This window comes from Chloroflexota bacterium (genome assembly GCA_020850535.1).
Taxonomy (GTDB): domain Bacteria; phylum Chloroflexota; class UBA6077; order UBA6077; family JACCZL01; genus JADZEM01.
This window is the reverse complement of the sequence record JADZEM010000043.1, coordinates 1-57,671: the sequence shown is the minus strand read 5'-3', so window position 1 is coordinate 57,671 and position 57,671 is coordinate 1. Positions and strand designations below refer to the sequence as shown.

Below are 57,671 nucleotides of genomic sequence, written 5' to 3'. Positions count from 1 at the left end.
GGCGGTAGCGCGCGCCGGTCACCATGAACCCGACGACGCCCGGCTTGTCGCCGAAGTACTCGACGGCCCGCAGGCTGGCCTCCGGATCGGTGAACGGGAGGTACACCAGCGTCTTGATACGGTCGTCGTGCGGCATGATCTCTTCGGTGAGCCACCGCGTGTACGCCCACGAGAGCTGTGTCTCGATGTACGGATCGGGCTGCATGCCGAGGTGGAGCATCGGCGTCGGGAACTGGATCTGGTAGTTGATCCCGATGCTCTCCATCTGGCGACGGATCATCGTCACGTCGCGCGGGACATCGGGCTCGCCCTTCTCCAGCCGGCGCTTGGGGTAGCGCACGATGCGGCCGGCCACCGCCTGGTTCTGGTTGTACTCGATGGTCAGCGACTGCGACTTGCCGTACTTGTCGCGGCCGCCAGCCCGGTGCCGAACGATCTCGTCCTCGATGTACTTCGCGATGTCGGCCATCGCGTCGTTCTCGTAGTGGTGGGCGTCGGCGTCCACGATCAGGAACCTGGAGTAGTTGCGCTCTTTCGCCTGCTGCTGGGCATGATCGAGGTGCGCCCGCGTGTCGAAGCCGTCGCGGTCACCCTGGACGATGGTACGGACCAGGTCGGACTGGGCCGAGTCGGAGGTAAGGGTCATGCGGAGCACTCCTGAAAACTCGTTACGCCTTGCCCCAGCCGCGCCACAGGCTCAGCTCGAACACATCGAGATTGACCGCTTCGAGCATCGCCATCGCGGTGACGGTCACGTCGGTGGCGGTGGCGCTGTCGCCGACGAACGGCGAGTACTCGGCGCCTGCCTGCCGCTGCGCCACGTACAGCTTGACGGCGAGCGTCATGAGCCGCTGAACGGCCTGCCGATCGACGTCCTCCACCGAGCCGGCCGCGAGGCGACGGTCTACTTCGGCGTAGACAGCATCAATGGCGGCGGCCAGGGCGTCGGGACCGGACGGCTTCGCGGGCGTTGCGACGCTGGACCCGGAGTCACGCGACGACATAGATGTTTCCTTCCCGCTCAACCGTCTCGAAGCGACGCAGCTTGCGGCTCGGATCGCCCGCGCAGGCGCCCGTCTTGAGGTTGTACTCCCAGCCGTGCCAGGGGCAGACCAGATGCGTTTCCTCGGTGGAGAAGCGCTCGCCGGCTGAGGTCTGGTTCTCACCAAGGATCGCCTCGACGCGCCCGATCAGCACGCCTTCGCCAACGGGACCACCGTTGTGCAGGCAATAGTTCGCGTAGGCGTAGTAGCTGTCGTCGTGCCGCAGCACCACGACCTCGCGCCCGTTGACTGGCACGATCTTGCGTGCGCCGTCGTCGAAATCGGCGACGACACCGGCAAATACCTCAGCCATAGGTGTGGGGAGCTCCTTTGGCAGAAATGGAAGGAGGAGAGCCAGCAGCCCGCGCAAAGGCACGAGCCAGCCTGCCGGCTGGTCGCCTTGCCGGCTGGTCGCCTTGCCGGCTGGTCGCTCCCCCCAGAGCCCTCGGACGGCGCGCCGCCGTTCCGTGTGCGTCGTCTGGCGAGGCTGGCGAGCGCCGACCGCACTCGGCAGCCTCGTGACGGTACTGGTGGCCTGTCAGTCGTGAACGACCGGGTCGGGTCACTCGACGCTTCCCCCGTCATCCCGAGCAAAGCGACCCGTTCGGCACGCTCAGGGCAAGCCTGATGACCTTCCCCCGTCATCCCGAGCGACGTGAGGCTGCTCCCGTCACCGTCATCCCGAGCGGAGTGAGCGTGCGAACGAAGTCGAGGGATCTTCCTCACGCTCCAGAAGGAGAAGATCCCTCCACTCCGCTCGTTCCTCGCGTAGCTTGCCCTGAGCGTGCCGAATGGGGTTGGGATGACGGACGGGAGGTCGTTTCTCGCCGCTGTCGGGTTGACGATGGGCACCGAGCGACCCTGCGATTCACGCCTGCCGAGCCACTAGATGCCCAGTTCGGCGTTCAGCCCCAGCTCCTGGAGCTTGTCCAGCGGAACCGTGGTGTACGCCTTGGAGACGTCCACGTCCAGCAGCTCGGGCTGGACCGAGGAGAGCACGGTCCGGGTCAGCTCCCAGGCGCCAGGGGTCGAGCGCAGGGTGCGCGCGCCGTAGGTCGTGAACGCCGTCACCTGCCTCGACGCGCTGTCGGCGTTGTCGAGCCGCGCCCACGCCATGAAGATCTCGGTGGCCTTCGCCGGGTCGGAGAAGATCAGGTTCTGGCCTTCGAGGAGGGCCGCCGTCATCGCCAGACAGGTGTTCGGGTTCGCCTCGAAGAACTCGCGGCGGGTGTTCATCCCGTTGCGCCCGTACTCCAGGGCGCTGTCCGCCGTGTGAGACAGGATGTTGAGGCCCTGGGCCTTCATCTCGTCGTCCAGCACCGAGTCTACGACCGCGCCGTGCACCGAGCCAGCCCGCAGCGCCGCGATGCGGGCCGACTGGCCGCCGACCGCCGAAAGGATCACGTCATCGCCGGTCAGGCCGGCGTTCTGCAGGCCGATCAGCGCCGCGCCGTGCGACGTGCCGCCGATGGCGCTGATGGCGACCGACTTGCCCTTGAGGTCGGCAGCGCTCTTGATGTCCGGGCCGACGACGATCGAGTCGGTCAGCCGGGTGGCGGTCATGGTCAGCGAGATGAGCGGCAGGTCGGTGGTCAGGGACGAGACGACCGGGCCGACGCCCATCGCGCCGAAGTCGGAGCCGCTCGACACCAGCGCCTGCACGGTCTTGGCATCGCCCTCGGCAAACACCAGATCGACGTTCAAGCCGTACTTGGTGAAGAAGCCGGCCTCCTTTGCCACGGCGTACGCCAGCTGCGTCGGCTCGTAGGTCGAGTGGGCCAGCGTCAGGTTGGCCTTCTCGGGCGCGGGCAGCGTGACCAGGGCCGGGGCCGCGAACGCGGTCTTCGACAGGACCGACGGGGCAACAGCGGCGGCAGCAAGGGCAGAGCCAGCCAGGGACAGGAAACGCGCGCGGGACACTCGCATGGACAACCTCTCCTCCTCAAGGACGAACCGATGGGGGGCCGGGGCAACCATCGCCCCAGGGTGACGGCGGAACGGGCAGTCTGGACCTGTCGGCGCGTGATCGCTGGTCGTGACCTCCTCCGGCAGGCTACCGCGATGGGACCGTAGCGCGATCCGCGGCGAGCGCGGCGACCCGTGTACGCCAGCGCTCGATAGCGGCCCGATTGGTGACGAAGTCGGGAACCTCCCGGCGCAACGCGCGGAGGATGTTCTCGCTGGCCATGCGCGTGCCGGTGGCCTGTGACGCCAGGCTCCCGCCGACACAGTGCGGCGTCAGGATGATCCTGTCGGGGTTGACCCGGCGCAGCGGGTTGTCCATCGCCAGCGGCTCATCCTCGAACACGTCGAGTGCCGCGCCAGCGATCCAGCCCTCGTCGAGCGCCCGCGCCAGGGCTGCCTCGTCCACGACCTCGCCCCGCGAGGTGTTCACGAGGTAGGTGTGCGGCTGCATGGCCCGCAGCCGCTCCTCGTTGATGATGCCGCGCGTCTCCGGGGTCAGCGTGACATGGCAGGTGATGAAGTCGGCCTCGCCCACCAGCTCGTCCAGCCGCACCAGCTCCACGCCGACCGCGAACGCCATCGCCGGCTCGACGTACGGATCGGCGGCGATCAGCCGGACCCCGAAACCGCTCAGCCGCTTCGCCACGTTCATGCCAACGCGCCCCAGCCCGATGATGCCGACCGTCTTGCCCAGCAACAGCGATCCGAGGCTGCCCGGGGCTTTCCACTTGCCCTCGCGGACGCGGCGCTGGTTCTCGTTGACCCGCTTGGCGAGCGAGATCATCAGGCCGACGGTCGCCTCGGCGACGCCCAGGAAGTTCTCAGGGGCCGGGCTGTTGACGACCAGGATGCCCAGCTCGGTGGCCGCCGCGCGGTCGATCTTCTCGACGCCGATGGTGGCCTTGGCGACGAGGTTGAGGCGCGGCAGACTCTGGAGCACGCGCGCGGAGATCGTGTCGCGGCTGGACACCAGGGCGGCGTCGGCGTCGTGGAGCAGGTCGATGAGCTGATCCTCGGTGTAGCACGGGCCGGGCGACCGATCGAAGGTCGTCCCGACGATCACCTCGCAGCCGCCGGCTTCCAGGACCGACGACCAGCCCGGGCGATCCCATGGGCCGGTGGCAACAACACGCCAACGGGGGGATGAGCCGTGTTTCGCGGGGTCGCTCACGCTTTCACTCCAGCACGCCTCGCACAAAAGACAGGGAGGAGGGCCAGGGCTGCCTCGGTCATACGGCCTCTCCCACCGACCACGCTACCCCGCCACGAGGCAGCGTGCATAATGAATACAATATCCGGTCTGGAATTTCCAGCCGCTCAGCATTCCGTCATCCTGACCAGACGGTCGGGACGGCGTGTGGTTGCACATTTTGACCAGATCGGCCCGCTGACTCGGCGGAGCGCCCATGAACAACGCCGTGCGGGGTTCCGCTTGCCCCGACGCAGCCCGCCCCTGGCGGCTCCCCGTTCGACTGGGGCCGGGCGCGAGGCCCGGCTACTCGCCGCGTGCCGCCTTGACCTCCTGGATCGCCCGCCAGACCCGCTCCGGGGTGAACGGCGCTTCTCGCAGGCGGATGCCGCACGCCTGATACAGCGCGTTGGAGATCGCCGCGCACATGCTGCTGCTCGGGCCGTCGCCGATGCCCTTTGCGCCGTACGGCCCGACGCCGTCGCGGTTCTCGACCAGGATGCCGTGGAAGTCGTCGGGGATGTCCCCGAAGCGCGGCACGCGGTAGTCGAGCATCGAGCCGTTCATGAGCTGCTCGCCGTCGTAGACCAGCTCCTCGCCCAGCGCCACGCCGAGCCCCATCGTGGCCGACCCGAGATCCTGCCCCTCCGCGAGGGTCGGGTTGATGGCGAGGCCCACGTCGCCCACCGTCACCAGCTTGTGGACGGTGATGCGGCCGGTCTCCGGGAACACTTCGACCTCGACGCCAGCGATGGCCGGCTCCCAGAACGGCGGCAGCTCGGCCAGCTCGTCCTTCTGGCGGATCTCGGCTGCGCCGCTGACCTCCATGTCGGAGATCCCGAAGTACTTGCCGATGATGTCGCTCCAGGACATGTGGCGGCCCTCGGAGACGACGCCGGTCGGCTCCAGGATCAGGTCGGCTTCGTCAGCCTCCCAGATGTCGGCGGCCATCCGCTTGAGCGTGTCCTTGGCGGCCCGGCACGCTCCCAGGACCGTCCGCCCTTCGAGGGTCGTGGTGCGGTCCGCGCCCGTCGAGCGCGCGAACGGCGTCAGGGCCGTGTCCGACATCACCACCCGCACCTTGTCCAGATCGATGCCGAACTCCTCGGCGGCGATCTGCGCCAGGACCGTCCGGCTGCCCTGGCCCATCTCGGCGCTGCCCGTCAGGACCGTCACCGAGGTGTCGCCGTGGACGCGGATCTCGCTGCGGCCAATCGGCTGCGCGCCGGAGTCGATCACGGCGATGGCCATGCCGCGCCCACGGTTCGGCCCGAGCGGCGCGCCCCACCCCAGCGCGTCTGCCAGCTTGCGGACGTCACCCTTCACGTCGGCGGTCAGGCCGCGCCGCTTCGGGAAGAACCGCTCGCCGTGATCCGCGAAGCTCTTGAGCCGGAACTGGACCGGGTCCACCCCGACCGCCTCGGCCAGCTCGTCCACCTGGACCTCGGCCGCCATCGTCACCTGCGAGACGCCGAACCCGCGATACGAGCTGGCCGGACAGGTGTTGGTGTAGACGGCGTAGCTGGTGATGTCGACCGCCTCCCAGCGGTACGGCCCGACGATCCGGACGGCCGCCTTGGAGGAGACCAGCGGGCTGTTCTCGGCGAATGCGCCCGTGTTCATGTAGATCGTGGCGCGCCGGGCCAGCAGCTTGCCCTCGGCGTCGACAGCCGTCTTGATGAAGATGTGGGCATCGTCGGCGCGGGTCGTCAGGATCGACTCGTCGATGGTCAGCTCCAGCTTGACCGGCCGCTTCGCCTTCCACGAGCACAGGGCCGTCAGCGGCTCGATCTTCGTGTACGACTTCGAGCCGTAGCCGCCGCCGATCAGCGGAGTCGAGATGCGGACCTGGTTGAGCGGCAGGCCGAAGATCTCGGCCACGTCGCTGCGGACCATGAACGGGTGCTGCGCGCACGAGTAGACGGTGATCTGGCCGTCTGACGCATCGGCGATGCTGACGTACGGCTCCATGGCGTAGGCGTAGGTCATCGGGTAGCGGAACTCGCCCTCGACGATCTGCGCCGCCTTCGCGAACGCCGCGTCCACGTCGCCCCACTGGACGTGGTTCTCCTGGCAGACGTTGGTGATGCGGTCGCCGGCCTTCAGCTCGACATGCCCCGGCGAGACGCCCTGGCCGTAGCGCGACTCATGCACCAGCGGGGCATCCTCGGCCAGCGCGTCGTCGCAGGTGATGACCGAGGGCAGCTCCTCGTACTCGACCGCGATATCGTCCAGGGCCAGCTGGGCGATCACCGACGACTCGGCGATCACCGCCGCCACCGGCTCCCCGATGAAGCGGACCTTGTCGAGCGCCAGGACCGGGTGATCCTTGATGGCGTGGCCGAACCGGGCGTTGTGGAGCACCGACAGGTCGTCGCCGGTCACCACGCAGATGACGCCCGGCCGCTCCAGGGCCGCGCTCGCGTCGATCGAGACGATCCGCCCGTGCCCGATGGGGCTGCGGAGCACCTTAGCGTAGGCCAGGTTGGTGATCGGCAGGTCGGCGGTGAACCTCGCCGCGCCGGTCACCTTTGGCGGGCCATCGGTGCGCGGGATCGAGTGGTGGACGACGCGGAAGCCGAACGGATCGGGCGCCACGTCGGGCGCTTCCGATTCTGGAATCTCTGGCCGCTCCGAAACGCTTGTCATGCCGTTGCTCGCTCCGTGCCGGCCGCCGTGAGCCGCTCGAACGTCTGCCGCAGGAATACGCCGATCAGGTGCGCCTTGTATGCTGCCGAGCCGTCACCATCGTCCAGCAGGTCAGCAGCGGCGGCGAGGGCTGCGCCAGCCTCGGCCAGCCGGCCGCGGATCTCGGAGATCGGGCCGACGAGCAGCGCTTCGGCCTCCGCGCCGCGCACCGGGATCGGGCTGGCCGAGCCGACGGCCGCGCGGGCGTCGGTCACCGCGGCGGCCGCTGCGTCGATCTCCAGCGCCAGCGCCAGCCCGAGCATCGGGCGCTCGCGGACCTGGAACTTGGTGTACGCGGACACCCAGGCCGTGCCCCTGAGGGGGATGTCAATCGACGTGAGCAGCTCGCCCTCGGCCAGCGCCGTCTCATACGGCCCGACGATGAACTCGTCGATGGGCAGGCTGCGCGCGCCGTCTGGCCCGTCGATCTGCATTGTGGCGTCCAGGCAGAGCAGCAGCGTGGCCGGGTCGGAGTGCGGCTCGCCGAAGCAGAGGTTGCCGCCCAGGGTGCCCGAGGCCCGCACGCGCGGATTCGCGACCTTCCCCTCAAGCTCGGCCAGCGACGGGATGTGCTGACGGATCAGCGGCGAGCGCTCGACGGCCAGGTGGGTCGCCAGCGCCCCGATCCGCAGCGCGCCATCCGAGACCTCGATAGTTCCCAGGCCGGGGATCGTCTTGATGTCGATCAGGCTGCCGTACTGGAGGCCGCCATGCTTCATGACCAGCAGCAGTTCGGTGCCGCCAGCGTAGGCACGGGCATCGTCGCCGCCGTCGAGCAGCAGTTGCGACGCCTCGTCCAGGCTGGCGGGCTGCTGGATGGTGAACGGGGGCAGGAAGGTCGGCATGGTGTGGCTACCTCCCCGTCCCCGTTCCGTCTGCTGGCTGGCCGCCGGTGCCCTGGCTGGCCTCGCGCGCCATGATGTCGCGCGCCCGTCCGATGGCCGCCAGGATCGGAATATACCCGGTGCAGCGGCAGAGGTTGCCCTCCATGTACTCCTTGATCTCGTGGGTGGAGGGGGCGGGGTTGTAGTCGAGCAGGCTCTTCGCCGAGAGCAGCATGCCCGGCGTGCAGAAGCCGCACTGGAAGGCGTTCAGCTCGATGAACGCCTGTTGCAGGGGGTGGTACTGGCCGGGCGCGGGGGCCAGCCCCTCGACGGTCAGCACGTCACGCCCGCGCGTCTCGTAGGCCAGGAAGGTGCAGGCGCTCACCGGCAGGCCGTCCACCAGGACGGTGCAGGCCCCGCAGACCTGGACGTCGCACGAGACTTTGGTGCCGGTCAGCCCGAGACGGTCACGCAGGACTTCGGCCAGCGTCTCGTTGGGGGCGATCTGGAGCGTCTCGTCCCGCCCGTTGATGCGAGTCGAGATCGTCAGCGTCGAGCCGCTCAGGTCGGAGCCGGCGTCGGGGGAGGAGGTCGTCATCAGCGCGATCCTTACGAGGCGGCGCCAGGGCCGGTCAGCTCCGCGTCGATGCGGCGCACGAAGTCGGTGAAGATCTCGTCGGCGCGCCGGCGCATCGGCATCGCGCCGAGGGTCGCCAGCTTGCCGAGCACTTCCAGTTGCATGCTCATGGTGAGGCGGACGCGGTCATCCCCGAGCGGCTCGATGGTCCCTTCGAGGGTGCCTTTGACGCGGGCTTGCCCCCGGCTGTCCGCACCCGTGAGCGCCGCCACGATTCGCTTCGGCTCCTCGACGGTCTGCAGCTCGATCTCGACGGGGACGCTCAGCTTGAACGGACCCAGCTTCTCGGAGACGTTGGCCGCATACTTCTTGTCTGGTTCGAGCGGCCTGAAGTCGGAGACGGCCGGCAGGAGGGTCACGAGGCGGGGAAGATCGCGGTACAGCGCCCAGGCCGAAGCCGGGGCCGCTGCAACGTCAGTGGTGCGAGAGATGTCGAGCAGCATGGCCTGACCTTACGCGCATGGTTGCATGATGCATGCAATCTACACGGTCCGCGCGAGACGGTCAAGGAAGAACGCCTGCCCGGACCGGCCGGGCAGCGAACTTCGCCGCCCCCGGTGCGACATGCGATAGATGGTCAGAAGTCATTCTGAGCCAGGCGGCGTCAGCCGCCGGGTCCAGTGCAGGAGCGTCGGATTCCGCCATGCGTTTGAGGTAGCGGCCGAAGAGGGCCTTGACGCGGTCCCGTGGCGCGCTGTCTGGTTTCCAGTGCCGCTGCCTTCTGCCCAGACACTCGATGTCCCGCCGCTGGCCCCTGGGTGCTCGCGTTCCCGAATCTCGTTTCCAGGTCGCGGATCCCTCCTGACGTTGGGCCGAGCCTACGGGGCGGATTGAGCCGGCAGCGGGGACATGCCGTGCACGCCGGCCGAGCTCGTGCCCAACTTGGCCCCATCGTCGGTCATCGCGAGGAGCGATGCGGTCGAGCGCGCGCCGTGCACCTGGATGCTTGAAAGTCCGAGCTCGATCTCCCGCAGGTCGTCGGGCGACAGCCCGACGCTGAGCGCGCCGAGATCCTCCTCAAGGTGAGGGAGTTGGGTGGTTCCTGGAATCGGCACGATCCACGGCTTCTGAACCAGCAGCTAGGCCAGCGCCACCTGCCCGGGCGTCGCGCCGTTGCGTTCGCCCACCTGCCGCGGCAGGTCCACGATCGGTCGATTCGCACCAAGCGCCTCCGGCGTGAACCGGGGGAACCCCGATCGTAGATCTGAGCCGGGCGTGAACGTTGAGGAGGCGGTGAGGGTGCCCGTCAAGTGCCCCATGCCGAGCGGGCTCCACGGCACGAACCCGATCCCGAACTCTTCGCACGTCGCGAGTACCTCGATCTCCGGATCGCGCGACCAGAGAGAGTACTCATTCTGGACGGCGGTGACCGGCTGGACTGTGTGTGCGCGGCGAATCGTTGCGCCGCCGGCCTCGGACAGGCCGAAATGCCGGACCTTTCCCTCTGCGATCAGGTCCTTCACCGCGCCGGCCACGTCCTCAATTGGCACGCTCGGATTGACGCGGTGCTGATAGTAGAGGTCGATCACGTCGGTCTTCAGGCGCCTGAGCGCGAACTCGGCGGCCCGCTTGATGTGCTCTGGACGACTATTGAGCGAGCCGCGGAACGAACCCGTCTCCGGGTCGATGTTGAACCCAAACTTGGTTGCGATCACGACCTTGTCGCGGAAGGGGGCGACTGCCTCGCCGACGATCTCCTCGTTGACGAGCGGGCCGTACACTTCGGCCGTGTCGAACAACGTCACGCCGCGCTCATAGGCTGCCCGAATCAATCCGACAGCGGTGGACTTCTCCGTGCGCGGGCCGTACGCCCAACTGAAGTTCATGCAGCCCAGGCCCAGCGCCGAGACTTCGAGCGAGCCGAGTCGGCGGGCGCTTCGCGATTGCATCGTGCTGGTGACTCCCTGTGCGGCAGGTTGCCCAAGCGGACCGGCCCAGCCCCGGGCCGCGACGCCGCGCCTGACCTCTGGCGTCGCTACCTCGCCATCATGCTGCAAGGCTTGCGCGCCCAGCCAGCGCCGTGCGAACCGCTCCCGACGCCGACCGTGGCGCCCGAGCAGATGGACGACCTGCTGATGGGCGCGCAGCGAGTGCGACGGAGCGAGCCGTAGACACCGAGTTCGACGATCAGGCCGCCCATCGCCCTTCGCCAGTCGGCCACTTCACGCTGACGCTGAGGTACAGAGCTCGGCAGGTTGGACCACCCTTCGAGCGCATCTCACCGCGCGCCAACGGCGTCAGGATGATGCCAGGCGAGATCGAGCGCCATGCTCAACAGCTTGCAGCAATTCTGGTCTACGGCAGGCGCAGCCCTCGGCCCTGGCGCACCGCCTCCTGGTACAGCCAGTGCGACACGGCGATATCCTGCGTGACCAGCCCCTCGGTCCGCGTCAGGATGCGCTCGGACGGATGCTCGCGGCCCGGTTTCGCCCCGACCACGATCTCGGGCAACTCGCCGTAGAGGCGGTCGCGGTCGAAGTGGCCGCCGGCGGCCATCGCGCGGAAGTCCGAGAGGTGGCGCACCTGCTCCCAGTCGTCCACCACCACCTTCTCGAAGGTGGCGAAGGCGTCCGGCGCAACCTCTCGCTGGCCCAGTCCGCAGACGAAGACGCCCGGCGCGAAGTCGGACGCCTCCATCAACGGCCGCCCCGAGGTCGTGGCGCTCATCACGATGTCGGCGTCCTTGCAGGCGGCCGTCGGCGTGTCCACCGCCACGATCCGCACGCCCGGCACGGCCTCCGCCAGCTCCTCGGCGAACCGCTTGCGGCTGGCCTCGGTGCGCGAGGTGACGCGAGCCTCTTGCAGGGGGAACAGGGCAGCCAGGGCGACCAGCGCCGCCCGCATCAGCTTGCCCGCGCCGACCAGCCCGACCACTGCCGAATCCGGACGGGCAAGGTACTTCGCGCCGACCACGCCCGAGGCCGCGCTGCGAATGCCGTAGCTGGTGTGCTCGTCCACGATGGCCAGCGGAAAGCCAGTGACCGGATCGTGCAGCAGCACATAGCGCATGTTGTCGTCGCGGCTGGTGCCAGAGCCGTCCGGGAAGATTCGGTAGCCGACCACGCGCACGCCGCTGACGCCCAGGTCCGGCAGCGATGCGCCCTTGACGTGGTACTTCGCCTTCGCCGGCTCCGCGAGGTCGAGGCGGAACAGGCGCGGCTCGGGCCAGGTGATGCGACCCTCGTAGGCCCAGCGGAACGTCTGCTCGACCACGTCCAGCACGCTCCGCACGTCGAGAAGCGCCCGCACGTCGGCGTCGGAGATGTAGAGCGCGCCGGCCGGCTGACTGGCGCTCACCGGCGTCGGATCGGTGTCTGGCCCCGTCGTCAGCACGGGATCACCAGCAGGTTCCGGCCGCCCCCGCTCAGCCAGACGTGCCCGGACGGATCGTCCGCGCTCACCACCACATCCTCTTCGACGTGCAGCCGCTCCGTCTTCGTCAGGTCGATGCGCGGCTCGGGCGTCACGACCATGCCCGGTTCCAGCACCGTGTCGTCGGCCATGCTGAGCGAGGGCGGCTCGCTGGCCAGCAGCCCGATGCCGTGCCCGACGCGCTTCGGGCCGACCAGCAGCGGGTAGCCGTACCGGCTCAACTGCTCGTTGCAGGCGCGAGCCACGTCGCTGGCCCGTGCGCCGGGCTTGACGGCGTCGATCAGCGTCTCGCAGATGCCGTAGATCAGCTCGTGTTGTCGCTTCTGCTCGTCGGTCGGCTCGCCGAAGATGGCGCGGCGGGCGATGTCGGCGTTGTACCCGCGATAGATCGCGCCCCAGTCCACCCACAGGGCCTCGCCCTTCTGGTAGACGTGGTCGAGCGGGTAGGCCTGATTGATCTTGCCGGGGTGGGTCAGGTCCGCGCCCAGCTCCAGCATCGCGATGGTCAGCGTCTCGGCCACCTGCCGCCCGGTCACGCCGACCGTCAGCCGTTCGCAGGTGCGCTCCCAGGCCAACTGCGAGATCTCGCAGGCCCGGCGGATGCAGGCCAGCTCGGTGGGGCTCTTGCGGATCTTCAGCTCGCGCAGCAGCGGGGCGGCGTCCACCATCTGCGCGCCGAGATCGTCCCGCACTTGCATAAAGTCTGCAATCGGCAGCCCGAGGCGTTCATTGGTGCCCAGCTCGGCCCCGATCCGCACGTCTGGCCCTGCCAGGCCGGCCTCGCGGAGCATCTCGGTCATCAGCTCCAGCGGGAACGGCACGTCCACGTAGGAGCGGATCGACGACCAGCCGGTCGTGGTGGTGACGGCGTTCAGGTCGCGGCTGTAGCAGACAGCGGCCGGCTCGCCCTTGAGCGGCACGACCAGACCCATCGGGCGCATCTTGTGCTCGAACTGGGCGCTGCGGTGGCCGGTCATGTAGTACCAGTTGTCGCGCTCGGTCAGGAACAGGGCGTCGAGGCCCTGCTGCTCCATCAGGACGCGGGCGCGCTCGTGGCGGCCGAGGACTTCGGCGCGGTCGATGGGCGGGGGCGGCGGACCGAGGGCGGAACGAGGATCGGACATCGTTACTCCTGTACCGGGCGTGCGGCTTCCGGGCGTGCGGCTTCCGGGCGTGCGGCGATGGCGTCGATCTCGATGAGCTTGTCCGCGCCGGAGAGGGCCGCCACCTGGACGGTCGCGCGGGCGGGCGGATCGACGGGGAAGACCTCGCGGAAGACAGCGGTCATTGGCCCTTGCTGCGTGGCGATGTCGGTCAGGTAGACGGTGACGCGCAGCACCTGGTCGAGGCTGCTGCCGGCCTCGGCCAGGATGTCGGCCAGCTTCTCGAAACAGCGCCGCGTCTGCTCGGCGATGCCGTCGGGGATCTCGCCGGTGACCGGGTGGGCGGCGGTCAGGCCCGACGAGAAGACGAGCGCCCCGAAGGCCGTGGCCGGCGAGTAGGCCCGTGGGGCGCTGCGCCGGTTCTCCGGCACGATGACCTCGCGCCGGGGGGCGGTGGTCGGTCTGGTCTCCTGCACCGTGATGCTCCTCTGTCTGAAGTGCGACGCTGAACCGCTGAAAACCAGACGGTGAGTCGGTCGGGGGGTGAGTCTACTCCGGGCTGAGCGTGCGGTCGTCTCGGGCATCTGCTCAGGCTCGGCGTTGCCATGGCCTACTTTGCCGAGCCGGCCAGCAGCTCGCGGCAGGCCAGGATCACGTCGTCGGCCGTGGGGAGGGCATGCTTGCGGACGGCGCCACTCGGGACCGGGACTGGCTTCGTGCCGACGCGCTTGACGGGGGCCAGCAGGTCTTCCATCGCCTGCTCGGCCACCACCGCCGCCACCTCCGCGCCGATGCCGTAGGCCGTCCACGACTCGTGGACCGTTACCAGCCCGCCGGTCTTGCGGACCGACTGGACGATGGCCTCGGTGTCCAGGGGCGCGAGCGAGCGCAGATCGATCACCTCGGCCTCGACGCCCTCCTCGGCCAGGGCGGCGGCGGCCCGCATGACGACGGGCACCATCGAGCCAATGGTGACGATGGTCAGGTCGGTGCCCTCCCGGGCCAGCCGCGCCTTCCCGATGGGCACGGTGTACTCGCCGGCGGGGACATCCTCGCGCGGCCCGTGCGCCAGCGACATCGGCTCGACGTACAGCACCGGGTTGTCGTCGCGGATGGCGGCCAGCATCAGGCCCTTGGCGTCGGCGGGCGTGCCCGGCATCACGACCTTCAGCCCCGGCACGTAGGCGAACCAGACCGAATAATCCTGGGGATGCCCGCCGTACGGACCGTCGCCGACGCGCGTGCGGATCACGACCGGCACGCTGGCTGCGCCGCCGGTCATGTAGTGGAGGTTCGGGGCCTGGTTGATGAGCTGATTCATGGCGGCCGGCAGGAACTCGCCGAAGCTGACCTCGACGATGGGCCGCCTCCCGAACAGGGCCGCGCCAATCGCCGCCCCGACCATCGCCGATTCGGAGATCGGGGCCTCGCGGATGCGGCGGGCGCCGAACTCCTCCCACAGCCCCTTCGAGCCCTGGAGCGAGCCGCCGAACTCGCCCACGTCCTGCCCCACGAAGAAGACGCGCCGGTCGCGCCGCATCTCCTGGGCCATCGCTTCGACAATCGCCTCGGTCTGGGTGAGGCGGCGGGTCGCCTGGACGGTCTGCGGCACGGACACGCTCACACGAACACCTCGCTCAGCCCAAGCTCGCCGGCGCCGGCTTCGGGCAAGGCTCGCGCGCGCGCCACCGCCTCGGCAACCTCGGCCTCGGCCTGTCGCTGGATCTCGTCCAGGATGCCCTGGTCGGCCTGCCCGCGTGCGAGCAGCCGTCCAGCTTGCAGCTCCAGCGGGTCGCGCACGCCGTCCGGCTGGTTGTCGCGCCGGTAGGTTGCCGTGTCGCCGCCCCAGTGCCCGCGCACGCGCCAGGAGCGGGCCTCGATCAGCGTCGGGCCGTCGCCGCGCCGTGCGCGCGCCACCGCCTCACCGACGGCGGCCTGGACCGCCTCGACGTCGTTGCCGTCCACGGCCACGCCCGGGATGCCGTAGCCGGCCGCCCGGGCGACAATCGGGGCTGGCAGGTACAGCTCGGCCGGCTCGGAGATGGCCCAGCCGTTGTGCTGGCAGAGGTAGACGATGGGCAGCTTCCAGCAGGCCGCCAGGTTGACGTTCTCGTGGAAGTCGCCGCGATTGGCCGTGCCGTCGCCGAAGCCGCAGACGCAGACGCCGTCGGACTCCTCGTCCTGGAGCGCGAGGGCCGCGCCGGTCGCCGTGCCGAGCGTCGTGCCGAGGTCGCCAGCGACCCAGGGCACATGCCGCAGGTGGAACGGCCCGTTGAACGGCACCGAGCGACCCTTGTTGTAGCCGGCGCCCTTCCGCATCACCTGCGAGGCCAGCCGCCACATCTCCGCGCCGCGCATCAGGTAGACCACGAACGGATCGCGGTAGTGCGGGGCGGCGACATCAGTCGGGCGGAGGTCGGCGTAGGCCCCGACGACGGTCGCCTCTTCGCCTTCGATAGGGAACCAGTTCGGGTTCTCGGCGCAGAGGGCGCGGTCGAGCACGCGGGCGACCACCATCCAGCGGTAGAGGTCGAGCGGCGACATCGTCACGGGCGGACGCTCCAGTCCTCGTCAGGGAGTGCGCGTTCGGGAGGGATCGTCGGGCAGGCGTTGTCAGGGGCGGTGCGGCCGGGATGGTGCCCCAGGTGGGGCGGCTTCGGCAATCTGCCGCATCCTGGCGGCGAAGGCCGGGCCGGCCGTTTCGAGGTAGGCGAAGTCGAAGCCGGCCGCCGTGCCGCGCAGGTGTCTGGCCCAGTGCCCTTCGAGCAGGACGGCCATCCGCCACATCGCGAAGACCACATAGAAGGTGAGATCGGGCAGCGGCTGGCCTGTCTGCCCGGCGTAGCGGGCCACCAGATCGGCGCGGGTCGGGAAGCCGGGCTGCATGGTGACGCGCGGCATGATCTTCAGCTCGGGCGTCGGGTCGGTCGGCTCGTACCAGAACGCCAGCAGCCAGCCGAGGTCGGCCAGCGGGTCGCCCAGCGTCGCCAGCTCCCAGTCGACGATGCCGAGCAGGCGCGGTGGCGGCTCCTGGCTGAACAGGACGTTGTCCAGCCGATAGTCCCCGTGGACGATCCGCACCCCGGCTGGCTCAGGCGGCTGGTGGGCCTCCAGCCAGTCGGCGGCCCAGTCGAGATCGGGGACCGGGCGCACCCTGGCGTGCTCCAACTGGCCGCGCCAGCGCCTGATCTGGCGTGGGACGTAGCCGGCGGGAGGGCCGAGATCGCCCAGGCCGATGGCGGCGGGGTCGACCCGGTGGAGGGCGGCCAGGGCGTCCACCACCTGCAAGCCCAGCTCGAAGCGCAGCGGGAGCGGGGCGGCGGCCAGCCCTGGCGGCAGCTCGAAGCGGATGGCGTCGCCGTCGAGCGCCTCCATCACGAAGAAGGGCGCTCCGAGGACGCTCACATCGTCGCAGGCGGCCAGCGGGCGTGGCACCGGGACCGTGCCCGCCGGGGCCAGCGCCGCCAGGATCCGGTGCTCGCGCAGCACGTCGTGAGCGCGGGGCGGCAGCGGCCCGGGCGGCGGCCGCCGGACGACGACCGTTCGATCCGCGAGCGTGACCCGGCAGGTGACGTTCGACTGGCCGCCGCCGACGCGCCTGATGTCGCGGATCGGAAGGCTGGCCCGGAGCGCGGGGACGGTCTCCAGGAAGGTGGTGAGGCGTGCAGGATCGACGAGGGTCGTGTCCTCGCTCATGCTCGCGCCGTGATCCGGCCCTGGGCCGCCCGCAGCACCCGCCGCGCCACCGCCGCCCGGTGCACCTCGCTGGGGCCGTCGTAGACGCGGAACGGGCGGACCTCGCGGTAGAACAGGCTCAGCGGCAGGTCTTCGCTGATGCCGAGCGCGCCGCAGATCTGGATCGCGCGGTCCACGACCCGGTGCACCGCCTCGGCCACGAAGACCTTGGCCGCCGAGCTTTCGCCTCGGGCCGGCCGGCCACGGTCAAGCTCGGCGCAGGCCCGCCAGATCAGCAGCCGCGCCGCATCCAGGTCGATCTGCGAGTCGGCCAGCATCGCTTGCACCATCTGGTGCTCGCCGAGCGCTTTGCCGCCCCCGGTCCGGTTGACCGCGTGCTCGGCGGCGATCTCCAGCGCCCGCCGCGCGATGCCCAGCCAGCGCATGCAGTGGGTCAGGCGCGCGGGGACCAGCCGCGCCTGGGCGTACTCGAACCCCAGATCCGGCTCGCCCAGGACGGCGTCAAGTGGCACCCGGCAGTTCGTGAACCGCACCTCGCAGTGACCGCCCGGGAACGTCTGATCCAGCGAGGGGATATGCCGCACGATCTCGAAGCCAGGTGTGCCAGCATCCACCAGGAGCATCGTCGCGCCGCGCCGAGGGTCGGGGTCGTCCGAGGTGCGGACCATCGCGATGGCGAACGCCGCGCCGTCTGCCCCCGTGATGTACCACTTGTGCCCGTCGACGACCCAGGCGTCGCCGTCGCGGCGGGCGCGCGACTGGAGCATCGTGGGGTCTGCGCCCGCGCCAGGGGCCGGCTCGGTCATCGCGAAGCACGAGCGGATCCGGCCGGCCGCCAGCGGGTCCAGATACCTGGCCTTCTGGGCCGGCGAGGCGACCTGCTCCAGCAGGTGCATGTTGCCCTCGTCCGGAGCGGCGCAGTTGAGCGCCAGCGGCCCGATCAGGCTGGTCCCGGCCTCCTCGAAGGCGATGGCCACCCCGCGCCAGTCCAGCCCGAGGCCGCCGTGGCGCTGCGAGAGCTGCGGACCGTAGACGCCGGCTGCCCGGGCCTGCGCGCGGAGCCGGGTGATCGTGTTCCAGGAGACGCCCTCCAGCGTCGAGAGGGCTGACTCCTCAGGGATGACCTCCGTGTCCACGAAGGCGCGGATGCGGTCGCGCACGGCAGCCTGCTCTGGGGTTGGGGTGAACGCAATCTCCGAGGGCATGCTCCCTCACTCCTGTCCCGTCACGCGTTGACGTGGCCCGAGCGTTACACGGGAGATTCTAGGCCCCGGCGTTGACGAGATGTACGTCTGGTCCCCTGGCCGCCGAACGCAAAGACGCCCGGCCGGGACTCGGGGGTAGGCGAGTCCAGACCGGGCGCGTGAGCGGAGATGGTGGGGGACGTTTGACTAGAACGCTCCGGAGCCGCCTCCAACCAGGGTGATCCACTCGCCGCAGCTGTCTACCACGGTCAGCGGAACCGTCACCGGCGCGCCATTGGACTGTCGCTTGACCGTGAAGGTCATCTCGGTCGTTGCGGACGGCAGGCTGTAGGTGAAGTTCCCACCGGACGCTGCCTGCGTGCCGGTGTCGATGATCGCATTGGAGCCGTTGCCGAAGCGGAGCTGCTGGAGCCGGTTGGTGCCCTGCGCGGCTGTCCCCGCGGTCACCGTGACCCTGAACGTACCGGCCGTCGATCCCTGGGCCATTCGCACGCCGACCGGCGGGCGCGGGCTACAGGAGACAGGCGTCGTCGGGGTGGGGGAGGGCGTGGGCGACGGCGAAGGTGTCGGCGAGGGCGACGGGGCGGGGGTCGGGGTCGGGCCAGCCGAGGAGCCCTCGACCGCTCGGGCCACATTGACGCGACCGTACTGCCAGTATGTTCCCGTTCCTGCGATTTGATCGGCAGTCGAAAACATCCGGTCGAGCACGGCCTGATTCCCCGTGCCGTAGGAGCTGGCCCAGATCAGCGCAGCCACGGCTGCCACGTGCGGGGTCGCCATCGACGTGCCAGACATCCACTGGTAGTCGCCGTCCTTGTAGGTCGAGAGGATAAACACCCCGGGCGCGGAGACCTTGATGTTCGGGCCGTAGTTCGAGAAGCTGGCCTTGGCGTCGAGCGAATCCGACGCCGCCACCGAGACCACGTTCGTGCAGTTGGCTGGTGTGTGCGAGACCACCTGGCCGTCGTTGCCAGCGGCAGCCACCACCACCACACCACGATTCCAGGCGTAGTTGACGGCGTCCTGCAACACCTGTGGGCAGGGAGCGTTCGCGCCGAGGCTCATGCTCACCACCTTCGCGCCGTTGTCGGCGGCCCAGGTGATGCCGTTCGCCACGCTGGAGATCGAGCCGCCGCCCGTGTCACCCAGCACCTTGGCGTTCATCAGGCTCGCGCCCCAGGCGACGCCGGCCACGCCGATGCCGTTGTTCGCCGTGGCGGCGACCGTCCCCGCGACGTGCGTCCCGTGCCCGTGCCGGTCCTCGACGCCGTAGGCCGAGCCGGTGAAGTCCGAGGCGGCGACGACCTTGCCGACGAGGTCGGCGTGGCTGCTCAAGATGCCGGTGTCGAGGATCGCCACGCGGACGCCGGCGCCGCCACCGATCCGATCCCAGGCGGTCGGCGCGCCGATGCGGCCGGGCCCGTAGGTCTCGGGGTACTTCGGATCGTTCGGCGTCATCGACGCGGTGACGACGTAGTCAGGCTCGACGCGCTCGACATCGGAGCGGCCGGCGTACGCGGCCATCGCCTGCGTGACGGTGCCGTTCGGCACCTGCACCCGCACCGAGCGGCTGCTCTTGCCGACGCGCTCGACGGCCTGCGAGCTGACCTGCTGGTAGGCGGCGTCCGAGACGGCGGCCGGAGCGCTGCCGCGGAACGTCACCAGCAGGCTGCCTGCGCGGACGGGCCGTCCATCTGGGCCGGTCTCGACCTCGAAGCCGCCGCTGCGCGAGCCGTTCGATGCCGCTCCCACGCTCGGGGCGGGCGCTGTGTCCGCGCCGGACGGCGTCGGCGTCGCGGCGGCCGGCCCGCCAACGCTCTGAGACGAGACGCCCGCGCCAGTCGAGCCGACGCTCTGCGACGAGATACTGCCGGACGGTCCGTTGCCAGACGGCGGGTTGCCGGACGGCTGCGGCGTCGCAACGCCGGGCGTGGCGGCGTAGGCGAGGTCCAGGACGCTGTCACGCTCAGCGGCCCTGGCGATCTGCGCGACAGCATCAGTCGCGCGCGCTTCGGCCTGGAGCGCGGTGGCGTCGGCGCCAAGGAGTGGAATAGCGACTGCGAGGGCGAGACCCGCGCGTGCCAGCTTCTGCTTGAGTTTCATCTGCCGTTACCCCATGCGCGGTTGTCATCCGCGTCACTAAGGGAAACGGCAGTTGTCTCGACAAGGTGACTTTACTACGTATATTCACTCACTTACGCGACAAATCAGCCGCACTATCCCGGATTTGGGCATGTTTCTGCGATTGTGGCCGTGCGTCTTGCGAGTTGTTGCTCGTCACGGCGTGGCCGGGCGCCGTTCCGCCCCCGGTTCAGCCGGGGACGCCCTCTGCCGCCGGCACGGTGCGTCGTCCGGACGTGATCCAGATCATCGCCGCCTGGGTCCGGTTCGGCACGCCGAGGTACTTCAGGATCCGCTCGACCGTCTTCTGCACCGTGCGCGTGCTGATCCCGAGCCGCTCGCCGATCTCCCGGTTGCGGAGTCCCAGCCCGACGAGCGCCAGCACCTCCCGCTGGCGTGGCGCGAGCCGGTCGACCACGGCGGCGGCGTTCGCCAGCGACGGCGTGCTGGATACCGCCGCGGCACGGGGTTGGGCCGTGGTGGCGGTGTAGGGCTCTCCGCGCAGCACCCGCGTGATCTCGCACTCGAAAGCCTTGCGGTTGGCCCCCTTCGAGATGTAGCCCATGGCGCCGGCGGCGAGGGCCTCAGCCCGATACTCGGGCACGTCGTAGTAGGACACCATGATGATACGGGTCTGCGGACTGATGGCGCGGATCTGGCGGGTTGCCTCCAGCCCCTCCGTGTCAGGCATCCGCACGTCCATCAGGACGAGGTCGAGATCGTGGCTACGGACGGCCGAGACGGCGGTCGGGCCGTCGTACGCCTCTTTGACGACCCGTATGCCTGGAATCCCGTTCAGAATCGCAACGAGCCCAAGGCGCGAGACGTCATGATCGTCAACCACGATCGTCCGCGCTGGCGTCCGCCCTTGACGGCTGCCTTCATCCATCTGAGTGCCCTCCCGGGCTGGACTGGCTGGACTGACGGGCGGGCTCCTGGATCGGAACGACTGCCCGTACGCGCGTGCCCTGCCCCTGCTGCGTGGATATCTTCAACTCCCCGCCGACATGCGCGATGCGCTCTTGCATGTTCAGCAACCCGAACCGCCCGCCCGGACGGGCCGAGGGTGTCTCCGTAACGCCGTTGAAGCCCTGCCCGGCATCTTCGACCTCCATCACCACCTGCTCGTTGACGACCGTCAAATGCAGGCGCGCAGTGTGCACGCCTGCGTGCTTCCGCACGTTGCCCAGCGCCTCCTGGGCAAGGCGGAACAGGGTGATCTCCAGCTCCGAGGACAGCCGTCTCGGCCCGAATGTCTCGACGTACGTCACGTCGAAGCCCTCATCGCGCAGACCGTCCAGGTACGAGCGCAGCCCACTCGCCAGACCGAAGTCGTCGAGGACGGCGGGGCGCAGGCCCGCGAGCACCTGGCGAATCTCCTGGACGGCCCGCTGTGCCAGCGCGCTCGCCACCTCGATGCGGTGCCGGGCGTCTGCCGGATGGCTCGGCTGATCGTTCAAGAACGCTTCGAGTAGCTGCTGCAACCCCCAGACCAGCTGTGCGAAGCCGTCATGGATCTCGTATGCCAGACGCCGCCGCTCGTCCTCCTGGGCCACCAGGAGCGCCTGCACCAGTTGCTGAAGCGACCGCTCGCGTGCGGCAAGCTCGCCGTACAGGCGGGCGTTCTCCACCGCCGTGGCCGCCTGGAGACCGATACTGCCGAGGATCGCTGCCGTGGGCTCGTCCGGCAGTGGCAGGTCGCCAGCGCCTTCGAGGACGCCGATCACCTCGCCCCTGACGATGAGCGGCACCCGCCAAACGGTGAGCGCCGGGCCATCCTGCGGGTGGATCTCGGCGTGCGGGGTCCAGGTGGGCTGCCAGGGCGTGGCGCGACCATCTGGCGTGTCGTCGGCTGCGCCGTCCCAGGCGGCGTCCAGCGCGGCAATCGCGGCCTCGTCGCCGACGCTCCGCCAGACGACGGTCGGCGTCCCTTCGACGCGCCGCAGGACGGCCGCGCGGAGGCTCGCGGCTCGGACGGCGATCTCCAGCAGCCGCTGGGCCATCGCGTCGGTGTCCGAGACCGAGATCAGCAGCTTGCCGACCTCGTGCAGGCCGAGCAGCGCGTCGAGGCTCTGCTTCAGGGCCTGGTGCAGTGCCCGCAGGTGGTCGGCTTCCGCCTCGCGCTCGGCGATGAGCTGCTGGCGCTCCAACTCGGCGCGCTTGCGATCCGTGATGTCGTGGGTGGTGCCGCTCATCCCGAGCGGACTGCCATTGGCGTCCCGGAAGAGGCTCGCCCGGCCGCACAGCCAGCGGACCGTGCCATCGGGCCAGGTCACCCGGTACTCGACATCGTACGGGACGCCGTTGAGGATCGCGTGGCGCACGGCGTTGGAGACGCACTCGCGGTCGTCCGGGTGGATCAGCCGCAGATGGTTGAGCGAGTCCTCCAGGAGTTCGTCGCTGCTCCGTCCGTACAGGCGCGGCGCAAGCTCCGAGCGCACGGTCCGGCCCGTCGTGAAGCTGCGCTCCCACATCACCATGCCGGCCGAGCGAAGCGCCCGCTGGAGCCGCTCCTCGCTCCGCCGCAGGGCTTCCTGCTGGGCGCGTGCCTCGCTGACGTCTCGGAACACGGTGATCGCGCCGACGACCTCGCCATCGCGGACGAGCGGCGATGAGATGACCGAGACCGGAAAGGTCGTACCGTCTGCGCGGATGAACGCCTCGTTGTCCAGGCGGACCGTCACGCCGCCGGCGTAGACGGCCTGGAGGCCGCACTCAGAGCGCGGCATCGAGCGCCCACTCAGATCGCGGACGTGCATGACATCGTGGCCGATCCGCCCGAGCATCTGACTCAGGGGCAGGCCCAGCATCGACTCGGCGATCGGGTTGGCGTAGGTGATGTTTCCCTGGTGGTCCACGACCGTGATGCCCTCGGCAATGTTGCTGACGATGGCATCCGAAAAATCGAGCTGGCGTCGTAGATCGTCGCGCGCGTCGGCGGCCTGGCGGTAGAGGGTGGCATGCTCGATGGCGAGCGCCGCCCGTCCTGCCAGCTCGGTTCCAAGGGCGATATCGTCATCGCCAAACGCGCGGTCAGGGGAGGACAGCGCCAGGGTCAGTGCGCCGAGGCGGCGTCCGCGTGCCTCCAGCGGCACCACCAGGACGCTGTGAAACGCGAGCGCTTCGAGCAGCGAGCGGTAGGCGTCGTCGGCGTACTCCGCCCAGGCCGCCTGCCGGATGTCCTTGACCAGGACGGGGCGGCCACTCGCCAGGGCCTGCCGGATCGGGTGATCCGGGTACTCGTCGATGGGCAAGAATGGCCCGTGCTCGGCCATCCTGCGCTGCATCTCAGGATCGACGTGTGCGACGGCCATGCGCCGAAACGAGCCGTCGTCGTCGTCGATGGTGGCGACGCCGCAGCAATCGGCCAGCGTTGGCACGGCCAGCGAGACGGCTGCCTGGAGCGTGGCCTGCACGTCGAGCGAGGCCGAGAGGGTGGCGCTGGCCTCGGCGAGGAAGCTCAGCCGACGCTGTGCTCCTTCACTCTCCAGGCGGGCCGCCGTTGCTGCACGGTAGAGCCGGGCGTTGTCCAGGGCAAGCGCCGCCTGCCGTGCGACATCTTCCACCAGCCGCAGCGTCTCCGAGGTTGCGGGACGGCGCGGGGCTGCCGTCGAGAGCGTCAGGACGCCGAGCGGGCGGCCACGGGCGATCAGCGGCACGACCATCGCCGAGGTGAGATCGAGCTGGTCCCTGATGCGCGCGAGCACGCTCGGCCCGACGATCTGCCCGACCAGGTCGATGTCCCCTGCGATCCACAAGAGCGACCTGCGATCTCGCACCAACTGGTGGATCAGCCCGTCGAGCTCCCCGTTGTCCAGATACGACTCGCCAAGCATCGCGGAGACGGCCGCCGTCGCCAGCGTGTGGTGGCGGCTGGCGATCCGAACGAACCGGCCGGTGTCATCCAGCAGGTGAATCGAGCAGAGGTCAGCAAAGGCCGGCACGACGAGGTCGAGCACGTGCTCGTGCGTCTCGTCGTAGTCAAGCGAGCCGGCCAGCACCTCACTCACCTGGGTGAGAAACGGCAGCGAGCTGCCATCGGATCGCAGCGGTGTGGCGGCGTGCAGCCGCTCACCGCCGTGGTGTCCGGTCTCGAGGTGCTGAACCACGTCTCTCCCTGCTGCCGCCGGCCAGGCTGTGGTGCAAGCGCGCTCTCCACGGGTCGGAGGTCCGCGAGGCCAGGACACTGGCAACACAAACCCGCCCGCACGAGCGGCACCACTCATGAAGTGGCGGTGGCGAGACGAAAGCGGTCACCCGATCCGCAGCAATTGCGCGATGTGACTGCTCGTAATAGCGCAGATCAGGCAGACTTCGTCAGGGGAAAAGGGATCAGCCCGAGCTGGCTCCCCGGCCGGGCGCGGCCTGCTCGACGGTTGGAGCCTGCGCCTGGAGCGTTGGCGAGACCTCCCGCGAGAAGCGGTCCAGCCGGTCGGTCACCTGATCCTTGGTCATGCCCGGCAGGTCCGGGAAGATCGTCAGGTGCTCGACGCCGAACTGCACTGAACCTCCAAGGGAGCCAGGAGCCAGCGGCGGTGAAAGCATGCAACACACAACGGTCATCCTGAGCGCAGCGAAGGACCTCACCCGCTGGCGCGGAACTTGATGGCCAGCGGGTGAGGTCCTTCGCTGCGCTCAGGATGACAATGGGGAGTCGCAGACCTTACACCGGACAGCGCTGCTGTCTGCTGTCCCCGGTAACCTGACACCTACCGAATCTACATCATCGAGGCGTGGGCCTTCTCCACGAAGCTCGCGTCGAACGCCTTCGTGTAGTCCTGATCCTTGGTCAGGATGCCGTACTGCCGCATCATGGTGTACAGCTCAGACCAGCGCTCGTCGGTCATGCGGGCCATCTTCGACGGGTCCCAGCCCTCGGCGCCGGTGAAGAAGCCGGCCTTCTCGGCCTCGAACACCTTCGCCTCGATCTCCAGGTCCTTGTCCTTGTTGTACTCGGCCTTGATGTACTGGAGCGTCGGCTGCGGGTCGTTGATGTACTCGATCCAGGCCTTGAGCGAGGCGCTGACGTACGCCTGCACCAGATCCGGCTGATCGCGGATGGTGGACTCCATGCAGACCATCGCGTTCTGGTACGGGTTGAAGCCGGAGTCGGCGTTGACCAGGAAGCCGACTTCCTTGCCCTGGCCCTTGAGGATCTGCGGCTCGGAGGTGACGAAGCACTGCGAGACGTTGGTCTCGTCCGAGAGGAACGTCGCGAGCTGGCCGTTGTAGGCGAACTGCTGGACGTCGGTCAGGTTGTACTTCGCCGAGATCACCCGCCAGAAGATCCCAGCGCCCGAGACGTAGACCTTGCGGCCGTTCAGCTCGGAGAAGTCCGAGACCGGGTTGCTGGCATGGAACATCAGGCCCTGCGGGTTGCGCTGGAAGGCCGGGAAGACCATGACGATCGGGATGCCCTCTTCGCGCGCGGAGAGGACGGCATCCGCCGTCACCATGCCGAAGGTGTGGCGGCCGGCCGCCACCAGCGGCACCGCCGAGATCTGCGGGCCACCCTGCTCGATAGTCATGTCCACGCCGGCGGAAGCGTAGTGGCCGTTGCGGACGCCGTTGAAGAAACCGCCCTGCGAGGACTGGGCGAACCAGTTCATCACCTGGCTGGCCTTCATCTGGGCGGCTGGCGACTGGACGACGGCCGGCGCGGCAGCAGTCTGCCCCGCCAGACTGGCAGCGCTGGCCGCGGTAGCGCTCGCGCCGCTCACGGCGACGGCACCCGCCGCGGCAGCAGCGATGGTCAGCCAGCGGCGGCGGCTCAGGCGCGATGGGGTCAGCGACGCGTCAGACGGAGTGGTCACGGGGTTTCCCTCCTGGTGTGTCGTCTAGACGAAACGGGAACGACGCAGCGCGGTTGCGCGAAAACGGGAAGGGATGGGAAAAGCCGGCCGCCTGTCAGAGCTCGCGCTTGATCGCGGACTCGTGCCAGTGGCGCAGGAAGCGGGCGCTGATGAAGCTCACCAGCACGAAGATCGCGATGCCCAGCACCGACGAGGTCAGCGCCGCCGCGAAGAGGTACGGCATCTTGATCTGCGACGCGGCCACCGTGATCACGTAGCCGATGCCGCCGCGCAGGCCGCCGATGCCGGCGATGAACTCGCCGACAATCGCCCCGATGACCGCCAGCCCGGACGAGATCCGCAGGCCGGTCATGATGTATGGCAGGGCGGCCGGGAACTTCAGCTTGACCATCCGCTGCCACCACGAGGCGTTGTACAGCTCGAACATCGCCACGAGGTTGTGGTCTGTCGAGATCAGCCCGGCCGTGGTGTTGGTGATGATCGGGAAGAGGGCGATCAGGAAGGCGATGAAGACGACCGCCGGCATGCCCGCGCCGAACCAGATCACGATCAGCGGCGCGATGGCCACAATCGGGATCGTCTGGAGCAGCACGCAGTAGGGGAAGATGCTCCGTTCGAGCAGCTTGCTCTGGGACATCGCCAGGGCGATCAGCGTGCCGACCACGATGGCCGCGCCGAAGCCGATCAGCGCCGAGAGGAACGTCGAGAGGAGCGCCCCGAGCAGGCTCTGGCGGTTCTCGATCCAGGCCTCGACCACGTCCGTGGGGGCCGGCAGCAGGAAGCGCGGCACGTTGAGCTGGCGGCAGATCACCTGCCAGGCCACGATGGCGACGACGAAGACGATGAACGGCGGGAGCGCCGAGCGCAACGAGCGCATCAGGCGGGACGGCTGCGGGCGTGGAGCCGCCGCCGGGCGGGCCGGGGACGACGAAGGGGTGGTCCGCTCGATGGTGGTAGCCAGCTCAGTCCTCCTCACCAGCATCGGCCGCGCTGCCGAGCAGCTCGACGACCTCGCGCACGATCCGGGTGAACTCTGGGTCGGTACGGATCTCGGGCACTCGGGGGTGCGGGAGCGGCACCGGCACCTCGGCCACGATGCGGCCCGGGCGGGCGCTCATCACCAGGATCCGCGTGGACAGGTAGACCGCCTCGAAGACGTTGTGCGTCACGAACACGACGGTCCAGTTGGCGAGGGAGCACAGCCGGAGCAGCTCGCCGTTCAGCCGCTGGCGGGTGATCTCGTCCAGCGCCCCAAACGGCTCGTCCATCATCAGCAGACGTGGGTGGGCGGCCAGGGCGCGCGCCAGCGAGACACGCATCCGCATGCCGCCGGACAGCTCGCGCGGATACGCCTTCAGGGCGTCGCCAAGGCCGACCTGCTCGAGCGCGGTGGCGGCAGTCGCCCGGCGCGCCTCCTTGCCCTCGCCGCGCAGCTCCAGCGGCAGCTCGACGTTGCCAAGGGCCGTGCGCCAGGGCATCAGGTTGGCATCCTGAAACACGAACGCCGTGTCGTTCTTCTCCTGGCGAGCCTTGGTCGGCGGGAGCCCTTCCACCAGGATCTGGCCTGAGGAGATCGCGCCGAGGCCGGCAACCATCCGGAGGAGGGTGGACTTGCCGCAGCCCGACGGCCCGACCAGCGAGACGAACTCGCCCTCGTGCACGTCAAACGAGATGTCTTCGAGGGCGACGGTCCCATTGTTGTAGACCTTGCCCACATGGTCGATGGCGATCAAGACATCGCCGCTTGACCCAGGAGCCGCCACTCCAGAGGTGTCAGGGCGCACAACGGCCATTCATCACTCCGCTATTCCGCTCGCAGTGAGCCCGAGGAGGCACACACTCCGGGACTGCACTGGCCCTGGCGATGGTAAGTATACGGACATTCCAATACTCTTGCGCTGGAGCGTCCGCATAACGCTGCCCCGGCGGTGTTGTGCACTCCGTCCAGGGGTACGGCGCTGCCGCCGGGTGGGGGCCCAGAAAGCTGCGCCTGCGCCGTACGGCAGGCTGTACGTCGATCAGTCGAGCACGGCGATGGCTTCGATCTCCACCAGCGCGCCGGGCACGGCCAGCCCCTTGATGATGAGCAGCGTGCTGGCCGGTCCGGGCGTCCCGAGGTGCCGGTCGCGGGGGCGGGCCACCAGCGGGCGATACTCCAGGTCGGTGATGAACTGGCCGATCTTCACGATGTCGTCCATCGTGCCGCCGAAGTGCTCGACGATGGCCTTGATGTTCCGGTAGCACTGCTCGGCCTGCGCCTCGGCGTCTCCCTCGCCGACAAGCTGGCCGTTCACGTCGAGCGGGAGCTGTCCGGACACGTACAGCGTGTTCCCGATCCTGGTCCCGTGGGTGTAGTTCGCCTGTGGCGTGTGGACGCCTGGTGGATTGACCCGCTGGCCCCTGGGCATTGTGCTCCCCTGTCCCCCTCTCACTGGTGGCAGCGCGGTTGTACTGCCACCGTTCTCAACGAGTGGTGGCGCGCCACAGCCGACACCGTACCGCTCCAATCCAGTTACAGAGCGCAGGGTAGAGCATCCGGGCGCGCGCATGCAGGCTACAGCATCCAGCTTCCGCCGTTGACATGGTGGGTCTGCCCGGTGATGTAGCCGCCGTCTGGTCCGCACAGGAACAGGATTGTCGGGACCATGTCCCCTGGCTGGGCGATCCGCCCGAGCGGCACCGCGCCGCCGGCCTCCGCGATCTCATCTTCGGTCATGCCGTAGCGCGGCTGGGCGGTGTCGGTCAGGCCGGGGGCGATGGCGTTCACGGTGATGTTGAACGGCGCGACTTCCAGCGCCATGTTGCGGGTGAACGCGACGATGCCAGCCTTGCTGGCGGCGTAGTGCGCGCCGTTGAGGGCCGGCCGGAACGCGGCCACCGAGGCAAAGTTGACGATCCGGCCGCCCTCGCCCTGCTCCACCATCACGCGGGCCGCCGCCTGCGAGCAGAGCCACGTCCCGCGCAGGTTCACGTCCATGACCGCGTTCCAGGTGTCGTCGTCCAGCTCCAGCACCATGCCGCGCGGGAAGACGCCGGCGTTGTTGACCAGGATGTCCACCCGGCCAAGCTCGGCCACGGCGGCGTCGATCATCGCGCGCACGGCCACGCTCTGCGACACGTCCACGGCCAGCCCGAGCGCCCGGCCTCCCTCGGCCACGATCTCCCGCGCGACGGTCGCCGCGTTCTCGCCGATCACGTCGGCGACGACGACGCCCGCGCCGGCCCCGGCGAACCCGTGCGCGATGGCCCGGCCGATGCCCTGGCCGGCTCCGGTGACCACGGCCACCTTGCCCGCGAGCGACTGTGCCTGTTCTGCCATGTTGCTGCCTCCTCTCGCTCGATGCACTGCGCGTGCACGTACTTCACCGCTTCCATGCTGGCATCCCCACCGTCATCCCGAGCGAAGTGAGCCGGCGCTGCTCCCCCGTCATCCCGAGCGAAGTGAGCCTGCGCTGCTCCCCCGTCATCCCGAGCGGAACGAGCCTGCGAGTGGAGTCGAGGGATCTTCCTCCAGGCCACAGAAGGGGCAGATCCCTCTCCGCTCCGCTCGTGCCTCGCTACGGTCGGGATGACGAGGTGTGTGCTCGTTCCTTGCGTAGCTTGCCCTGAGCTTGCCGAATGGGGTCGGGGTGCAGGCCTCGTCTCGCTTGGGTTGGCGAAATGCTAGTTCCTGGTTGCCTTGACGATAGCCGGTGAACCGTCAGGATTGAGCTTCGGCTCGGGGAAGTGGTTGTGGGCCGGCGCGTGATCCTTCTTCCAGACCATCACACTGCGGGTGTACTCCATCACCACGGTGCCATCCTGCTTGACCCCCCGTGAGCGGAATTTGACGATGCCCCATTGTGGCCGAGACTTCGACTCGCGCTTCTCCACGACCTCGCTCTCAGAGTAGAGCGTGTCGCCGTCGAACATCGGGTTCGGCAGCTTGATCTCGTCCCACCCGAGCGCGAAGCCGTTCTCGCTGGTATCCGTCACCCCGAGGCCGGCCACCACGGCGATGGTGATGACGCTGTTGACCAGCGGCTTCCCGAACTCGGTCTGCGCGGCGTAGTGCTCGTTGAAGTGGATCTGGTTGGTGTTGTTCGTCAGCAGCGTCAGCCAGATGTTGTCGGCCTGGGTGATGGTCCGGCCGATGTGGCTGCGGTAGACGTCGCCGACCTCGAAATCTTCGAAGAACCGACCGATCCAGCCTTGCTTCTCTGCCATGCCTGCTCCTCTGGGTTACGGACGTGAGGACGCCCTCACGGCCAACCTCTCTCCCGCACAGGAGTGGGGGCAGGCTGCTTCTCAGAAGTGACAGGCGGCTCATTCAGGGACATGCAGGCCGGCATGTATGTCATCCTGAGCTCCCATGTCATCCTGAGTATGCATGTCATTCTGAGTATGTATGTCATTCTGAGTATGTATGTCATCCTGAGCGTAGCGAAGGATCTCACCCGCTGACCGTCGAGTGTCGCGTCAGCGGGTGAGGTCCTTCGCTTCGCTCAGGACGACATGGGAGCTCAGGACGACATGGGAGCTCAGGATGACATACATACTCAGGATGACATGGGAGCTCGCACCCGCCTCGGTGAATCCGCCGCCAGTCGCCTCGTCCAAGCGGTCCGTCCGCTCAACCTGCGCAGGGGGAAGGGCGCCCTGTCCCAACCTGCGTGCTGGCTATCATGCTCGCACGGATGGCTGCGCGGCGACGAGGGCCGGGATCCTGCCATCCGCGAAGGGGCGACGACGATGGTGACGGCCGGGCTGACGGGCAAGATCAACGGGGCGATGCTGCTGGCGCGTACGCTGCGGGCGAGCGGCGCCGGTCCGATCTTCACGCTCTCAGGCCACCAGATCCTGCCGATCTACGACGCCGGCATCGACGAGCAGCTACGGTTCATCGACACTCGCCACGAGAACGCCGCCGTCCACATGGCGGACGGCTGGGCGCGCCTGACGGGCCAGTGCGGCGTGGCGCTGGTGACGGCCGCCCCGGGCTTCACGAACGCGCTGACTGGCGTGGCAACGGCCTGGATGAGCGAGTCGCCGGTCCTGCTGCTGAGCGGCGGCGTCGAGACGACGAACCTGGGGCGGGGCGGCTTTCAGGAGATGGATCAACTGGCGATGATCCGGCCCATCGTCAAGGGGGCCTGGATGCCGCGCACGGCGGAGGAGATCCCGGCGCTGGTGGCGCGGGCGATGCGGGTGGCGCTGTCCGGGGTGCCAGGGCCGGTCCACATCACGCTGCCTTACGACGTGCTCCACCAGTCGGTGGACGCCGACGCCGTCAGGATGCCGGGTGCCGAGCAGTTTGGGCCATTGCTCCAGTCAGCGCTGTACTCGCAGTTCGGGCAGTTGGAAAGCCTGCTCACCCTGGCCGAGCGCCCGACCCTGATTGCAGGGCCGTCCATCACACGCGGGCAAACCGGCGCGGGCCTCCGCGAGTTGTCCGAATTGACGGGCCTCGGCGTGGTGGTGATCGACAGCCCGGTCGGCCTCGCGGAGCCGTCGCTGCACGGCCTGGGACGCGCCCTCGCAGAATCAGACCTCGTGATCCTGGCGGCGCGCGGCGACTTCGCCATCAACTTCCTGGATGAACAGACAGTGCGGTCGGGCACGAAGATCGTGCAGATTGCGCCGGACGCTGGCAGCATCGGGCAGAGCCGGGCCGTCGATCTGGGGATTGTCGCGGACATGCCGACCATCCTCGGTCACCTGGCCGAGTTTGCGCGGCTGGTCACGCAGACGAAGGAGTATCCCAGGAGGTCGGCGGGCTGGCGCGCCGAGCTTGATCGGCGGCGCGCGGCCCGGCAGGAGCGCACCCGTGCCCTCGAAGTCTCAGATGCTGTGCCGGTCCACCCGATGCGGGTCACCGCGACGGTCCGCGATCTGCTCGCGCCGGGCGACTGCGTGGCCCTGGATGGCGGCGACTTCGTCCGTTGGGCGCGCTGGACGTTCGGGGGCGGCCCCTGGGAGCTGCTGACCAACGGCAAGCTCGGGGCGCTGGGTCCGGGGCTGCCGCTGGCGATGGCGGCCACGCTGGCCCGGCCCGGGGCGAAGTCGGTGGCGTTCGTGGGCGACGGCACGTTCGGCTTCCACGCGATGGAGTTCGACACGGCAGTGCGCCACAACCTGCCGCTGGTGGCCATCGTCGGCAACGATGCCGGCTGGGCCACCGAGCGGCACCGTCAGCGCGAGGTCTACGGTCCCGACCGGCTGGTCGCCGCCGATCTCCTGCCCACCCGCTACGACCGCGTGGCCGCCGATCTGGGGGCGCACGGCGAGCACGTCGAGCGGCCAGAGCAGTTGCGGCCGGCTCTGGAACGGGCCTTCGCCAGCGGCAAGCCGGCCTGCATCAACGTGCAGATCGCCAGCCTGCGCGCGCCGTCGGCCGGGTGAGGCGGCGCGGACATGGCGCGTCTCCCCTCGCCCCCTGAGGGAGAGGGGTCGGGGGTGAGGGGGCAGATCACGCGGCCAGACGCGGCCGGCCCTGGGTACAATCCGGCCGGGAGGCACTGTATGGCGTCTGACGCTCGCTCCGACTCCTCGACCCCCGGCGCGCGCCCGCTCGTCCTGATCGTCATCGACGGCTGGGGCATCGCGTCTGACGGTCCGTCCAACGCAATCTCGTTGGCAAAGACGCCGACCATGGATCGCCTCTGGGCCTCTTGCCCGCACACGTCCGTCGAAGCATCCGGCGCGTTTGTCGGGCTGCCAGAGGGGCAGATCGGCAACTCGGAGGTCGGCCACCTGAACATCGGGGCCGGTTATCCGGTCCTCCAGGATCTCCCACGTATCGACCACGACATCCAGTCTGGCGCGTTCTTCGAGAACCCGGCTCTCGTGGGCGCCGTCGAGTATGTCAAGAACGGTGAGCCGACCGACGGCCGCGCGCCGAAGCTTCACCTGATGGGGCTCTTCAGCGATGGCGGCGTCCACAGCCACGCGGGCCATGCCCTGGCACTGCTCGAGCTGGCGAAGCGGCACGGCGTCGAGGACGTGCAGCTCCACCTGTTCCTCGACGGGCGGGATGTGCCGCCCCGGCAGGCGCTGGACGACCTGAAGACCTTCGAGCCGAAGCTGGAGAAGCTCGGGAACGCCCGCGTCGCCACCATCTCCGGGCGGTACTACGCGATGGACCGCGACAAGCGCTGGGACCGCACGGCCCAGGCCTACGCGGCGCTCGTCTCGGACACGGGCGCGCACGCCGAGACCGCGCAGCAGGCCGTCCAGCAGTCGTACGACGCCAACGCCGGCGACGAGTTTGTCACGCCGACGATTGTCGGCGACGCCGACGTGGGCCGCATCCGGAGCGGCGACGCCGTCATCTTCTTCAACTTCCGCGCTGATCGCGCCCGCCAGCTCACACGGGCCTTTGTGCAGCCAGACTTCGGCGACTTCGAGCGCTCCATCTGGCCGCACCCGCTGCACTACGTCACCTTCGCGGAGTACGAGAGCGGCCTGCCCGTCACCGACATCGCGTTCCCGGCCACCCTGGTCGAGACGCCGCTGGCGAAGGTCGTGGCGGATGCCGGGCTGCGCCAGCTCCACGTCGCCGAGACCGAGAAGTACGCCCACGTGACCTACTTCCTGAACGGCGGCCACGAGGAGGCGTTCCCAGGCGAGGACCGTGTGCTCGTTCCCTCGCCGAAGGTCGCCACCTACGACCTTCAGCCGACGATGAGCGCCGAGGGCGTGGCCGACAAGGCCATCGAGGGCATCGAGTCTGGGACGTACGCCCTGATCGCCCTGAACTTCGCCAACCCGGACATGGTCGGCCACACCGGCGTGCTCGACGCGGCCATCGTGGCCGTCGAGACGGTGGACTCGGCCATCGGGCGGATCTCCGAGGCGGCCCGGCAGGCGGGCTACTGCCTCGTGGTGACGGCTGACCACGGCAACGCCGAAGAGATGGTGGACGAGAAGGGCCGCCCAAAGACGGCGCACACCACCAACCCGGTCCCGGTGATCGTGGAGGGCGCGCCGGAGGTCACGGCGTTGGCGGACGGCGGGAAGCTCTCGGACGTTGCGCCGACGGTCCTGGAGTTGCTGGGGCTGTCCGCGCCGGCCGGCATGACGGCCCGGAGCCTGATCGAGCACGAGGCGTAGCAGCATGGCCGACCCCGAGTCTGGCAAGGGGCCAGCGCCCGACTCGCCGTTCAGCATCCCGGCGCCGCCTCCCGATCCGACGGACATGACGTCGATGCTCGGGCTGGTGGTGCTGAGCGCCGTCCAGATCCTGCGTGGCAGCGCCGGCGCCATCGCCTTGCGGGACGACTCCGGCCCGCAACTGAGCATCCGGGCCAGCTACGGTCTGTCCGACGAGGTGGTGGCGGCCCTGCACCCGCGCCTGGACGAGACGATCGTGGGCACGCTCGGGCAGGTTGGCGAGCAGGTCAGCCTGGCCTGGCGGGCGGCGGCGGCGTCCTGGGCGCAGCGCGAGCGGATCGCCCAGATCCTCGGGCTGCCGCTCACCGAGACCAGCGGCAAGGTCATCGGGGTCATCTACGTCTTTCGCCACCCGACGGCTGCCCGCTTCGAGCCGACCGACCTGGACGTGCTGAACATCTTCGCGCGGCAGGCCACCGCGACGATCCAGCAGGTGCGCCTGACGGCCGCTACGTTGGCTGAACGGCAGCGGCTGGAGTCGATGCAATCGTCGTTCGTGTCCATCGTCAGCCATGAGCTGCAAACGCCGGTCTCGATCATCAAGGCGTACGCCGGCACGCTGGCCCGCCCGGACGGCCCGTGGAGCCGGGACACGGTCATCCGGGTGGCCCACACCATCGAAGAGGAGTGCGACCGACTGTACCGGCTGATCAGCGACCTGCTGGACATCTCGAAGATCCAGGCCGGGCGGGTCGGCATGACCATCGGGCCGGTCGACCTGCCGGAGATGGCCGACACTCTGGCCGAGCGCAGCCGCCCGCGCTCGGCGGACCACCGTTTCGTGACGGACTTCCCGCCCGACTTCCCGGTCATTCGGGGCGACCGCGAGAAGCTGCGGCAGGCGCTCGGCAACCTGATCGACAACGCCATCAAGTATTCGCCGAGCGGCGGCAGCATCACCCTGGGCGGGCGCGCCGAGCGCGACCATGTGATCCTGTACGTGCGCGACCAGGGCATCGGCATCCCGCGCGACGAGCAGGGGCGCGTCTTCGAGCGGTTCCACCGGGTGGACACCCGCCTGAGCCGCTCGACGCAGGGTGTGGGGCTGGGCCTCTACATCACGCGGGTGATCGTGGAGGCGCACGGCGGGCAGATCTGGGTGGAGTCCGCGGGCGCGAACCAGGGGAGCACCTTCTACATCCGCCTGCCGCGCTGATCGCTGCCCTCACCCCAGCCCTCTGCCAGTGGAGAGGGAGTACACTGCCGGCGCAGCGCCGCCGTTGGCGCTGCTGACTCCCTGGGAGGATCTCCATGCTGACGATCAGTGCAGATCGGTTGACGAAGGTCGCGACGGACATCTTCCGCGCGGCTGGCGCTTCGCCTGAGAACACCGAGTGTGTCGTCTCGGCCCTGATCGGGGCGAACCTGGCTGGCCACGACTCGCACGGCATCCTGCGCATCCCGGCCTACGTCGCCGACATCAAGGCCGGCCGGCTGGATCCGAAGGCCAGCCCGGAGGTCGTCCACGAGGTCGGCTCGACGGCGATTGTCGATGGTGGCGCGACATTCGGGCAGGTGGGGGCGCGGTTCGCGGCGGACACGGCGGTAGCCAAGGCGAAGACGACGGGCATCGCGGCGGTCACGGCGCGCAACTGCCACCACACCGGGCGCATCGGCGAGTGGGCCGAGCGCGTGGCGGCGGCCGGGCTGGTCGGGTTCGCCACGACGGCGGGTATCCGTGGCCCGTACAGCACGGTGCCGTTCGGCGGCGCGAAGGGCGCGCTCGGCACCAACCCGCTGGCCTGGGCGTTCCCGCGCACCAATGGTCGCCCGCCGATCCTCCTGGACTACGCCACCAGCGCGGTGGCCCAGGGCAAGCTGCAGGTGGCCCGGGCCAAGGGCGCGCCGGTCCCGGAAGGCTGCATCATCGACAAGAACGGCAACCCGACGACCAACGTCGAGGACTACTTCGCCGGGGGCAACCTGCTGCCGTTCGCCGGGCACAAGGGGTACTCGCTGTCGGTGGTGGTCGAGCTGCTGGCGGTGGGGCTGAGCGGCGGCGCGATGGTGGCCGAGGGCACCCGTGGAAGCTGCTTCTTCGTGCTGGCGATGAGCCCGACGGCGTTCGTCTCCCAGGCCGACTTCGACGCCTACGTGGACAGCATCTCGGAGCGCATGACCGCGACCCCGCCGGCGCCGGGCTTCTCGCGGGTGCTGCTGCCGGGCGAGCCGGAGGCTTCGACGCGGGCCGAACGGCTGCAGGAGGGCATCCCGGTGGCCGAGCGGACCTGGGAGCAACTGGAGGAGACGGCCGGCGGCCTCGGCGTGAGCATCGGTTAGACTGCGTCCCGGGGGTTCTGGCGCTTGACGAGTGACCGGGGCGAAGGCCCTCATCTCGGGTCTCGAGGGAGGCCCTCACCCCCCCGGAAGGCCCTCACCCCCCGGCCCCCTCTCCCTGTGCGCGGGAGAGGGGGAGGAACGAAACTCTCGTGCGTCTCCCCCTCTCCCGCGCACAGGGAGAGGGGGCCGGGGGGTGAGGGCCTCCAACGTGACTTCTTCGCTGCCGTTGCTCTACACCGACCTGGCCGGCTGGTATCACCTGCTGGCGGCCCGCTCGACACGCTGCCGGAGCTGAGATCGGGGGGCGGCGACGTGGACGTGTTCACGGCGATCCGCCCCGCCCCGTAACGTAGGAGGCTACGCCAGCTTCGAGAGCAGCAGCCCCAGCTCGAACAGCAGGTACAGCGGCAGGCTGACCAGCGTCTGGTTCAGCGGGTCCGGCGTGGGCGTAATCATCGCGCCGACGATGAACGACAGGATCAGCGCGTACTTCCGGAAGCTCTTGAGCCGATCCGGGTTCAAGACCCGCAGCTTGGTCAGGAAGAACATCAGCAGCGGCGTCTCAAACGACAGGCCCATCCAGAAGAGCAGCGTCGTGACGGTGCCGATGTACTCGCTGAACGCCCACTTCACCTCCAGGCCCGGAATGTTCTCGGTGCCGAAGGTGAGTAAGAACTGAATGGCCACCGGGATCACCAGGATGTACCCGAAGAACAGGCCGATGGCAAACGAGGCCATCACCCCCGGGATCGCCATGTAGAGATACTTCTTCTCGTGGGGTAAGAGGGCCGGCAGGACGAACGCGATCACCTGATAGGTGATGACGGGAAGCGCCAGCACGGCGGCAACGATCAGCGCCACCTGGAAGTAGGTGACAAACCCTTCGCCGGGCTTGAAGAAGATCAGGTGGCCGGCGGCGGGCTGGCTGACGATGCTGATGACCGTCTGCGTGACTGAAGCTTCCGTGAGCCAGGGGATCGGCAGGGCCGAGATCACCAGGCCGACGGCCAGCGCCACCGAGCAGACGACGAGCCGGTTGCGGAGCTCCTCGAGGTGCTCCAGCATCGTCATGCCCTCTTCTTCCTCCTCGGGCGCATCGCCGAGCGGTTCGAGGGCCGACGTCGTGTCGGGGGGCGGGGGCGAAGCAGGAGGCAGCGCCGGCTCGTAGGGAACCGGCGCGACCGACGCTTCCGTTGTCGAGGAGGTTGACTGGACCGTCGCGCTGATGGCCGTCTCGCCGACGCCATCCGTCGCATGAGACGCCGTGCCATTGGTGGCAGGCGTCGCGCCGGTCGCGGCTCGTGGGTCTTCTGTCGGAATGCTCACGGTGAGTCCAGGTCAACCAGACGATGCATCTGCCTGACCGAGGTTAGTTCGCGTGCTCTTGCATGTAATCCATCGCGTCCTGAACGGTCAGGATCTTCGCAGCGTCCTCGTCCGAGATCTTCACCCCGAACTCTTCCTCGAGCGACATGATCAACTCGACCAGATCCAGCGAGTCGGCGTTCAGGTCGTCGATAAAGGAGGCCTCAGGAACGACGTCCTCTTCGTTGACGCTCAACTGGTCGGCGATGATCTTCTTCAGGCGAGCCTCGGGAGTCTGTGCCATGCGTTGTGCCCCTCCTCAAGTGGATAGGTCAAGGATTTGATGCCTTTGGCGGCGGGAGTGTACGCGATCAGGGGGTTTGCCTGCTCTCGGAGGCGATAGCGCTCCCGAGCACGCCGTTGACCAGTCGGGGCAATCCGTCATTCCCGAAGAGCTTCGCCAGCTCAATCGCCTCGTTGATTGCCACTTTGACTGGAACGATACCATGCTGGTAGCGGCACTCGTACAGTCCGAGTCTGAGGATGCTGCGGTCCACGGCGGACATCTGGCGCAGCGGCCAGGCGGGCGCGCGCTCCTGAAGCTCCTGGTCGAGCGCCTCGCGCTGGCGGAGGACGCCGCCGATCAGCTCGCGGGCGTAGGCCGTCACGTCCTCGGGCAGCGGACCGTGGACCGTCTCGGCGTCCTCGATGTCGACCGTGTGCTCGGGGGCGTCGAGGAACCGCGTCAGCACGGCCCCTGGCGCATGGCGGGCCAGATCGACCTCGTAGAGCACCTGGAACGCCAGGATGCGGGCCAGCCGCCGGCCGCTCCAGCCGGAGGCCGGGCGGTCGCCGCCGCGCTCGGCCGGCACACCCAGGCGCAGGTTGACCTGACCGCGCCCGGGGATGCTGACCACCCGCCCGTCGGCATCCGCGGGCGCCGCGCCGGCGGACGCCTCGGCATCCGGCGCAGCGCCCGCTGCCTCGTCAGGGGCCGCACTGGCCTCGGCGTCCGCTGCCTCGGCAGGGGCCGCGCTGGCCTCGGCCGGGGCCGTGCTGGGCTCGGCAGGCGTCGGCGCAGAGGCGGGCGGCTGGTCGGCGGACTCGGGGCTGCGGTCGTCGGGCATGGGGGTCCTGTCGTGCGGGTCGAGCGGCGGCGTCACGCCGTGGGCCGCTCGATGGGGCGATCTTCCTGGCGCGTGGCCCAGGACGCGAGATGGTCGCCGACGAAGTCGATGGTCACGGCGTTGGAGCGGACCGACCGGTCGGCGAGCAGGCTCAGATGGTAGGGGATCGAGGTGTGGATGCCCTCGACGCGCATTTCCCGCAAGGCGCGCGCCATCCGGTCAAACGCCTCGTCGCGGCTCTGGCCCCAGGTCATCACCTTCGCCAGCAGCGAGTCGTAGAACGGCGGCGTAAAGTAGCCCGCGTAGCAGTGGGAGTCCACGCGGACGCCAGGGCCGCCCGGCGGCAGCCAGGTCTCGATGACCCCAGACTCGGGCGCGAAGCCACGCATCGGGTCTTCGGAGGTCACGCGGCACTCGACGGCGTGGCCGCGCACCTGGACATCCGCCTGGGTGTATCCGAGCGCCTCGCCGGCCGCGACGCGCAACTGCTCCTTGACCAGATCGATGCCGGTCACCAGCTCGGTCACGCCGTGCTCGACCTGGATCCGGGTGTTCACTTCCATGAAGTAGAACTGACCGGACTCGTCGAGCAGGAACTCCATGGTGCCGGCGTTGCGGTAGCCGACGTGCGCCGCGCCCCGGGCGGCCTGCGCGCAGATCCGCTCGCGCTGCTCGGCGGTGAGGCTCGGGGAGGGGGCCTCCTCCAGCAGCTTTTGCCGGCGGCGCTGGAGGGTGCAGTCGCGCTCGCCGAGGGCCAGCGTCGTGCCGTGGTTGTCGGCCAGGAGCTGCACCTCGACGTGGTGCGCCCGCTCGACCTTCCGCTCCAGGTAGAGCGCGCCGTTGCCGAAGAAGCTCTGCGCCTCCATCTGGGCCAGCGGAAACTGGCGCATCAGGTCGCGCTCGTCCACGACAGCGCGGATGCCGCGACCGCCGCCGCCGGCCACGGCCTTGATCATCAGCGGGTAGCCGATCTGCCGTGCCAGGTCGATCGCGTCGTCCACGCGGTAGAGCGGATCGTCCGAGCCGGGGACCGTCGGGACGCCGGCCAGGGCCATCTGCTTGCGGGCCTGGATCTTGTCGCCCAGCAGCTCGATGACGCCGGGCGGCGGCCCGATGAAGGTCAGCCCGCACTGCTCCACGACCTCGGCAAGGTAGGCGTTCTCCGAGAGGAAGCCGTAGCCGGGGTGGACGGCGTCGCAGCCGGTCACCAGGGCCGCCGAGACGATGTTCGGGATGTTCAGGTAGCTGCGGTCGCTGGCGGCAGGGCCGACACAGACCGATTCGTCGGCCAGCCGGACGGCCAGCGACTCACGGTCGGCCTCGGAGTGGGCGACGACGACCTGGACACCAAGCTCGCGGCAGGCGCGGATGATCCGGACGGCGATCTCGCCTCGGTTGGCGACGAGGATCTTGCTGAACATGCTGGCTGGTGAGTGGCCGCGGGGCCTAGCTCATCACCAGGCCGCCGTCGACGTTCAGCGTCTGGCCGGTGATGTAGCGGGCGGCGTCCGATGCCAGGAACGCGACGGCCTCGGCTACGTCCTCTGGCTTCCCGATGTAGCCGAGCGGCGCCATGTTGAGGATCGCCTTGCGGGCCTCCTCGCTGACGCCGGTCCAGATGTCCGTCTCGATGAAGCCGGGGGCCACCGCGTTGACGGTGATGCCGCGCGAGGCGACCTCGCGGGCGACCGACCGCGTGAAGCCGATCATGCCGGCCTTGGAGGCGGCGTAGTTGGACTGGCCGGCGTTCCCGAGCAGCCCCGACACCGACGTGATATTGACGATCCGGCCGGACCGCTGGCGCACCATCCCCCGCAGCACGGCCTTGGTCACCAGGAACGTGCTCTTGAGGTTGGTGTCGATGACGGCGTCCCAGTCCTCTTCGGACATCCGCATCAGGAGGGTGTCCCGCGTGATGCCGGCGTTGTTGACCAGGATGTCGATCTGCCCGAACGCCTGGAGCGTCGAGGAGACCAGTCGGTCTACGTCGGCCTGCACGCCGACGTCGCCGGCCACGGCCATCGCGTGCGCGCCGCCGCCCTTCAGCTCGCCCAGGACGTCCTGCGCGGCCTCGTGGTTGCTCTTGTAGTTGAAGGAGACCTTCGCGCCGGCCTGCGCCAGACGGATCGCCACGGCCCGGCCGATGCCCCGCGAGCCGCCAGTGACCAGCGCAACCTTGCCGTGCAAGCTGGTCAGAAGGCGTGGAGCCGGCGCCGGCTTCGGCATGATCGAATCCAGAAACTGGTCGCCGTTGGTGGACATGGCGCGCTACCCCTCCCGTGCCCTGCTGGCTGCCTGGTGTTCTCGCCCATGCAGCAGTCCGGGCCAGCGTGGCCCGGCATCGCGCTCATGGGACAAGGCGTGCAGCCTGTCTCAGGCCGCTGACCGCGTATCGGCCTGGCGTGCCTGCTCGGCCTGGACCCCTACTCGGCCTGGAGCCGCTTCTCCTTGATGGTCAGCACCTGGTGGCCGTTGTAGGTGCCGCAGGACGGGCAGACGACGTGCGTCAGCTTCTTCTGATTGCACTGCGGGCAGTCCATCAGCGTGGGCAGGGTGATGGCGAGGTGGTGGCGGCGATGGCCGCGATGCATGCGGCTGACCTTCTTCTTTGGCAGGGCGCCCATGAGCGTGCTCCTTCGGTGTGCAGGGGTCGATGAGTGTTCGGGTGCGAATGATACCGTCTACGCGACGGAAGCTATGAGCCTGGGGGAAGCTGCGCTTTGAGCAACTCACCCAGGCGGCTCAGTTGTGGGTTGTCCGAGAGGGGCGCGTCGTCCCCGTCGCAGGCGCACGCGCCTGCGCTAAGCTCCGCCCCGCACTGTGGGCAGAGGCCGGGGCAGTCCGGGCGGCAGAGTGGCTGGAGCGGTGTCTGCACCACGATGTCCTGGCGGAGGCTTTCGGTCAGGTCAAGCTCGTGGTTGGCGGTCAGGCGCGGCGCCTCGGGATCGGCCTCGATGTTGACCGGCGTGCCGGTGACGATGTTGAGGCAGGGCAGGAACTCCTCGCTCAACTCGCTCTGGATCGTGTCACGGGCTGGCTCCAGACACCGGCCGCACTCCTGCTCGATGTCGACGGAGTAGCGGGCCTCAGCCAGAATCCCGTGGTTGGTGCGGGTGAGCTTCAGCGTGCCGACAATCGGGCTGACGAGCCCGAGTTCCTCGGCCAGAAGCGGCTCGTCCTCGTCCAGGCGATACGAGCGACTCGTGCCGACGGGAGCTTGCAGCAGTTGCGCGACATTCTCCCCGATCATCTCGGCACCTCAAAGTTGTTCAAGAGCGGGTCTCGCGCGAGCACGGGAGCGAGGCTCGTCACGCTCGGTTGCGAGCACAAAAAGAGCGGCTGCGGGCAGCCGCCTCTCGAAGTATACGCGGCGTTTGGTGGTAGGAACAACATACCGTGCTGGGGCTGATGGCCGGTGTGCTGGGCGGCACAGCGAGGGTGTTGGGACCAGAACCGCAGCTCGGGGTCGGGGGTTGAAACCCCCGCCTACCGTCGTGCTGTCGCTGCGCGACGCCTCCCGTGCTCGACGGCCACCCCGCCCAACGTCGCGGAGCGACTGAATGACTGTAGCCGGGGGCTTCAGCCCCCGACAGATCACGGCTACACTGAGGAACGACCGATGAGAGCGGTGTGGAGAGAGTCATGCGTACGTTCTGCGTCGAGCTGGGGACTGGGGTTGACCTGCACGGGCAGGATCCGACGAAGGCCGCTGTGCGGGCCGTTCGGAATGCGTTTCAGCATGTCTCGTTGCCGGGGTTGCGGCAGGTGGCTGGTGTGACGGATATGTCCACGGTGATGGTGGATGTGACCATCGGCGCGCCGCCGGAGACCGGCCCGGTGGATGTGGAGCAGGTCAAGGCCCAGTTCCCGATTGGGACGGTCAACGTAATGGTGCAGCCGGGCGGCCTGCTGCCGGTCGGCGAGGCGTTCCGGCCGGAGTTTGGGGACCGCATCGACGCGATCCTGATGGTCAACGCCGCGATTGTGGTCCGCGTGCCGTAAACTGGGCGGTATTGGGAACCGCTGCCCCTGTGCGGTGCGCGCTCGGGCCGCCGGCGATCTCTGCTACGAGGCCACTTGTGGACAAGTTGACGTGCGCGGACCTGTACGCCGCCCGGGATGAGCCCACATCGGATCGACGGGTCCGCTGGCGGATTGCCATCTGTGCGGCCGCGCTGTTCGCTGGTCTTCTGGTGGCCTTGCTGCCCGTGCCGTACGTCACCGACGGCTCTACTACGCAGTCTATCGCCATCGCACTGTCCGTTCCATCATCCCCGCATCTGCTCTGGGTACGGTCCGGCGTCAGTCCCATCGCCCACTTCATCATGGCGGGCATCAACACCGCCGATGAAGTCCTCTTCGTTGCCGGATTGACCTTCCTGGTCGGGCTGGCGTTCCAGTTGCCGGGCTGGCCGGCCGTGCTTGTACGTCTGGAGATCACGAGTAGACGAACGTTGGAGCGGTCACGACGATACCTGCTGCTGGGGACGGTGATCGTCGCGGCGCTGGTGACGCCGAGCACTGATCCGCTGTCGATGATGCTCGTAGCCGTGCCGCTCTACCTCTTCTACGAGGCCGGGCTGCTGCTGGCAAGACTCATTCCGGCTGGCAGCGTCGGGGCCGTAGGTCAAAGCAGTTGATGAGCAGGCCCGTCATTGATCCGCCCGAAGACGTCACGTCGATGAACGAGCTAACGCGGGATGCACTCCGACGCGTCCTCATCTGCCTGGGCAGCTACCTGGTGGCGTTCGTCCTGGTATGCTGGCCGATTCCACGCGGGTGGGACCAACACTCGCTTGCAGGCGATCTCCTTCAGGTGCTCTCTACGGTCTGGTTTGTCATCTCACACGATTCTCAAGAAGAATGGCTACGGGCGTACGTGTACGTCGCCGCTGTCTCCGCGCTGGCCATGGCACAGCCAGTCCTTATCGCGCAGATCCTGGGACTCGTCATCGCACTCGGGAATGCGAGGGGCCGGTTCCGTCGATGGGGTACGGCAATAGGCCTAACTGTCGCCTTCGTCTTCGGAGCGGCCTTCGCCTTCATCATCGTGGTTCCCATTCTCGCTGCGCATGTGAGTTGGAACCATGACCTGAATCACTGGCGATACCGCATGTCGATGACCAGTCTCGGGATCCTTGGCCTCCACCTGGTATGTCTTAGTGGGGTAGCAGTTCAACTGCCATTCTGGGTACGCACACTCGGGGGCATGGAGGTGGTCGGGATGGAACGACTCACGAAGCTGCGCCCGTACGCCTTGCTGGTCGCCGTCATTCTGGCGGCGCTGGCTACGCCGACGCCTGACATCCTGACGATGCTGGTAGTCGCCGCGCCGCTCTACCTCTTCTACGAGGCCGGGCTGCTGCTGGCGCGCCTCTTCCCCACCCGGGCCTGACCCGTTCTTCTCCTCGCTCTCATGCGAGGTGGAGGGGTTGGGGAGAGGGCACCCAGCGCAAAAGGGAGCGGGTGCGTCTCGCGTGACACACCCGCCCCCTCTGACAGCTCTTGACTGAGAACTGACGACTGATAACTCGCCCCTACGCGGGCTGGTCCTCCCGCAGCTCGGCCATGTCGATCGGGCGCTCCGACCGCGCCAGCAGCTGCGGCGTCTTGCCGTTCTTGATCACGTCCGCCGTGATGATGCACTTGCGGATGTCGTTGCGCGACGGGATCTCGTACATCACGTCGAGGAGCACTTCCTCGATGATCGTCCGCAGACCGCGTGCGCCCGTCCGCAGCTCCAGCGCCTTCTCGGCCGCCGCCTCGAGGGCGTCGTCCTGGAACACCAGCTCGACCTTGTCCAGCGAGAGGAACTTGGAGTACTGCTTCGTGATCGCGTTGCGCGGCTCGGTCAGGATGCGCATCAGATCCTCCTTCAGGAGCGGATCGATGCTGACCGTGACCGGCAGGCGGCCGACGAATTCGGGGATCAGCCCGTACTTGAGCAGGTCGTCCGAGGTCAGCGAGCGGTAGATCTCCGCCAGGTCGGCGTCGGTGCGGCGCTCGCTGTTGAAGCCCATCATCCGCTTGGAGCCGATGCGGGATCCGACGATCTGCTCCAGCCCCTCGAACGCCCCGCCGCAGATGAACAGGATGTTCGTGGTGTTGATCTGGATGAAGTCCTGGTGCGGGTGCTTGCGGCCACCCTGCGGCGGCACGTTCGCAACGGTCCCCTCGATGATCTTGAGGAGCGCCTGCTGCACGCCCTCGCCCGAGACGTCACGGGTGATCGACGGGTTGTCACCCTTGCGGGCGATCTTGTCGATCTCGTCGATGTAGACGATGCCACGCTCGGCCCGCGCGATGTCGAAGTCGGCGGCCTGGATCAGCCGGAGCAGGATGTTCTCGACATCCTCGCCGACGTAGCCCGCCTCGGTCAGGGCCGTGGCGTCCGCGATGCAGAACGGCACGTCGATGATCCGCGCGAGGGTCTGCGCCAGCAGGGTCTTGCCACAGCCGGTCGGTCCGACGAGCAGGATGTTGCTCTTCTGCAGCTCGACATCGTCGACCTGCATGCCCGCGCCGACGCGCTTGTAGTGGTTGTAGACCGCCACGGACAGCACCTTCTTGGCGCGGTCCTGGCCCACTACGTAAGCATTGAGCTGCTCGTAGATCTTCTTCGGGGTCGGCAGCTTCGCCATCGGCACCTTGGCCTTGGTCGGCGGGGCTGACTCCTCGTCGATGATCTCTCGGCAGAGATCGACGCACTCGTCGCAAATGTAGACGGCGCCAGGACCGGCAATCAGCCGCCGAACCTGGTCCTGACTTTTACCGCAGAAGGAGCAATGGTACTGACCGCGAGCGCCGCGGGTGTTCGCCATCCCCTCAAACCCCCTTGACCGTCGTCGCCCAACCGGACGACGCCGCGCGGCCTGACGGGGCGCACGCCCAGGCAGACCGCGGCGTCACGGCTCGTGGCACCGACCGAGAATTCATGATGCGGCGCCGTCCGCGCCACCCGAGCCGGTCGACACCGGCGTGGTTCCGATGATCTCGTCGACCAGCTTGTATTCCTTGGCTGCCTCCGCGCTCATGAAGAAGTCGCGGTCCATATCGCGGGCCACCTGCTCGATGTCCTGGCCGCTGTGGAACGAGATGATCTCCTTGAGGCGCTGCTGCAGCCGGAGGATCTCCCGGGCGCGGATCTCGATGTCCGCGGCCGTGCCCTCGAAGCCGCCAGCCGCCTGGTGGATCATGATCGTGGAGTTCGGCAGCGAATAGCGCTTGTTCTTCGCGCCGCCACAGAGCAGCACCGCGCCCATCGACGCGGCCATCCCGACGCACGTCGTGGAGACGTCCGGCTGGATCAGCTGCATCGTGTCGTAGATCGCCAGCCCGGCGTTGACGTAGCCGCCGGGACTGTTGATGTACAGGGTGATGTCCTTGTCCGGGTCCTCGCGGGCCAGGAACAGGAGCTGCGCGATGATCAGGTTGGCAATCTGGTCGTCAATGCCGGTGCCCAGGAAGATGATGCGCTCCTTGAGCAGCAGCGAGAAGATGTCGTACGCCCGCTCACCCCGGTTCGTCTGCTCGATGACCATCGGCACGACCTGGTCGATCGTGCGGTCAAGCTGAGCCGACGAGAGGGTCAGGGGCGGCGCCACGCTGTCCCGCATATCCGCACCGAGCCACGAGATCTCCGGGGCCGGTGCGACGCGAGGATGGGACAGGAAACGGAGATGTGGGGTCATGCGGATGTGTCTCCAGAAGCGTCGCGGGGCTTGCCCTCGGCGTCTGAGCCGGCGCCTTCGACTGCCTCAGCCTCGGCCAGTTCGGCCTTGAGCTCCTCGACAGTCTCTTCCACCAGCTCGTCGATCTCGACCGCGTCAACCGCGTCGTCGACCGGATCAGCCAGCACCACGTCGTCGGCGGCCTCCTCGAGGGCCTGCGCCTCGGCGGCGGCCTCGGCCTCCAACGCGGCAAAGTCAACGCCGCCAACGGTCTCCAGCAGGAAGCGGACGGCTCGATCGCGCCGCATGGACGCCGCCATGCGCTCTCGGACCATCGGATTCCGCATCGAGTCGCGAATCAGCCGGCGGCTTTCGTTGGAATCGTCCAGCGAAAGGGTCAGCTGCTCGCGGATCTCGTCGTCGGTGACGTCGATACCCTCAGCCAGGGCCACTGCGTTCAGAACTTCACTCCGTCGGACGCTTCGCTCAGCCTGGGCCATCATCTCAGCCCGGAACTGCTCCTCCGTCTTCTGAGTGAAACGAAGATACGTCGACAACGGGATGCCCTGGCGCTCCATGTTCTGCGCGAGCTGCTGAACCTGGCGTCCGGCCTCTTCCTCGACAAGCTGCGGCGGGAGGTCTACGGAGGCCTGCTCGACCACCGCGTTGACGACCTGCTCCTCGTGGGCCATCCGCCGCTCGTGCTCCTCGCGGGCGCTCAGGTTCTCGCGGATGGCGCCGCGCAGAGCGTCCATCGACTCGAACTCGGTCCCGACGACGGAGGCGAAATCGTCGTCCAGCGGCGGCAGGATCTTGGCCTTGACCCAGTTGACCGTGATGGTGAACTCGGCGTCCTGGCCGGCCAGCTCGGTGTTGCGGTGATCCTCAGGGAGCTTGAGGGTGTAGGTCTTGGTCTCCTCAGGCTGCTGCCCGACGAGCGCCTCGGCGAAGCCCTCGGCCGGCTGCGGCCCCTCCGGGTCCACGACGTACTCGGCGTCCTTGCTCTCCATGATCGTCGTCTCGCCGGCCCTGGCGAGGATGTCGATGGAGATGCGGTCCGTCAGCTCGACGGCTCGCTCGGCCGGCTCGAACGTCGCGTTCGACTCCTGGAGCCGCGAAACGACGCGGTCCACCTGCTCGTCGGTCACCTCGGCCGGGGTGGCCTCGATGCTCAGGGACTTGTAGTCCCCAAGCTCGACCTTCGGCTGGACGGGGACCGTCGCCTTGACTTGCAGCGGCTGGGTGCTCACGACCTCCAGGCTCGGCCGCGCGACCATCTTGAGCTCTTGCTGCTTGACGGCGTCCTCGACCACCTGGGGAACCAGTTGCTCGACGGCATCCTCTACCAGCGCCTCGCGGCCAACCATCCGCTCGACGAGCGCCCTGGGCGCCTTCCCCTTGCGGAAGCCCGGCACGTTGATGCGCTGCACGATGCGGCGGTACGCCTGGTCGACAGCACGCTCCAGCCGCTCGTCCTCAACTTCGATATCCAGGACGACCTGGCTGTTCTCGATCTCTTGCGCGGCCACCTTCACCGGCGGTCTTCCTCCTCGAAGCGACTCTTGAACGCGCGCAACAGCAGTTGACACGGTCACCGTCGCAGTGGGCGCCCTGGTCGGAAAAATACGGGAGCGTTCGGGCCTTCAAGCGCCAGGGCCGGGCCGCGTTCGGCCCGTCGATCCGATCTGGTCTCTCCCAGGATTGATTCTAGGCCGTGCCAGATAGGCCGGGCAAATCTCCAACCTGCAGTTTTCGTCAGAACGTCACCCAGTGTGACCCGCGATCGCGGCGAGCAGAGGAGTCGTTCCAGCGTCCTTCAACGTGCTGCCGCGCTCGCAGTTGCGGCAGGGAGCGAAAACTCTCGGGCCGGCAGAGCCGTACCCCGAGGATACCACTACCAGGCGAACTGACGCTCCAGAAACTTGCGGCCGAAGTGCAGGACAATCGGCGCGCCGTGCGGGCAGACGGCCGGCGTGGCGGCGCGGCTGAGCTGATCCAGCAGGCGAGTCGCTTCGGGCAGGGTCAACTGGCGGCCCCGGCGGATCGCCGAGCGGCAGGCGAGGCGGATCAGCAGCCGCTCGCGCCAGTCGTCGCGCTGGTCGGACGCCTCCTCCAGGACTTCCTCAAGGGTGGCCCGCTGGGTGGCGTCGGGGACGTCCGGGGTGGAGCGGATCAGGAAGCTGTGGCCGCCGAACCGCTCGCAGGAGAAGCCGAGCGCTTCGAGCGCCGCCAGCCGATCCCCGATGATCTCGGCGCGGCCGGGCGGCATCTCCATGACGATCGGCTCCAGCAGGTACTGGGCGTTGGCGGCTGCGCCCGCGTCAGCGCCACCGTCCTCGGCGTCGAGCGCAACCTGGGCGGCGTAGCGGGCGCTCAACTGCTCGTAGATGATGCGCTCGTGGGCGCGGTGCTGATCGACCACGTAGAGGCCGCCGCGCCCCTCGGCCAGCAGGACGGTGTTGCCGTGCTGGCCGATCAGCTTCAGCCCCAGCGTCGGTGTGGCGGCGTCAAGCTCCCAGAGGCCCGGGCCGCGTTCGGCCGCCAGGGTGCCCCGCCGGGAGGGCGTCGGCAGCTTGTACTGGGTGGCTGCCAGCGCAAAGTCCTGCTCGTCGTCCGGGCGGCGCGGACTTCGGCCGATCACGTCCTTGACGGCGTCACTCACCGCCGCCGCGAGGTCCGCTTCCCAGAGCAGCTTGACCTCGGCCTTCGACGGATGGACGTTCACGTCCACCGCGCCCGGCGGCACCTCGACGTACAGCACGACAATCGGGTGGCGGCCCGGCGGCAGCAGTGGACGGTAGGCCGCTTCGAGCGCCTGCTGCAACACTGGCACGGCCACCCAGCGCCGGTTCACGAAGACGATGCAGGACTGCCGGTTTGGACGGCTGAGGCCCGGGGCGCTGACGTAGCCAGTCAGCCGGCCTGCCCCCACCGTTCGCTCGGGCAGCGGCAGCAGGCACGCCGCCACCTCTGGCCCGAGCACCTCGGCGAGCGTCGTCTCCAGCCGGCCGCTCCCGCTGGTCTTGAGCGACGCGTGGCTGTCCAACGTCAGGGCGAAGCGGACCTCCGGGCGGGCCAGGGCGTAGCGGCGGACCAGCTGGCTGATGGCGGACGACTCGACGCGCGGGTTGCGGGTGAACTTCAGGCGGGCCGGGATCGGCTGGAACAGGTTGCGGACCCAGACAGTCGTGCCGCGCGGCCGGCCCCGCGTGCCGCGTCGCTGGACCTTCCCCGCGCGAATCCCAACCGTCACGGCGCGGCCATCGTCGTCCACGCTGCTGGCGACGTCCACCTCGGCCACGGCGGCGATGCTCGGGAGCGCCTCGCCTCGGAAGCCGAGCGTGGCGATCTCCAGCAGGTCGCGCACGTCGTCGATCTTGGAGGTGGCGTGGCGCTGGAACGCCAGCTCAAGCTGATCCGGGGCGATGCCGTGGCCGTCGTCGGCCACGCGGATCAGGGTGAGGCCGCCGCCCTCGATGTCGATGCGGATATCCGCGGCCCCGGCGTCCAGCGAGTTGTCGATCAGCTCCTTGACGACCGAGACCGGCCGCTCGACGACCTCGCCGGCTGCGATCCGCTCCGCGATCTCGGGAGGGAGGACGCGGATGCGGGGCGGCCCGGGCACGCCCGACGGGGCCGGCTCGATCACCGATCCTCCGGTTGTGGCAGCCCGCCGTTCGCCAGGCTGGAGAGCCAGTCACGCCAGGGCACCGCCGCGCGGGCGTCGGTTTGCCAGCGGTGCAGCAGGTTGAGGGCCTGGAGCGGGGTCAGGTTGCCGAGATCGAGGCCAAGCAGGTGGGCGAGCAGTTGGCGGGCGGCCGGGGAGATCCCGTCTGTCGGTGTCGGAGCGGCCTCAGCACCCAGCGCCGAGGGAACCTCACCCCTTGCGGCCGGGGAGACCTCACCCCCCCAGCCCCGCTGCGCGGCGCAACTATCGGCTCCGCCGGCATCATCTCCGGCGCGGAGAGGGGGGAGGGTATTCGCCAGGTAGTCATCATGCTCCAAAGGGCGCTCAGCGGCACTTGTGAGGCTGCCCGCTCCATCCTGCGGCATCGAAAAGTGAGCCGCAGGCTGCCAATCCTCCCCCTCTCCGCGCCGATCTGGAGAGGCGGCGAAGCCGAGAGGCTCCATCGTTCGTGGAAGAGGAGGCTGGGGGGTGAAGTTATCCCTCGTGGCTGGCGGGGTGAGGTCATCCTGGCTGTCTTCTGGCCGCAACGCCACCGGCCCGTCGTCCGACAGCAGCGGGTCGGACCAGCCGGCCTCGCGGAGGGCCAGCAGGGCCGCCGCACGCTCGGTGACGCTGGCCGGCAACCCGGCCAGCCGGGCGACCTGGACGCCGTAGCTGCGGTCGGCGGCCCCCGGCTGCACGCGGTAGAGGAACGCCAACTGGCCGTTGCGCTCGTCCACGGCGACCGTCACGTTGCGGACCGCCGAGAGCGACTCTGCGAGCGTCGTCAACTCGTGGAAATGGGTGGCGAAGAGCGTCCGCGCGCCGACCTCGTCGTGCAGGTGCTCCAGCACCGCCTGCGCGATGCAGAGGCCGTCGTGGGTGCTGGTCCCCCGCCCGACCTCGTCCAGCACCACGAGGCTGCGCGGCGTGGCCTGCCGCAGAATGCTCGCCGTCTCGGCCATCTCGACCAGGAAGGTGCTGGCGCCGGCCGTGAGATCGTCTTCGGAGCCGATGCGCGTGAACAGCCGGTCGGCCAGCCCGATGTGCGCTTCGTCGGCTGGCACGAACGAGCCGACCTGCGCCAGCAAGACCACCAGCGCCACCATCCGGAGATAGGTCGACTTGCCGCCCATGTTCGGGCCGGTCACGATCAGCAGCCGGCCGTGACCTGTCGCGCCGCCGGGCATGCTTCCGACGCCATCACCCGCGACGGCCGCCCCGCCGACGCGGCAGTCGTTCGGGACGATGTCGCCGCCGGGCAGCATCGCCTCCAGCACGGGGTGTCGGCCTCCACGGATCGTCAGTTCGTCGTCGTCCACGAAGTGGGGGCGACACCAGCCACGGTCGGCCGCCACGTCCGCCAGGGCGGCCAGTACGTCGAGATCGGCCACCGCCTCCACGCTCTCGACCACCGGCGCGGCCTGCTCGGCGATCTTGCGAAGCAGCGCCTGGAACAGCTCCGTCTCCAACTCCTCGACGCGCGTCTCGGCCGTCAGGATCAGCGCTTCACGCTCTTTCAGCTCCGGCGTGACAAAGCGCTCGGCCGAGACCAGCGACTGCCGCCGCTGGTAGTCGGCGGGCACGGCTGCGAGGTTCGGGCGCGTGACCTCCAGGTAGTAGCCAAAGACCCGGTTGAACCCGACCCGCAGCGAGCGGATGCCGGTTCGCTCGCGCTCGCGGCGCTCGAGCTGGGCCAGCCAGTGCCGGGCTTCGGCCATCCCGTCCACCAGATCGTCAAGCTCGCGGCTGTGGCCCGGCCGGATGATGCGCGGGCCGCCAGGATCGGCCAGGGTCTGCTCGACGGTCTCGGCCAGCTTCGGGCAGGCGTCGATGGCCTCGGCCAGCGCGGCGAGCAGCCCGCCGGCCTGGACGTCCTCGCCAAGCTCGGCCGGCAGCCCTGGCAGCAGCCGCAGCGCGCCGGCCAGCACCATCACCTCGCGGGGTGTGGCCGTCGCCTGCCGGATCCGCCCGATCAGCCGTTCGAGGTCGCCCAGGCGGGCCAGGATGCCACGGAGGCGTGCCCGCCGCTGCCCGTCCTCCATCAGCCGCTCGACGGCGTCCAGCCGCGCGTCGAGACGCTCGCGGTCCACCAGCGGCTGCCCGAGCAGGCGACGCAAGCGGCGGGCGCCCATCGGGGTGCGGGTACGGTCGACGGCGTGCAGGAGGCTGCCGCGCGACTGCCCGTGCCGGGCGGTGCGGGTCAATTCGAGATTCCTGCGCGTGACCGGGTCGAGGGCAAGGTGCGACCCGACGAGGTACGCGGTCGGCTCGCGGAGGGAGGCCAGCAGCCGGTGATCCATCTCGCCGACGTAGCCGACCAGCGCCCCGAGCGCGCCGAGGGCCGGCGAATCGGCGACCAGCCCGTAGCCGTCCAACGACCCGACCCTGAACAGGCGGCGCAGCGCGTCGGTGGCGGCGCCCGCTTCGAAGCGGGCCGGCGGGAGCGTGGTCGTGTGGCCCGGCAGCGGGACGCCGCCCGCCCGCCCGAACGACGCCCCCTCTATGATCAGGCACTCGGCCGGCGCGAGCCGCTGCAGCTCGGCCGAGAGCAGCACATCGGTGTGCGGTCCGTCACCCTCGACAACGGTCGTCTGTAGCTCGCCGGTCGTCACGTCGGCGGCGGCCAGCCCGACGCCCCACTTTCCCTGGGCCAGCGCGACAATCAGGTTGTTCTCGTGCGGCGAGACCAGGCCCGGCTCGGCCACGGTGCCGGGCGTCACCACCCGGGTGACGGCCCGCTCGACCAGCCCCTTGCCCGGCTCGCTGACCTGATCGCAGATGGCGACGTGGTAGCCTGCCGCGATCAGCTTCCCGATGTGCGGGGCGGCGCGGTGGATCGGGACGCCGGCCAGCGCCACCCGATCCCCACGGCTCAGCTCACGCGAGGTCAGCGTGATGTCGCAGACGCGGGCCACAATGGCGGCGTCGGCCTCGAACGTCTCGTAGAAGTCGCCAAGCTGGAACAGCAGCACGCGGCCCGGGTGCTGCCGCTTGAGGGCATCGTACTGGGCGCGGACCTGGCTCACCTTGACGCCGTCCGCCTCGTTGGCGGCGTCGGCGCGCTTCGCTGCCGTGCGCGACTTCTGGGGCATAGGAGTCGGGATTGTACCTCAGGCCCGCTGCTCCTCCTCCTTGAAGAAGGCGCGAAGCTCGGCGTACGTCTCCTCGGGGGCCTCCTCGGCCAGGAAGTGCCCGCTGTCGATGCCCCGACCGCGCACGTCGGTGGCCCACTCACGCCAGATCGCCAGGTGGTCGAAGCCCGGCTGCGAGCCGCGCGCCCCCCAGAGCACCAGCAGCGGGCACCTGATGTGCTGCTTGCCCCGGTCTACCCCGTCGTGCTCCAGGTCGATGGTCGTGCCGGCCCGGTAATCCTCGCAGATGGCGCGGATGGTGTCCGGGTTCTGGTAGCAGCGCCAGTAGTCGGCGCGGGCCTCCGGGTCCCAGAAGCTGTTCGGGCGACGCGCGAAGAAGACCTCTGGGGCGGCGTTGATGGCGCGCTCCGGCATGTCGGCCGGCTGCGGCAGGAAGAACCAGTGCCACGTCCGCATGCCGAACTGGAAGTCGGCGCGGGCGTACTGTTCGATGGTCGGGATGATGTCGAGCACGGCCAGCTTCTTGACCCGCTCCGGGTGATCGAGCGTCAGGCGGTAGGAGACGCGAGCGCCCCGGTCGTGGCCGGCCAGGAAGAACGAGTCGAAGCCAAGCTGCCGCATCACCTCGACCTGATCGCGGGCCATCGCGCGCTTCGAGTAGGGGGCATGGTCGTCGGTGTAGGGCGGCTTGGTCGAGTCGCCGTAGCCACGGATGTCGGCGGCCACCACCGTGAACTCTTCGGCCAGCCTGGGGGCGATCCGGTGCCACATGACGTGGGTCTGCGGATTGCCGTGGAGCAGCAGCAGAGGCGGGCCGCTCCCACCATGGCGGACGCGGATGGTCGCCTCGCCGGTGTCGATGGTGGTGAGCGTGAATCCCTCGAACATGGCGCGTCCTCCAACGGACCGGTCCGTCCGACCTGTCAGCTTCGTCTGATCGGCGTGCCCGGCTACGATACAGGGCCAGTGCTGCCGATACCAGCGGCGGCCAGCGAGCGTCAGGGCTGGACTCGGCCGGCCACGGCTCGACTCCGAATGGTGCGAGGGCCGCCGTGCGCGACCGCTCGCGGGGGACACGATGAGCGACGGCCGGTCGAGCGTGAACGTCGAAGAGGTCGACGTCCAGACGTTGCAGGCGTGGATGCGCGACGGCAAGGTCACATCCCGAGGGGTTGTCGAGGCGTACAGCGCGCGGATCGCCGAGTTGGACGGGCGGCTGCACTCGGTGCTGGAGCTGAACCCTGACGCCCTGGCCATCGCCGACGCGCTCGACGCCGAGCGGGCGGGCGGCAACGTGCGCGGGCCGCTCCACGGCATCCCGATCCTGCTCAAAGACAACATCGATACGGCAGACGGGATGGAGACGACGGCCGGCTCGCTGGCGCTGCTCGGGCACCGGCCGCCCCAGGACGCGACCGTCGCTGCGAAGCTGCGAGCGGCCGGGGCGATCCTGCTCGGCAAGACCAACATGAGCGAGTGGGCCAACTTCCGGTCGACTCGGTCGGCCAGCGGCTGGAGCGGGCGCGGTCGCCAGTGCCGCAACCCGTACGCCCTGGACCGCACGCCGGGCGGATCGAGCAGCGGCTCGGGCGTCGCGCCGGCCGCCAGCCTGTGCGCTGCCGCCATCGGCACCGAGACCAACGGCTCGATCGTGTCGCCGGCCAATGCCAGCGGCATCGTCGGGATCAAGCCGACCGTCGGGCTGACCAGCAGGGCGGGCGTCATCCCGATCTCACACACCCAGGACACCATCGGGCCGCTGGCGCGGACGGTGACCGATGCGGCCATCGTGCTTGGTGCGCTTGTCGGCCTTGACCCGCGCGACAGCGCCACCGAGGCGAGCGCAGGCAGGGCGCATGCTGACTACGCCCAGTTCCTCGACACGAACGGGCTCAAGGGTGCGCGCATTGGCGTGGCCCGCGGCGTCTACTTCGGCTACAGCGAGCACACCGATGGGCTGGTCGAGGCGGCCATTGAGGTGATGCGCGCGTGCGGCGCGACCATCGTCGACCCGGCCGACATCCCGACGGCCAGGGAGATGGCCCAGCCGGAGGCCGGCCGCGAGGTGCTGCTCTACGAGCTGAAGGCGGACCTGAACGCCTACCTCGCGGAGCGCGGCCACCCGACGATGCGGACCCTGGCCGACCTGATCGCCTTCAACGAGGCGCACGCATCCGAAGAGATGCCGTACTTTCGTCAGGAGCTGTTCGAGAAGGCGGAGGAGAAGGGGCCGCTGACCGACTGGCGCTACCAGGAGGTGCTGGCCCGCAACTTCCGGCTCTCGCGCGACGAAGGCCTGGACGCCGTGCTGGACGGCCTGGAGCTGGATGCACTGATCGCGCCGACCGGTTCGCCGGCAGCGGTGACCGACCAGATCAACGGCGAGAAGCGCCTGGGTGGCAGCTCAACGCCGGCCGCGCTGGCCGGCTACCCGCTGATCAGCATGCTGGCGGGGTACACGCCGTTCGGGCAGCCGGTCAACCTGACGCTGATGGGCCGCGCCTGGAGCGAGCCGACGCTGATCCGGATCGCCTACGCGCTGGAGCAGGCGCTGCCGCCGCGCCGCCCCCCGACGTACCTTCCCACGCTCGCGCTGCCGTAGCCACGTAGTCAGGGGCAAGAGCGCTGGCACGGTTCTTGGATAACTTCGGACGGACACCACTCTCGCCTGAGGTCGCCATGACCACCAGCGCCGCGCACTCCGACCAGGCTCTGCCGCGCAAACTCGTGCTCGTCGTGGAAGACGAGCTAGACATCCGCAGCACCGTGGCGCAGGCGCTGCTCGACGAAGGGTACGAGGTCGCGACGGCCTCGAACGTGCCGGACGCCCTCGCGCGGATCCGCGAGCGTCGGCCGGACGCCATCCTCTGCGACATCATGCTGCCGCAGTCGGATGGCCGGCAGTTGATCCGTGCGTGCCGCGCCGATCCGGCCACCAGCAGCATCCCGATCCTCGTGATGTCGGCGGCGCATGAGGCCTTCCGCGATCCAGAGCTTGGCTCGCTGGTGTTCGTGGCCAAGCCGTTCGACATCGGCATGCTGCTGATGCTGGTGGACGACGCCGTCTGGTCGTCGTCCATGCCGGTTCTGTTGTGTTAGCGTCGCCGCGCGACCGCCCGGCCCCGGGGTATCCTGTGCCTGCCTGACCTCACGCCCACTTCAGGAGGCTCACGATGAGCATCGGGACCGGACGCACCATCATCCGAGCCGGACGGCTCATCGACGGCACCGGCGTGGCCCCCCAGTCCGACATGGCCATCGTCCTGAACGGCTCGAAGATCGGCGCCATCGAGCCGTGGCGCGAGGCGCTCCGGGTGGGCGCCACGGTCTACGAGTTCCCGGTCGAGACGGTCCTGCCCGGGCTGGTCGATGCCCACTGCCACCTCAGCCTGCTCGGTGCGGGCCTCCGCTACGAGGAGGAGGTTCGCAACGCAAACGAGTTTATGGCGGTGACGGCGGCCTACAACGCCCACGTGATGCTCAAGTCTGGCGTCACGACCCTCCGCGACAACGGCTGCCGCGACAGCATCATGTTCGCGGTGCGGGACGCGATGGATCGGGGGCTGCTGATCGGGCCGCGGATGCTGATCGCCGGGCGGCCGGTGACGCCGACGGGCGGCCACTTCTGGTGGTGCAACGGCGTGGCGGACGGCGACGAGGAGATCTGGCAGGAGATCCGCAAGCTGGTGCAGGAGGGCGCGGATCACATCAAGATCATGGCGAGCGGCGGCGGGACGGCCGGCACGAATCCAGGGCTGCCGGGCTACAAGATGCACGAACTGGCGACAGCCGTCGAGGCGGCGCACTACTACGGGCGGCTGACGACGGCGCACTGCCGCGCCACGCAGGCTGTCGCCAACGCCGTCGAGGCGGGCCTGGACTGCATCGAGCATGCCGAGTTCAACGGCCCCGGCGACCTGATCGAGCACCTTGCCGAGGGGCCGAACCACCAGCCGGCCTGGGACGAAGAGGTGGCGAAGCGGCTGGCAAACTCCAGCACCTACGCCAGCCTGACCCTGCCGGGCAGCGGCTACGCGGCGTTCCGCACACTCAAGGACAAGCTCCAGCGCGAGGGGGTGTCGGCGCTCGCAGCCAGCGAGCGCGAGGCCATCGCACGGGGCGAGGCGGCGCAGGAAGGTCGGGCCGAGAACGTGAGCCGCTTCCTCAAACTGGGGATGCTGCCGCGCATGGTGATCTCCTCTGACGCCGGGCCGTTCGACATCGAGTTCGGCAAGCTGTGGCAGGGGATGGAGGTCGGCGTAGCCGGCGGCATGACGACGATGCAGGCCCTCCAGGCCAGCACCCGGACGGCGGCGGCGGCCTGCGGCATCCTGGACAAGGTCGGGACGCTGGAGGTCGGCAAGGAGGCCGACGTGCTGGTGGTCGAGGCGAACCCGCTGGACGACATCAGCAACCTGCGTGACGTGGTGGCAGTCTTCAAGGGCGGCCAGCGGCTCGTCGGCGACTGACGCGCTCTTCAGCGCGTGCCGCCTTCAGCCCAGCAGGGCAATTGCCTGTTCGTTGGTGCTCCCAGAACGTCGCAAGACGGGCAGTCGGGGCTTGAAAGCCCCGCCTACAGTCATTCCGTCGCTGCGCGACGGACGCCGGGAACGGCAGGGACAGGTGAGCCGGGAGCGTCGCGCAGCGACTGCAGGATGGTAGGCGGGGCTTTCAAGCCCCGACGCGGCGGCACGACGACATCAACATGCGATCGCCCTGG

The 57,671-nt window shown here is 69.0% G+C and carries 50 protein-coding genes and 1 pseudogene (1 of these 51 running past the window's edge); 11 read left to right on the top strand and 40 right to left on the bottom strand.

Features of this window, described 5'->3' with window-relative positions; translation table 11 throughout:
- From IT306_07050 to IT306_07005, 10 genes and pseudogenes are all read right to left on the bottom strand, one after another.
- On the bottom strand, window positions 1-646 hold the 5' portion of the coding sequence (locus IT306_07050; GenBank protein MCC7368159.1) for an amidohydrolase. The gene continues 602 nt to the left of window position 1, outside the view; the window shows 646 of its 1,248 coding nt (coding positions 1-646); the start codon lies at window positions 644-646; the stop codon falls past the left edge of the window.
- Between the two features lie 22 nt (window positions 647-668).
- Window positions 669-1,004, bottom strand: coding sequence for a hypothetical protein (locus IT306_07045; protein MCC7368158.1), 336 nt, complete (start codon window positions 1,002-1,004; stop codon window positions 669-671).
- On the bottom strand, window positions 991-1,356 hold the full coding sequence (locus tag IT306_07040) for a Rieske (2Fe-2S) protein (GenBank protein ID MCC7368157.1): 366 nt from the start codon (window positions 1,354-1,356) through the stop codon (window positions 991-993). The genes IT306_07045 and IT306_07040 overlap by 14 nt, the downstream gene beginning before the upstream one ends.
- A 572-nt stretch (window positions 1,357-1,928) precedes the next feature.
- Window positions 1,929-2,969 carry an ABC transporter substrate-binding protein gene (locus IT306_07035; protein MCC7368156.1) on the bottom strand — a complete coding sequence of 347 codons (1,041 nt, stop codon included), beginning with the start codon at window positions 2,967-2,969 and terminating at the stop codon, window positions 1,929-1,931.
- Window positions 2,970-3,096: 127 nt separating this feature from the next.
- The gene (locus IT306_07030) at window positions 3,097-4,179 is read right to left on the bottom strand and encodes a phosphoglycerate dehydrogenase (GenBank protein MCC7368155.1); all 1,083 of its coding nucleotides are present in this window, start codon (window positions 4,177-4,179) and stop codon (window positions 3,097-3,099) included.
- A gap of 324 nt (window positions 4,180-4,503) precedes the next feature.
- A complete protein-coding gene (locus IT306_07025; GenBank protein ID MCC7368154.1) occupies window positions 4,504-6,846 on the bottom strand; it encodes a xanthine dehydrogenase family protein molybdopterin-binding subunit in 2,343 nt (780 codons plus the stop codon).
- Window positions 6,843-7,730: an FAD binding domain-containing protein gene (locus IT306_07020; protein MCC7368153.1), complete on the bottom strand. Its 888-nt coding sequence runs from the start codon at window positions 7,728-7,730 to the stop codon at window positions 6,843-6,845. Before IT306_07020 ends, IT306_07025 begins: the two co-directional genes overlap by 4 nt.
- A gap of 7 nt (window positions 7,731-7,737) precedes the next feature.
- Window positions 7,738-8,307, bottom strand: coding sequence for a (2Fe-2S)-binding protein (locus IT306_07015; GenBank protein ID MCC7368152.1), 570 nt, complete (start codon window positions 8,305-8,307; stop codon window positions 7,738-7,740).
- A gap of 11 nt (window positions 8,308-8,318) precedes the next feature.
- Window positions 8,319-8,789 carry an SRPBCC family protein gene (locus tag IT306_07010; GenBank protein MCC7368151.1) on the bottom strand — a complete coding sequence of 157 codons (471 nt, stop codon included), beginning with the start codon at window positions 8,787-8,789 and terminating at the stop codon, window positions 8,319-8,321.
- Window positions 8,790-9,164: 375 nt separating this feature from the next.
- Window positions 9,165-10,235 (bottom strand): annotated as a pseudogene (locus tag IT306_07005) (aldo/keto reductase).
- A gap of 27 nt (window positions 10,236-10,262) precedes the next feature.
- Here IT306_07005 and IT306_07000 point away from each other — a divergent pair.
- Window positions 10,263-10,457 carry a hypothetical protein gene (locus IT306_07000; protein ID MCC7368150.1) on the top strand — a complete coding sequence of 65 codons (195 nt, stop codon included), beginning with the start codon at window positions 10,263-10,265 and terminating at the stop codon, window positions 10,455-10,457.
- Between the two features lie 184 nt (window positions 10,458-10,641).
- On the opposite strand, the gene IT306_06995 is transcribed toward IT306_07000, so the two are convergent.
- The 17 genes from IT306_06995 to IT306_06915 form a co-directional block, all read right to left on the bottom strand.
- Entirely contained in the window at window positions 10,642-11,679 is a 1,038-nt protein-coding gene (locus tag IT306_06995) for an ornithine cyclodeaminase family protein (protein ID MCC7368149.1), read from the bottom strand.
- The gene (locus IT306_06990) at window positions 11,673-12,842 is read right to left on the bottom strand and encodes an aminopeptidase P family protein (GenBank protein MCC7368148.1); all 1,170 of its coding nucleotides are present in this window, start codon (window positions 12,840-12,842) and stop codon (window positions 11,673-11,675) included. Before IT306_06990 ends, IT306_06995 begins: the two co-directional genes overlap by 7 nt.
- Before the next feature lie 2 nt (window positions 12,843-12,844).
- The gene (locus IT306_06985) at window positions 12,845-13,297 is read right to left on the bottom strand and encodes a RidA family protein (GenBank protein MCC7368147.1); all 453 of its coding nucleotides are present in this window, start codon (window positions 13,295-13,297) and stop codon (window positions 12,845-12,847) included.
- 134 nt (window positions 13,298-13,431) lie between these two features.
- A complete protein-coding gene (locus tag IT306_06980) occupies window positions 13,432-14,373 on the bottom strand; it encodes an alpha-ketoacid dehydrogenase subunit beta (protein MCC7368146.1) in 942 nt (313 codons plus the stop codon).
- A 68-nt stretch (window positions 14,374-14,441) separates the two neighbouring features.
- A complete protein-coding gene (locus IT306_06975; GenBank protein MCC7368145.1) occupies window positions 14,442-15,371 on the bottom strand; it encodes a thiamine pyrophosphate-dependent dehydrogenase E1 component subunit alpha in 930 nt (309 codons plus the stop codon).
- A 63-nt stretch (window positions 15,372-15,434) separates the two neighbouring features.
- Entirely contained in the window at window positions 15,435-16,517 is a 1,083-nt protein-coding gene (locus IT306_06970) for a phosphotransferase family protein (GenBank protein ID MCC7368144.1), read from the bottom strand.
- Window positions 16,514-17,722: an acyl-CoA dehydrogenase family protein gene (locus IT306_06965; protein ID MCC7368143.1), complete on the bottom strand. Its 1,209-nt coding sequence runs from the start codon at window positions 17,720-17,722 to the stop codon at window positions 16,514-16,516. The genes IT306_06970 and IT306_06965 overlap by 4 nt, the downstream gene beginning before the upstream one ends.
- Window positions 17,723-17,908: 186 nt before the next feature.
- Window positions 17,909-19,825: a S8 family serine peptidase gene (locus tag IT306_06960; GenBank protein MCC7368142.1), complete on the bottom strand. Its 1,917-nt coding sequence runs from the start codon at window positions 19,823-19,825 to the stop codon at window positions 17,909-17,911.
- Between the two features lie 208 nt (window positions 19,826-20,033).
- Window positions 20,034-20,732 carry a response regulator transcription factor gene (locus tag IT306_06955; GenBank protein MCC7368141.1) on the bottom strand — a complete coding sequence of 233 codons (699 nt, stop codon included), beginning with the start codon at window positions 20,730-20,732 and terminating at the stop codon, window positions 20,034-20,036.
- A complete protein-coding gene (locus IT306_06950; protein ID MCC7368140.1) occupies window positions 20,725-23,952 on the bottom strand; it encodes a GAF domain-containing protein in 3,228 nt (1,075 codons plus the stop codon). Before IT306_06950 ends, IT306_06955 begins: the two co-directional genes overlap by 8 nt.
- Window positions 23,953-24,175: 223 nt before the next feature.
- The gene (locus IT306_06945) at window positions 24,176-24,346 is read right to left on the bottom strand and encodes a hypothetical protein (GenBank protein ID MCC7368139.1); all 171 of its coding nucleotides are present in this window, start codon (window positions 24,344-24,346) and stop codon (window positions 24,176-24,178) included.
- Window positions 24,347-24,561: 215 nt separating this feature from the next.
- Window positions 24,562-25,656 carry an ABC transporter substrate-binding protein gene (locus IT306_06940; protein ID MCC7368138.1) on the bottom strand — a complete coding sequence of 365 codons (1,095 nt, stop codon included), beginning with the start codon at window positions 25,654-25,656 and terminating at the stop codon, window positions 24,562-24,564.
- Window positions 25,657-25,750: 94 nt separating this feature from the next.
- On the bottom strand, window positions 25,751-26,638 hold the full coding sequence (locus tag IT306_06935; protein MCC7368137.1) for an ABC transporter permease: 888 nt from the start codon (window positions 26,636-26,638) through the stop codon (window positions 25,751-25,753).
- Window positions 26,619-27,449, bottom strand: coding sequence for an ABC transporter ATP-binding protein (locus IT306_06930; protein MCC7368136.1), 831 nt, complete (start codon window positions 27,447-27,449; stop codon window positions 26,619-26,621). Before IT306_06930 ends, IT306_06935 begins: the two co-directional genes overlap by 20 nt.
- A 225-nt stretch (window positions 27,450-27,674) precedes the next feature.
- The gene (locus IT306_06925) at window positions 27,675-28,064 is read right to left on the bottom strand and encodes a RidA family protein (GenBank protein MCC7368135.1); all 390 of its coding nucleotides are present in this window, start codon (window positions 28,062-28,064) and stop codon (window positions 27,675-27,677) included.
- Window positions 28,065-28,210: 146 nt separating this feature from the next.
- Entirely contained in the window at window positions 28,211-28,975 is a 765-nt protein-coding gene (locus tag IT306_06920) for a glucose 1-dehydrogenase (protein ID MCC7368134.1), read from the bottom strand.
- A 344-nt stretch (window positions 28,976-29,319) separates the two neighbouring features.
- The gene (locus tag IT306_06915) at window positions 29,320-29,862 is read right to left on the bottom strand and encodes a MaoC family dehydratase (GenBank protein MCC7368133.1); all 543 of its coding nucleotides are present in this window, start codon (window positions 29,860-29,862) and stop codon (window positions 29,320-29,322) included.
- Window positions 29,863-30,387: 525 nt separating this feature from the next.
- Here IT306_06915 and IT306_06910 point away from each other — a divergent pair.
- The 4 genes from IT306_06910 (at window position 30,388) to IT306_06895 (ending at window position 36,087) form a co-directional block, all read left to right on the top strand.
- A complete protein-coding gene (locus tag IT306_06910; GenBank protein MCC7368132.1) occupies window positions 30,388-32,037 on the top strand; it encodes a thiamine pyrophosphate-binding protein in 1,650 nt (549 codons plus the stop codon).
- A 120-nt stretch (window positions 32,038-32,157) separates the two neighbouring features.
- The gene (locus tag IT306_06905) at window positions 32,158-33,747 is read left to right on the top strand and encodes a 2,3-bisphosphoglycerate-independent phosphoglycerate mutase (GenBank protein MCC7368131.1); all 1,590 of its coding nucleotides are present in this window, start codon (window positions 32,158-32,160) and stop codon (window positions 33,745-33,747) included.
- Window positions 33,748-33,751: 4 nt separating this feature from the next.
- A complete protein-coding gene (locus IT306_06900; protein MCC7368130.1) occupies window positions 33,752-34,963 on the top strand; it encodes a GAF domain-containing protein in 1,212 nt (403 codons plus the stop codon).
- A 95-nt stretch (window positions 34,964-35,058) separates the two neighbouring features.
- Complete coding sequence (locus IT306_06895) at window positions 35,059-36,087, top strand: Ldh family oxidoreductase (GenBank protein MCC7368129.1); 1,029 nt, start codon at window positions 35,059-35,061, stop codon at window positions 36,085-36,087.
- 357 nt (window positions 36,088-36,444) lie between these two features.
- On the opposite strand, the gene tatC is transcribed toward IT306_06895, so the two are convergent.
- From tatC to IT306_06860, 7 genes are all read right to left on the bottom strand, one after another.
- Window positions 36,445-37,413 carry a twin-arginine translocase subunit TatC gene (tatC, locus tag IT306_06890; protein MCC7368128.1) on the bottom strand — a complete coding sequence of 323 codons (969 nt, stop codon included), beginning with the start codon at window positions 37,411-37,413 and terminating at the stop codon, window positions 36,445-36,447.
- Window positions 37,414-37,456: 43 nt separating this feature from the next.
- Window positions 37,457-37,696: an acyl carrier protein gene (gene acpP, locus IT306_06885; protein MCC7368127.1), complete on the bottom strand. Its 240-nt coding sequence runs from the start codon at window positions 37,694-37,696 to the stop codon at window positions 37,457-37,459.
- Window positions 37,697-37,763: 67 nt separating this feature from the next.
- Window positions 37,764-38,210: a transcription antitermination factor NusB gene (gene nusB, locus IT306_06880; protein MCC7368126.1), complete on the bottom strand. Its 447-nt coding sequence runs from the start codon at window positions 38,208-38,210 to the stop codon at window positions 37,764-37,766.
- A 341-nt stretch (window positions 38,211-38,551) separates the two neighbouring features.
- On the bottom strand, window positions 38,552-39,940 hold the full coding sequence (accC, locus tag IT306_06875) for an acetyl-CoA carboxylase biotin carboxylase subunit (GenBank protein ID MCC7368125.1): 1,389 nt from the start codon (window positions 39,938-39,940) through the stop codon (window positions 38,552-38,554).
- 25 nt (window positions 39,941-39,965) lie between these two features.
- Entirely contained in the window at window positions 39,966-40,745 is a 780-nt protein-coding gene (gene fabG / locus IT306_06870; GenBank protein MCC7368124.1) for a 3-oxoacyl-[acyl-carrier-protein] reductase, read from the bottom strand.
- A 197-nt stretch (window positions 40,746-40,942) separates the two neighbouring features.
- Entirely contained in the window at window positions 40,943-41,143 is a 201-nt protein-coding gene (rpmF, locus tag IT306_06865; GenBank protein MCC7368123.1) for a 50S ribosomal protein L32, read from the bottom strand.
- 71 nt (window positions 41,144-41,214) lie between these two features.
- A complete protein-coding gene (locus tag IT306_06860; protein ID MCC7368122.1) occupies window positions 41,215-41,769 on the bottom strand; it encodes a DUF177 domain-containing protein in 555 nt (184 codons plus the stop codon).
- A 392-nt stretch (window positions 41,770-42,161) separates the two neighbouring features.
- On the opposite strand from IT306_06860, the gene IT306_06855 reads away from it, so the two are divergent.
- The 3 genes from IT306_06855 (at window position 42,162) to IT306_06845 (ending at window position 43,914) form a co-directional block, all read left to right on the top strand.
- Complete coding sequence (locus IT306_06855; protein MCC7368121.1) at window positions 42,162-42,521, top strand: Lin0512 family protein; 360 nt, start codon at window positions 42,162-42,164, stop codon at window positions 42,519-42,521.
- A gap of 77 nt (window positions 42,522-42,598) precedes the next feature.
- Window positions 42,599-43,159, top strand: coding sequence for a twin-arginine translocase subunit TatC (locus IT306_06850; GenBank protein ID MCC7368120.1), 561 nt, complete (start codon window positions 42,599-42,601; stop codon window positions 43,157-43,159).
- Complete coding sequence (locus tag IT306_06845) at window positions 43,159-43,914, top strand: twin-arginine translocase subunit TatC (protein ID MCC7368119.1); 756 nt, start codon at window positions 43,159-43,161, stop codon at window positions 43,912-43,914. The genes IT306_06850 and IT306_06845 overlap by 1 nt, the downstream gene beginning before the upstream one ends.
- Before the next feature lie 142 nt (window positions 43,915-44,056).
- On the opposite strand, the gene clpX is transcribed toward IT306_06845, so the two are convergent.
- The 6 genes from clpX to IT306_06815 form a co-directional block, all read right to left on the bottom strand.
- On the bottom strand, window positions 44,057-45,340 hold the full coding sequence (gene clpX, locus IT306_06840; GenBank protein ID MCC7368118.1) for an ATP-dependent Clp protease ATP-binding subunit ClpX: 1,284 nt from the start codon (window positions 45,338-45,340) through the stop codon (window positions 44,057-44,059).
- A gap of 111 nt (window positions 45,341-45,451) precedes the next feature.
- Complete coding sequence (locus IT306_06835) at window positions 45,452-46,135, bottom strand: ATP-dependent Clp protease proteolytic subunit (protein ID MCC7368117.1); 684 nt, start codon at window positions 46,133-46,135, stop codon at window positions 45,452-45,454.
- Between the two features lie 71 nt (window positions 46,136-46,206).
- A complete protein-coding gene (gene tig / locus IT306_06830) occupies window positions 46,207-47,724 on the bottom strand; it encodes a trigger factor (GenBank protein MCC7368116.1) in 1,518 nt (505 codons plus the stop codon).
- A 359-nt stretch (window positions 47,725-48,083) separates the two neighbouring features.
- Window positions 48,084-49,838: a DNA mismatch repair endonuclease MutL gene (gene mutL / locus IT306_06825; GenBank protein ID MCC7368115.1), complete on the bottom strand. Its 1,755-nt coding sequence runs from the start codon at window positions 49,836-49,838 to the stop codon at window positions 48,084-48,086.
- Window positions 49,835-52,951 carry a DNA mismatch repair protein MutS gene (mutS, locus tag IT306_06820; protein MCC7368114.1) on the bottom strand — a complete coding sequence of 1,039 codons (3,117 nt, stop codon included), beginning with the start codon at window positions 52,949-52,951 and terminating at the stop codon, window positions 49,835-49,837. The genes mutL and mutS overlap by 4 nt, the downstream gene beginning before the upstream one ends.
- Window positions 52,952-52,969: 18 nt before the next feature.
- The gene (locus IT306_06815; protein MCC7368113.1) at window positions 52,970-53,839 is read right to left on the bottom strand and encodes an alpha/beta hydrolase; all 870 of its coding nucleotides are present in this window, start codon (window positions 53,837-53,839) and stop codon (window positions 52,970-52,972) included.
- A gap of 190 nt (window positions 53,840-54,029) precedes the next feature.
- On the opposite strand from IT306_06815, the gene IT306_06810 reads away from it, so the two are divergent.
- From IT306_06810 to IT306_06800, 3 genes are all read left to right on the top strand, one after another.
- Window positions 54,030-55,553: an amidase gene (locus tag IT306_06810; protein MCC7368112.1), complete on the top strand. Its 1,524-nt coding sequence runs from the start codon at window positions 54,030-54,032 to the stop codon at window positions 55,551-55,553.
- A gap of 77 nt (window positions 55,554-55,630) precedes the next feature.
- Window positions 55,631-56,050: a response regulator gene (locus IT306_06805; GenBank protein MCC7368111.1), complete on the top strand. Its 420-nt coding sequence runs from the start codon at window positions 55,631-55,633 to the stop codon at window positions 56,048-56,050.
- A 74-nt stretch (window positions 56,051-56,124) separates the two neighbouring features.
- Complete coding sequence (locus IT306_06800; protein ID MCC7368110.1) at window positions 56,125-57,420, top strand: amidohydrolase family protein; 1,296 nt, start codon at window positions 56,125-56,127, stop codon at window positions 57,418-57,420.
- The last annotated feature ends 251 nt before the right edge of the window (window positions 57,421-57,671 follow it).

Coding starts and splice junctions, on each gene's coding strand:
- IT306_07045 (MCC7368158.1), bottom strand. CDS start 1,004: ATGTCGTCGCGTGACTCCGGGTCCAGCGTCGCAACGCCCGCGAAGCCG.
- IT306_07040 (MCC7368157.1), bottom strand. CDS start 1,356: ATGGCTGAGGTATTTGCCGGTGTCGTCGCCGATTTCGACGACGGCGCA.
- IT306_07035 (MCC7368156.1), bottom strand. CDS start 2,969: ATGCGAGTGTCCCGCGCGCGTTTCCTGTCCCTGGCTGGCTCTGCCCTT.
- IT306_07025 (MCC7368154.1), bottom strand. CDS start 6,846: ATGACAAGCGTTTCGGAGCGGCCAGAGATTCCAGAATCGGAAGCGCCC.
- IT306_07020 (MCC7368153.1), bottom strand. CDS start 7,730: ATGCCGACCTTCCTGCCCCCGTTCACCATCCAGCAGCCCGCCAGCCTG.
- IT306_07015 (MCC7368152.1), bottom strand. CDS start 8,307: ATGACGACCTCCTCCCCCGACGCCGGCTCCGACCTGAGCGGCTCGACG.
- IT306_07010 (MCC7368151.1), bottom strand. CDS start 8,789: ATGCTGCTCGACATCTCTCGCACCACTGACGTTGCAGCGGCCCCGGCT.
- IT306_06990 (MCC7368148.1), bottom strand. CDS start 12,842: ATGTCCGATCCTCGTTCCGCCCTCGGTCCGCCGCCCCCGCCCATCGAC.
- IT306_06980 (MCC7368146.1), bottom strand. CDS start 14,373: ATGGCCCAGGAGATGCGGCGCGACCGGCGCGTCTTCTTCGTGGGGCAG.
- IT306_06970 (MCC7368144.1), bottom strand. CDS start 16,517: ATGAGCGAGGACACGACCCTCGTCGATCCTGCACGCCTCACCACCTTC.
- IT306_06965 (MCC7368143.1), bottom strand. CDS start 17,722: ATGCCCTCGGAGATTGCGTTCACCCCAACCCCAGAGCAGGCTGCCGTG.
- IT306_06960 (MCC7368142.1), bottom strand. CDS start 19,825: ATGAAACTCAAGCAGAAGCTGGCACGCGCGGGTCTCGCCCTCGCAGTC.
- IT306_06955 (MCC7368141.1), bottom strand. CDS start 20,732: ATGGATGAAGGCAGCCGTCAAGGGCGGACGCCAGCGCGGACGATCGTG.
- IT306_06935 (MCC7368137.1), bottom strand. CDS start 26,638: ATGCTGGTGAGGAGGACTGAGCTGGCTACCACCATCGAGCGGACCACC.
- IT306_06930 (MCC7368136.1), bottom strand. CDS start 27,449: ATGGCCGTTGTGCGCCCTGACACCTCTGGAGTGGCGGCTCCTGGGTCA.
- IT306_06925 (MCC7368135.1), bottom strand. CDS start 28,064: ATGCCCAGGGGCCAGCGGGTCAATCCACCAGGCGTCCACACGCCACAG.
- IT306_06920 (MCC7368134.1), bottom strand. CDS start 28,975: ATGGCAGAACAGGCACAGTCGCTCGCGGGCAAGGTGGCCGTGGTCACC.
- IT306_06915 (MCC7368133.1), bottom strand. CDS start 29,862: ATGGCAGAGAAGCAAGGCTGGATCGGTCGGTTCTTCGAAGATTTCGAG.
- IT306_06910 (MCC7368132.1), top strand. CDS start 30,388: ATGGTGACGGCCGGGCTGACGGGCAAGATCAACGGGGCGATGCTGCTG.
- IT306_06905 (MCC7368131.1), top strand. CDS start 32,158: ATGGCGTCTGACGCTCGCTCCGACTCCTCGACCCCCGGCGCGCGCCCG.
- IT306_06900 (MCC7368130.1), top strand. CDS start 33,752: ATGGCCGACCCCGAGTCTGGCAAGGGGCCAGCGCCCGACTCGCCGTTC.
- IT306_06895 (MCC7368129.1), top strand. CDS start 35,059: ATGCTGACGATCAGTGCAGATCGGTTGACGAAGGTCGCGACGGACATC.
- acpP (MCC7368127.1), bottom strand. CDS start 37,696: ATGGCACAGACTCCCGAGGCTCGCCTGAAGAAGATCATCGCCGACCAG.
- accC (MCC7368125.1), bottom strand. CDS start 39,940: ATGTTCAGCAAGATCCTCGTCGCCAACCGAGGCGAGATCGCCGTCCGG.
- fabG (MCC7368124.1), bottom strand. CDS start 40,745: ATGCCGAAGCCGGCGCCGGCTCCACGCCTTCTGACCAGCTTGCACGGC.
- rpmF (MCC7368123.1), bottom strand. CDS start 41,143: ATGGGCGCCCTGCCAAAGAAGAAGGTCAGCCGCATGCATCGCGGCCAT.
- IT306_06860 (MCC7368122.1), bottom strand. CDS start 41,769: ATGATCGGGGAGAATGTCGCGCAACTGCTGCAAGCTCCCGTCGGCACG.
- IT306_06855 (MCC7368121.1), top strand. CDS start 42,162: ATGCGTACGTTCTGCGTCGAGCTGGGGACTGGGGTTGACCTGCACGGG.
- IT306_06845 (MCC7368119.1), top strand. CDS start 43,159: ATGAGCAGGCCCGTCATTGATCCGCCCGAAGACGTCACGTCGATGAAC.
- clpX (MCC7368118.1), bottom strand. CDS start 45,340: ATGGCGAACACCCGCGGCGCTCGCGGTCAGTACCATTGCTCCTTCTGC.
- IT306_06835 (MCC7368117.1), bottom strand. CDS start 46,135: ATGCGGGACAGCGTGGCGCCGCCCCTGACCCTCTCGTCGGCTCAGCTT.
- mutS (MCC7368114.1), bottom strand. CDS start 52,951: ATGCCCCAGAAGTCGCGCACGGCAGCGAAGCGCGCCGACGCCGCCAAC.
- IT306_06815 (MCC7368113.1), bottom strand. CDS start 53,839: ATGTTCGAGGGATTCACGCTCACCACCATCGACACCGGCGAGGCGACC.
- IT306_06810 (MCC7368112.1), top strand. CDS start 54,030: ATGAGCGACGGCCGGTCGAGCGTGAACGTCGAAGAGGTCGACGTCCAG.
- IT306_06805 (MCC7368111.1), top strand. CDS start 55,631: ATGACCACCAGCGCCGCGCACTCCGACCAGGCTCTGCCGCGCAAACTC.
- IT306_06800 (MCC7368110.1), top strand. CDS start 56,125: ATGAGCATCGGGACCGGACGCACCATCATCCGAGCCGGACGGCTCATC.